Source organism: Rubrivivax sp. A210, from assembly GCF_904426505.1.
Lineage (GTDB): Bacteria > Pseudomonadota > Gammaproteobacteria > Burkholderiales > Burkholderiaceae_C > Rubrivivax.
In genome coordinates this window covers 55,392-112,206 of record NZ_CAJGBN010000002.1, presented here as the reverse complement: position 1 = coordinate 112,206, position 56,815 = coordinate 55,392, and the positions used below count along the sequence as shown (strand labels likewise).

Below are 56,815 nucleotides of genomic sequence, written 5' to 3'. Positions count from 1 at the left end.
CGCCGCCCTCGCCGAACTGCACGTTGGAGCCCGGGTCGAGCACGCCGCGACGCCACAGGCCCCAGGTGTCCTGCGTGCGTTCGCGCACCGGCTTGCCGCGCTCCAGCACCAGCGGACGCAGGCCCATCTGGGCCAGGATCAGCGCTGCGAACAGGCCGCAGGGGCCGAAGCCCACCACCACAGGGCGCGGCCGGCCGCTGGCATGGAAATCGGCCGGCGCATGGCCGACGAAGCGGTAGCGGGTGTCGGGCGCCGGGCGCAGATGGGCGTCGCCGGCATGGCGGGCCAGCAGCGCCGCTTCATCCACGCCGTCGGCGAGTTCGCAATCGACGGTGTAGACCAGCTCGATGGCCGACTTGCGCCGCGCATCCCAGGCGCGCCTGAAGACGCTGAAGGCGCGCAGCTGCGCGTCACCCACGGCAAGGCGCCGCAGCACTGCCTCACGCAACGCCGGCTCGGCGTGGTGCAGCGGCAGCCGTAGTTCGGTGATTCTCAGCATCGCCTGGGACAGGCTCGCGGGGGCCGCGCGGCCACTCCCCCGGGCCGCGGTAGGCCGCGGACCGGTCAGCCGCCCTTCTTGGGGCGCTTGCCGGGGTTCTTCTTGCTGCGCGTGTGCGAGCCGCGCTCGAGGCTGATGCGCTGGCCGCGGCGGGTGGTGACGGTCACGCCATTGGGCGCGGGCGGGCGCGGCGTGGCGCGGGCGTCGGCTTCGGTTCTGATCTTCTGGGCCATGATGAGGCACTCCATGCAAATTCGGGCGAACCCCGGATTAGGCCACAAGCCGGCAAGCCTGGTCCCGCTGGACGGTGGCGCAGGGCCCGCGGACGGCGCTTGAAGGACAATCGTGGGCATGATTGCCCAACGCACCCTCAAGTCCATCACGCGCGCCGTTGGCGTCGGCGTACACAGCGGGCAGATGGTCGAACTGACGCTGCGCCCGGCACCTGCGGACGCTGGCATCACCTTCCACCGCACCGATCTGGCGGTGCCCGTGGACATCCCGGTGACGCCCTTCGCGGTGAGCGACACCCGCATGGCCAGCACCATCAGCGCCGGCGGCGACCCCGGTGCGCCCAAGGTGCAGACCATCGAGCACCTGATGTCGGCCTGCGCCGGCCTGGGCCTGGACAACCTGCACGTCGACATCACCGCCGAAGAGGTGCCCATCCTCGACGGCAGCGCGGCCAGCTTCGTCTTCCTGCTGCAAAGCGCCGGCATCGAACTGCAGAAGGCGCCCAAGCGCTTTCTGCGCGTGTTGAAGCCGGTGGAGATTCGCGAAGGGGAGGGCGCGGCGCTGAAGTGGGCGCGGCTCGACCCCTTCCACGGCTACAAGCTGGCCTTCGAGATCGAGTTCAACCACCCGGCCGTGGACGCCACCGGGCGCTCGGTAGCCTTCGATTTCTCCAGCGGCCAGTACAAGCGCGACATCGCCCGTGCCCGCACCTTCGGCTTCACCAAGGACGTGGAGATGATGCGCGCCCGCGGCCTGGGCCTGGGCGGCAACATGGACAACGTCATCGTCGTCGACGACTACCGCGTGCTCAACAGCGACGGGCTGCGCTACGACGACGAGTTCGTCAAGCACAAGATCCTCGACGCCATCGGCGACCTGCATATCGCCGGCAAGCCACTGCTGGCCAGCTATACCGCCTACAAGAGCGGCCACGCGCTCAACAACAAGCTGCTGCGCAAGCTGCTGGCCGATGCCTCGGCCTATGAGGTGGTGAGCTTCGAGCGCGAAGACCAGGCGCCGCGCGGCTTTGCCGAACTGGCGCCGGCCTGGTAGGGCAGCGAGCCAGAGGGAGCAGCGCGCGATGATGATCTTCCGCCTCGTCTTCGGCCTGCTGCTGGTGAGCGGGCTGCTGTGCTTTGCGATGTACATCGGCACCGGCCAGGTGCTGTGGCGCCGGCGCGGGGTGGTTGTCGTCAAATGGACGCTGCTGGCGGCCTTCGGCTTCTTTGCCGTTCTGATCCTCGAACGCCTGGTGCTGATGCTCTGACGCTGATTTTTGATTCAGCGGCCTGCGGCCTGGGCCGCCGGCCGCTCGGCCACCAGCAACTCCAGCTCGACCGGCTGACCACCGCGCTGCACCGATACCACGGCCTTGCTGCCCGGCGTCAGCGTGGCGACGGCGGCGAAGAGGTCACTGCTCTTGGCGATGGCGTGGCCACCCACCTTCTGCACCACGTCGCCCGGGCGCAGGCCGCCGCGCGCAGCCGGGCCGTCCTGCAGCACGCCGGTGATCAGCACGCCTTCCTTGACGGGCAGGTTGAGGCTCTCGATGAGGTCGGGCGTCAGGTCGCGCGGCTCCACGCCCAGCCAGCCGCGCTTGACGCTGCCGTCGCGCACCAGCGCCTCCATCACCTGCCGCGCGGTGTCGGCAGGCACGGCAAAGCCTATGCCCAGGCTGCCGCCGCTGCTGGAGAAGATGGCGGTATTGATGCCCACCAGTGCGCCGCGCACGTCGACCAGGGCGCCGCCCGAGTTGCCGGGGTTGATGGCGGCATCGGTCTGGATGAAGTTCTGGAAGCGCGACTGCCCGGCGCTGCTGCGGTCCAGCGCGCTGACGATGCCGGCGGTGACGGTCTGGCCGACGTTGAAGGGGTTGCCGATGGCCAGCACCGCATCGCCCACATGCAGCGCGCGCACGTCGCCCAGCGCGATCACCGGCAGCGTTGCCAGCTCGATCTTCAGCACCGCGATGTCGGTCTCGACATCGCTGCCGACGACGCGGGCGCGCGTCTGGCGGCCGTCGGCCAGCTGCACCTCGATCTCAGTGGCGTCCTCGATGACGTGGTGGTTGGTGAGCAGGTAGCCCTCGGGCGAGACGATGACCCCCGAGCCGAGGCCGATCTGCTGCGTGGGCGGCGCGTCCCCGAAGAAGAAGCGAAAGCGCGGGTCGTCGCCATGCGGGTTGCGTCGCGCCACGCGCATCGCGCTGATGCTCACCACCGCCGGCGCCGCGCGCTGCGCCGCCAGGGCGTAGCCGCTGCCACCGCCGGCGCTGGCCGCCAGGGCCGGCGCCTGCAGCAGCGTGGGCGTCGGCAGCAGGCGGCCACTGACGCCGGCCGAGCCGCCCGGCAGCCACTCGGGCTTGAGGGTGGAGACCACGAAGAGGCCCGCCACCGCCACCGTCACGGCCTGCGAGAAGACCAGCCAGGTTCTACGCCACATCGAATGCAGGCCCGCGAGGGCAGGGGGAGCCCAGGGCTTGGGCAGAATCGGCCCATGGCCGACCGAAAAGACATTGCCTCCTGCCTCGACCAACTGCTGCGGCCGGAGGGCTTCAAGGATTATGGGCCGAATGGTCTGCAGGTCGAGGGCGCTCGCGAGGTGCGTCGCATCGCCTCGGGCGTGACCGCGAGCCTGGCCTTCATCGACGCCGCGCTGGCCGCCGGCGCCGACACGCTGATCGTCCACCACGGCCTTTTTTGGCGCGGCCAGGACGGGCGCCTCACCGGCTGGCTGGCCGAGCGCGTGCGCCGGCTGATGGCGGCGAACGCCAATCTCTTCGCCTACCACCTGCCGCTGGATGCCCACGCCGAACTGGGCAACAACGCCCAGCTGGGCCTGCGCCTGGGCCTGATGGCCGACGCGCGCTTCGGCGATCAGGATCTGGGCTTCATCGGGCCGGCCACCGCGCCGCTGGACGCGCTGGCGGCGCGCGTGCAGCAGCAACTGGGCCGCGCGCCGCTGCTGCTGCCGGGCGACGGCCGCGCGCTGCGCCGCGTCGCCTGGTGCACAGGCGGCGCCCAGGGCTATTTCGAGGCCGCCATCGCGGCTGGCGCGGACGCCTTTCTCACCGGCGAGGTGTCGGAGCCGCAACAGCACCTGGCGCGCGAGACCGGCGTCGCCTTCCTCGCCTGCGGCCACCACGCCACCGAGCGTTTCGGTGCGCCCGCCGTGGCGGCCCAGGTGGCGGGGCGGTTCGGGCTCGAGCACGCCTTCATCGACCTGGACAACCCCGCATGAAGCCCATCGTCGTGACCATGGGCGACGCCGCCGGCATCGGCCCCGAAATCATCGTCGGCGCCTTCCACCGGGGTGCGTTGGGCGATGCGGTTGTGATCGGCGACGCCGGTGTGCTGCGCCGCGCCGGCGCACCCATGCTGGCGCTGATCGAGGCACCGGCCGATCTGGCCGCGGTGCCGCCCGGCTGCCTGCCGCTGCTGCAGCCGCCCGGCCTGCCGGACGGTCTGGACAAACTGCCGCGGGGCCGCATCGACGCCCGCAACGGCGCAGCGGCAGCGCGTTGCATCGAACACGCCGTGGCCCTGGTGCAGCGTGGCGAGGCCGCGGCCATCGTCACTGCGCCGCTGCACAAGGAGGCCCTGGCCGCTGCCGGCGTGGACTATCCCGGCCATACCGAGATGCTGCAGGCCTTGTGTACCGAAGTGGGCGCGCCGCCGCCGGTGCGCATGATGCTGGCCAACGACGAGCTGCGCGTGGTGCTGGTGACCATCCACCAGTCGCTGCGGCGGGCCATCGAGGGCGTCACCTTCGACGCCGTGCTCGAAACCCTGCGCATCGCCCACCGCGCCGCGCTCGCCTGGGGTGAGGGCTCGCCGCGCATCGCCGTGGCCGGGCTCAACCCGCACGCCGGCGAGGGCGGCCTCTTCGGCGACGAAGAGCTGACCATCATCGGCCCCGCGGTGCAGGCCGCGCGTGCCGAGGGCATCAACGCCAGTGGCCCTTTTGCCCCTGACACGGTGTTCATGAACGCGCGCCGCGGCGCCTTCGACCTCGTCGTCGCGATGACCCACGACCATGGCCTGATCCCGGTGAAGTATCTCGGCGTCGAGCAGGGCGTCAACGTGACGCTGGGCCTGCCCGTGGTGCGCACCAGCCCCGACCACGGCACGGCCTTCGACATCGCCGGCCAGGGGGTGGCCGACCCCGGCAGCTTGGTGGCGGCGCTGGCCTGGGCGCGGCGGCTGGCAGGGCGTCAGCCGGCGGCCTGAGCCTGCCCCAGCGCGGCCAGCTGGCGCCGGGCGCGGGCGGTGGCGCGCTCGAGCAGCGCGGCCTGCTCGAAGGCGCGCATGCGGCCGGTATCGCACAGGCGGATCAGCATGCGCTGCGTCAGCGACACTGTCTTGCGATGACGTCCGCCGTAGGTGAACATGAAGAAGGCCCGCCCCGGGCTGATGTGGGCCAGGCGCACCTTGTGCCATTCGTTGTTGAGGTGCATCTCATAGGCGAAGCCGACCTCGACGTTCTCGGCCAGCCCGTGGCCCTGCGTGGCCTCGGGCGCCTCGGTGGGTGCGGGCAGGCCGGGGGCGACGGGCAGGGCGGCGATGCGCGGGCCGGCCTCGGCCTGTTCGGCACCATCGGCCGCATCGCCGAGCGGGATGTCGACCTGGCCGTTCCAGTCGACCGCAGCCTCGTCAACCAGGCCTATGCGCCTGGCCTCCTCGGGCGTGAAGCGGGCCTGGGCTGCCTCGTCGGCGGCCAGCGGCGTGGCCGGGATCGCGCGCAGTTCCTCGCGTGAAGGCAGGGGCTTCTCGAACGCGCCTTCGACCCTGCGCGCCATCAGGTTGATGTCGAGCTGGCGTGCGCCGGCGCGCTTGAGGGCGTCGGCATGGGCCGGCATCAGGCGGCCGAAGAACTCGCGCCGCTGGGCCTCGGGCCAGGCGATGAGATTCATGCCTTCCGTCAGGTCCTGCATCAGCCGCGGCAGCTCGGCCAGGAAGGCCTTGCGGTGGGCTGGCGTGGGCTTGGCCTGCACGCTCAGGAACAACTCGCGGCCGACGCGGCGCAGGCGCTGCGCCAGCGGGCCGTCGGCGCCGCCCTGGGAGTTGGCCTGCATCAGCACCTGGCTCCAGACGCCGCTGACGAAATCGCGCAGGAAGTCGGGGATCTCGACGTCCTTCAGATCGCCGGCCAGGCGCTGCGCATAAAGCTGGCGCAGGCGAATCTCGTCTTCCTTCTCCGACAGCACGGTGGCGGCGTCTTCGCCGCCGCTGTCATTGCCGCCCTGCAGCGCCTGCTCGTTGACGAACTGCTCGAGCGCGAGCAGCTTCTGCTCATAGATCTCGATGCGGTCGAAATCACCCTCGACCACCTGCTGCACCAGCTCGCGCACCTTGGCCAGCAGCTGCCGGGCCGCCTCGTCGCTGAAGTCCTCGAAGCCGGCGCCGAGCGAGGCGATGCGGTTGATGAAGCGCCGCACCGGGTGCTTGCGCGTCGAGAAGAAGCTGGAGTCGCCCAGGGCCGCGCGCAGCACCGGCAATTGCAGCCGCGCGATCTGGCGCGCCATCTGCGGCGGCACCTTGGGATCGGCCAGGATCTGGTCGAAAAGGAAGCCGATGACGTCGATCACCATGTGGTCGACGCCGCCCCGCGAGGCCTGGCGCAACTCTTCGCGGTGAGCGCGTATCAGGTTGGGCAGCGGCGCACCCCCGCCGCCGTAGTAGTCGTCTTCCTCGACCCAGCCCTGGCCGCCGCCGGCCATGGCGCCCGCCTCGGCGGCGCGGCCGCCCTGCGTGCCGCTCCCGCCACTGCTTCCGCTGCCACCGTAGGCTGGCCCGACGTGGGCCAGGCGGCGGATGACCGACATCAGCGCCGGATCGACCTGGCCCAGCTGCGTGCCGCCACGCCCGCCACCGTAGACGGTGGCCGGCACGAACCCGCTGGTTTGGCGCCCTCCCATCCGGCTGTCCGCGGGCAGCGCGCCGTAGCGGCTGGCGCTGCTGCGTTCGGGGTCGAAGCCATCCTCGCGCCCGGTGTCACGCGCGTACTCGCGCGAAGGGCGGTTGCGTACGGCCAGGCCAGCCGGCTGCACGCCGGCGTTGCGCCAGTCGGCCACGATGCTGGCGTACACCGCCGGCAGCAGCGCACCCAGCGAGCGGCTCATCTCGGAGGACAGCACCTTGTGGACATCGGGCCGGTCGGATACCGACTCGATGCCGCGCAGCATGGCGTGGCCCACGATGTCGGGGCGCACCGGGTTGCGCTCGCTCTCGCCGCCGGCGTCGACCAGCAGCGCGCCGACGTAGGCGTCGAGCTCGCGCAGCTCCCACTCGCAGGCGTAGGCGATCTCCATGCCGAAGCGCTCGGCCGAGATCTGCGCCTCGACCTCGCGGTCGTCCACCAGGCTCAGGCTGTCCCAGTTGGTATGGCGCGGCGCGGGCGCGGAGGCATAGGGCGGGGCCTTGCCGCCGGTGGTGGTGGCCGTGGCGGCGCGCGGGCCAACCTCTCGCAGCACGCGCTCGTCGAAGGCATCGTTGAAGGTCAGCACGAACACCGCCGACTTGCGGTTGAGTTCGAACTGCGCACCGAGCAGGCCATCCCGCAAATAGACGCTGCCGGCGGCCAGCGCCGCCAGGCCCAGGCTTTCTATGGTTCTCTCGGCCGCCTCGCGCGCCGCCAGCTTGATGCGCTGCACGGCGGCCTCCAGCGGTGGGGGAAGGCGGTGGACGGGATTCGGCTTCATCGATGCGCGGAGGCCGCGGGTCTGCGGCCTTCTAGTATGCGGCAAGCCCGTGCGGCGCCCTTGCCGCCTGTGCCGAGGGCGCAGGCGGCAGCGATTGCCTACTTGCGCAGCGAGTCGCGGATCTCGCGCAGCAGCAGCACGTCCTCTGTCGTCGGGGCCGGCGGGGCGGGCGGCGGCGGCGGGGCCTCGCGCTTCATGCGATTCATCTGCTTGACCATCATGAAGATGATGAAGGCCAGGATGATGAAGTTGAGCGCCACCGTGAAGAAGCTGCCGTAAGCGAACACCGCGCCGGCCTTCTTGGCCTCGACCAGCGTGGTGGCGGTCTGGCCGGCCAGCGGGATGAAGTAGTTGCTGAAGTCGAGCCCGCCGACGACGCGGCCCACCAGCGGCATGATGAGGTCGCCGACCACCGAGTCGACGATCTTGCCGAAGGCGCCGCCGATGATCACGCCGACCGCGAGGTCCATCACATTGCCCTTGAGGGCGAACTCGCGGAATTCCGAAGTGAAACTCATGCTGACTGCTCCTGTGCCTGTGGGCCCGCTAGGGGCCAGGGTGGGGTTGGGGCAGCGCGGCTGCCGACGGCCGGCACGGTAGTCGCGCCGCGCGGCAGCGTCAATAGAAGCGAGGCCGGTTTGGCGCGCGGCGAGCGGCCCGCAGGCCGACGCCGGGGCGCGGCGGCCGGCCTGCAAGCCGGCCGCAAGGGCGGCTCGCATAGAATCGCTGGTTGACCCGAATCACCCACGTACCCAGAGGTTCTGCATGAGCGACGCCGCCCTTGAACAAGGCTTCGACCAGGAACGACGCACCTGGATCGCCATCACCTGCGGCGCCGGTGCCGTTGGTGGCGCGGCGGTCGCGGTGCCCTTCGTGAGCACTTTCGCCCCGTCCGAGCGCGCACGCGCCGCCGGTGCCCCGGTCCAGGTGGACATCGGCGGCATCCAGCCCGGTGAGAAGCTGACCGTCGAATGGCGCGGCAAGCCGGTGTGGATCATCCGTCGCACCAAGGCCCAGCTCGATGCCCTGCCCAAGATCGACCCCCAGCTGGCCGATCCGCAATCCCAGCGCAAGCCTGACGAGCTGACGCCCGCCTACGCGCGCAATATCCACCGCTCGATCAAGCCCGAGTTCTTCGTCGGCGTGGGCATCTGCTCGCACCTGGGCTGCTCGCCGAGCGACAAGTTCACCCCTGGCGCCCAGCCCTCGCTGCCCGACGACTGGGCCGGCGGCTTCCTCTGCCCCTGCCACGGCTCGACCTTCGACATGGCCGGCCGCGTCTTCAAGAACAAGCCCGCACCCGACAACCTCGAGGTGCCGCCGCACATGTTCCTGTCGGACACGTCGCTGCTGATCGGCGAAGACAAGAAGGCCTGAGCGCCCCGCGCGCCTGACACAACCCAATCGGACCCGAGGTCAAGATGGCTGAATTCAAGGAAGCGCCGGCCGGCGCACCGGCACTCACGCAGGCCACGGTGTGGCTGCAGAACCGGTTCCCGACCGCGTTCGAGGCCTACCGTTTCCACATGTCGGAGTACTACGCTCCGAAGAACTTCAACTGGTGGTATTTCTTCGGCAGCCTGTCGCTGCTTGTGCTGGTGATCCAGATCGTCACCGGCATCTTCCTGGTGATGCACTACAAGCCCGACGCCGCCAAGGCCTTCGAGTCGGTCGAGTACATCATGCGCGACGTGCCCTGGGGCTGGCTGGTGCGCTACATGCACAGCACCGGCGCCAGCGCCTTCTTCATCTGCGTCTACCTGCACATGTGGCGCGGCCTTATCTACGGCAGCTACCGCAAGCCGCGCGAGCTGGTCTGGATCTTCGGCTGCGCCATCTTCCTGTGCCTGATGGCCGAGGCCTTCATGGGCTATCTGCTGCCCTGGGGCCAGATGTCCTACTGGGGTGCCCAGGTCATCATCAACCTGTTCGCCGCCATCCCCTTCGTCGGTCCCGACCTGTCGCTGCTGATCCGCGGTGACTACGTCGTCGGCGACGCCACGCTGAACCGCTTCTTCAGCTTCCACGTCATCGCCGTGCCGCTGGTGCTGCTGGGCCTGGTCGTGGCCCACCTGCTGGCGCTGCACGATGTCGGCTCCAACAACCCCGACGGCGTCGAGATCAAGGACAAGAAGGATCCGAAGACCGGTATCCCGCTCGACGGCATTCCCTTCCATCCGTACTACACGGTGCATGACCTGATCGGCGTGAGCGTCTTCCTGATGCTGTTCACGGCCGTCGTCTTCTTCGCGCCCGAGTTCGGTGGCTACTTCCTCGAATACAACAACTTCATCCCGGCCGACCCGCTCAAGACGCCGGCCCACATCGCCCCGGTGTGGTACTTCACGCCCTTCTATTCGATGCTGCGCGCCGTCACCGACGACTTCGTCAACGTGCTTGCCGGCCTCGTCGGCGTGGCCGGTGTGCTGGCCTTCCTGATGGGTGGCCTCAAGGGCATCTGGAAGTTCGTGCCGCTGGTTGCCGCGGTGGTGATCGCGGTGCTGCTCAAGACCTTCGATGCCAAGTTCTGGGGCGTGGTGGTGATGGGCGTGGCGGTGCTGATCCTCTTCGGCCTGCCCTGGTTCGACCGCAGCCCGGTCAAGTCCATCCGCTACCGCCCGAATTGGAACAAGACGCTCTACGCCGTCTTCATCGTCGTCTTCGTGGTGCTGGGCTATCTCGGCATCCAGCCGCCCACCTTCGTCGGCACGCTGCTGGCCCAGGCCGGCACGCTGTTCTACTTCGGCTTCTTCCTGCTCATGCCCTGGTGGAGCCGCATCGGCGAGTTCAAGCCCGTGCCCGAGCGCGTGGTTTTCACCGCCCACTGAGCGCACAGCGGAGCCCATTGCAATGACCAAGACGATTCGTTCGCTGCTCGCCTCCCTGCTGGCGCTGGCTGCCTTCACCGCCACCGCGCCGGCCCTCGCCAACACCGCCGGCCCGGCCTGGGACAAGTTCCCGACCCAGCGCATGTCCGACCTGGCGGCGCTGCAGAACGGCGCCAAGCTGTTCGCCAACTACTGCCTGAATTGCCACGCGGCGGCCTTCATGCGCTTCAACCGCCTGCGCGACATCGGCCTCACCGAACAGCAGATCAAGGACAACCTCATCTTCACCGGCGTCAAGGTCGGCGAGACGATGAAGACCGCGCTCGAAGCCAAGGATGCCAAGGAATGGTTCGGCGCCTTGCCGCCTGACCTGACCCTGATCACGCGCTCGCGCGCCGACGGCGCCAAGGGCAGCGGCGCCGACTACGTCTACACCTACCTGCGCAGCTACTACCGCGACGACACCAAGGCCACCGGCTGGAACAACCTGGTCTTCCCCAGCGTCGGCATGCCGCATGCGCTGTGGCAGCTGCAGGGCCAGCAACGCGCCGTCTTCGCCGAAGAGAAGGATCCGCACGATCCGGCCAAGAAGACGCATGTCTTCAAGGGCTTCGAGCCCATCACCACCGGCACCCTGTCGCAGGCCGAGTACAACAACGCGGTGGCCGACCTCGTCGCCTTCCTGCAATGGATGGGCGAGCCCAACCAGAGCGCGCGTGCCCGCCTGGGCGTGTGGGTGCTGATCTTCCTGGGCTTCTTCTCGGTGATTGCCTGGCGCTTGAATGCCTCCTTCTGGAAGGACATCAAGTAAACCGGGCACGGCCGGGCCGCGAGGCCGGGCCTGCAGCGCAGTGGGGGCTCGCCGCACCCACTGCGTTTTTCCTTTTCCGCAGCCGCTTGCTTGAGCGCTGCCGGTTCGTCGATGCGTTAATGAAAGGCCCCAAGCCATGATGGTGCTGTACTCCGGAACCACCTGCCCCTACTCGCACCGCTGCCGCTTCGTGCTGTTCGAGAAAGGCATGGACTTCGAGATCCGCGATGTCGACATCTTCGCCAAGCCCGAGGACATTGCGCTGATGAACCCGTACAACGAGGTGCCCATCCTGGTGGAGCGCGACCTCATCCTGTACGAGAGCCACATCATCAACGAGTACATCGACGAGCGCTTTCCGCATCCGCAGCTGATGCCCGGCGACCCGGTGGCGCGTGCGCGCGTGCGCCTGTTCCTGTTCAACTTCGAGAAGGAGCTGTTCAGCAACGTCAACCTGCTTGAGGGCCGCGGCGTCAAGGCCACCGAGAAGCAGCTTGAGAAGGCTCGTGAGCAGATCCGTGATCGCCTGACCCAGCTCGCCCCCATCTTCCTGAAGAACAAGTACATGCTGGGCGACGACTTCAGCATGCTCGACGTGGCCATCGCGCCGCTGCTGTGGCGCCTGGACTACTACGGCATCGACCTCAGCAAGAACGCGGTGCCGCTGCTCAAGTACGCAGAGCGCATCTTCTCGCGCCCGGCCTACATCGAGGCGCTGACGCCGTCCGAGAAGGTGATGCGCAAGTAAGCAAGGCCAGCGATGCCCCCCACGCCCGATACGCCGTCGACCCGCCCCTATCTGTTGCGGGCGCTGCACGCCTGGTGCACCGACAACGGGTTTACGCCCTATGTCGCCGTCCACGTCGATGGCAGCGTGCAGGTGCCGATGGAGTACGTCGACAACCATGAGATCGTGCTCAACATTGGCCACGAGGCGACCGCGGGGCTGAAGATCGGCAACGACTACCTCGAGTTCAGGGCGCGCTTCAGGGGCGTCTCGCGCGAAATCCAGGTGCCGATCGATCATGTGGTGGCCATCTACGCACGCGAGAACGGCCAGGGCATGGCCTTCCCCATGCCCACCGATGCCGCGCGTGCCGAAGGCGCCAACGAAGCCCCGGCCTCGCCGCGCGGCCTGCGCCTGGCCTCGACCGAGCCCGATGCGCCGCCTGCCCCGGGCGATGCCGCAACCACCCCCGGCGACGAGCCTCCTGACCCGGCCCCCGCGCCCGGCAACCGGCCCTCGCTCAAGCGGATCAAGTAAGGGCGCGCCTCCTACAATCGCCAGCCCGGCCGGCTTAGCTCAGTTGGTAGAGCACCCGCCTTGTAAGCGGAAGGTCGTCCGTTCGATTCGGACAGCCGGCACCAGTTTCGCCCCACCGCGGCCGGGCCTCAAGACCGCTGCGCCACCTTCACCTTGATGGCCGGGCCGCCCCGCCCCTGGGCCTGCAGTGCGGCCTCGAAGACGGGCGCCAGCTGGCGCAGCTTGGCTGCGGCGGCCGAATGGGCGGCCAGCAGCACCCAGGTCTGCTCGTCCAGCGGCCCGGCCTGCACCGCGGCGCGCAGGGCCGGGTCCATCAGCGGCGTGATGGCCGCGAGCCGCGCCTGCGATTCGCGCACGCGCGCCAGCAGGTCGCGCAGCGTGTGGTCTTCGCCCAGCGCTGCCCCCAGTGAGCGGCGGTGGCTGTCCGGGGACGGGCGTTGCGAGGAGGCCATGAGGCGGTCAGTGTAGTGAGCGCCGGGGCCCGGTCGCTGCCCGCGGTCGCGCCAGGCCCGGCAGCGGTGTCGCAAGTCACGGGGCTGTACCAGGGCCGGATGCTAAAATCAAGGGCTTCGCGCAGCGGCGCACCGCGTCTTCGGATGGCGGCAGCGGCGGTGTTCGACGGGTCCGGCAGCCCTTTGCAGCTTTTGCAGCCGCTTGCGACCGCTTGCAGAAGCAGCGCCAGACCCCAGATGCTCCAGACGCCGCCAGGTTCGCGCGGGCCCCAGGCCCGCCCGCTGCTTGTGCGCCACCTTCGACCCAACCAGCCCCCGCCGCATGTTCCCCAAGATCCTGACCCAGATTTTCGGCAGCCGGAACGAGCGCCTGCTCAAGCAATACCGGCGCGAAGTGGAAAAGGTCAACGCGCTCGAGCCGCAGTTCGAAAAGCTCAGCGACGAGCAGTTGCGCGGCAAGACCGAGGAGTTCCGTCAGCGCCTGGCCGGCGGCACCGCGCTCGACGCGCTGTTGGTCGAGGCCTTTGCCGTCGTGCGCGAGGCCGGCAAGCGTTCGTTGAAGATGCGCCATTTCGACGTGCAGCTGATCGGCGGCATGGCCCTGCACCAAGGCAAGATCGCCGAGATGCGCACCGGCGAGGGCAAGACGCTGATGGCCACGCTGCCGGTCTACCTGAATGCCTTGGCCGGCAAGGGCGTTCACCTCGTCACCGTCAACGACTACCTGGCGCGGCGCGACGCCGAGTGGATGGGCCGGCTCTACGGTTTCCTGGGCCTGACGGTGGGCGTCAACGTGCCCGGCATGGGGCGCGAGGAGAAGCAGGCCGCCTATGCAGCTGATGTCACCTACGGCACCAACAACGAGTTCGGCTTCGACTACCTGCGCGACAACATGGTGCTCGAGGTGCGCGACCGCGTCGCACGCGGCCTGGCCTATGCCATCGTCGACGAGGTCGACTCCATCCTCATCGACGAGGCGCGCACCCCGCTCATCATCAGCGGCCAGGCCGAAGACCACACCGACATGTATGTGCGCATCAATGCCATCGTGCCGGGCCTGAAGAAGCAGATCGGAGAAGAGGACATCCGCACCGGCGAGGGCGTGGTCGACGCCGGCGACTTCACCGTCGACGAGAAGACGCACCAGGTCTACCTCACCGAGCGAGGCCATGAGAACGCCGAGCGCCTGCTCACCGAGGCCGGCCTGCTGGCCGAGGGCGCCAGCCTCTACGAGCCGGGCAATATCGCGCTGATGCACCACGTCTACGCGGCGTTGCGGGCCAACCACCTCTACAACCGCGACCAGCACTATGTGGTGCAAGACGGCGAGGTGGTCATCGTCGACGAGTTCACGGGCCGCCTGATGACGGGCCGGCGCTGGAGTGACGGCCTGCACCAGGCAGTCGAGGCCAAGGAAGGCGTGCAGATCCAGAGCGAGAACCAGACCCTGGCCTCGGTCACCTTCCAGAACTTCTTCCGCATGTACGGCAAGCTCTCGGGCATGACCGGCACGGCCGACACCGAGGCCTACGAGTTCCAGGAGATCTACGGCCTCGAGACGGTGGTGATCCCGCCCAACAAGCCGACCATCCGCAAGGACGACAACGACCTCATCTACAAGACCGCCAAGGAAAAGTACGACGCGGTCATCGCCGACATCCGCGACTGCCACGAGCGCGGCCAGCCGGTGTTGGTGGGCACGACCAGCATCGAGAATTCCGAGCTGATCTCGGGCCTGCTCACCAAGGTCAAGCTGCCGCACCAGGTGCTCAATGCCAAGCAGCACGCCAAGGAGGCCGAGATCGTGGCCCAGGCCGGGCGGCCGGGCGTGATCACCATCGCCACCAACATGGCCGGCCGCGGCACCGACATCGTGCTCGGCGGCAATGTCGAGAAGCAGATCCAGTTCCTCGAGAACGATGCTGCGCTGAGCGACGACGAGCGCCGTGCTCGCGCCCAGCAGCTCAAGGACGAATGGCAGAGCCTGCACGAGAAGGTCAAGGCCGCCGGCGGCCTGCGCATCGTGGCCACCGAGCGCCACGAGAGCCGGCGCATCGACAACCAGCTGCGCGGCCGCTCGGGCCGCCAGGGCGACCCCGGTGCCAGCCGCTTCTACCTGAGCCTGGACGACCCACTGATGCGCATCTTCGCGGGCGACCGCGTGCGCGCCATCATGGACCGCCTGAAGATGCCCGAGGGCGAGGCCATCGAGGCCGGCATCGTCAACCGCAGCATCGAGAGCGCGCAGCGCAAGGTCGAGGCGCGCAACTTCGACATGCGCAAGCAGTTGCTCGAATACGACGACGTCAGCAACGACCAGCGCAAGGTCATCTACCAGCAGCGCAACGAGATCCTCGAGTCGGCCAGCCTCGACGAGCAGATCACCAACCTGCGCAAGAGTGCGATGACCGAGGTCGTTCGCACCTATGTGCCTGCCGGCACGCTGGAAGAGCAGTGGGATCTGGACGCGCTGGAACGCGTGCTGCGCGAGGAATGGCAGCTCGAGGTGGCGCTCAAGGCCAAGGTCGACAAGAGCGAGTCCATCACCGACGACGACATGGTCGACACCGTGGTGGCTGCGGCCGACGCGATGTTCAAGGGCAAGGTCGAGCTCGTCGGCAGCGAGCAGTTCACGCCCTTCATGCGCATGGTGCTGCTGCAAAGCATAGACAGCCACTGGCGCGAGCACCTGGCGGCGCTGGACTATCTGCGCCAGGGCATCCATCTGCGCGGCTATGCCCAGAAGAACCCGAAGCAGGAATACAAGCGCGAGGCCTTCGAGCTGTTCTCCCAGCTGCTCGACGTGGTCAAGCTCGAGGTCACGCGCATCCTGATGACGGTGCGCATCCAGACGCAAGACCAGGCGGCCGAGGCGGCCCAGGCGCTCGAGCAGCAGGCATCCCAGCTGAGCAACGTGACCTACACCGCGCCCACCGAGGACGGCGGCGTCAGCCAGGTGGCTGATACCGGGCTGTTGGGCGAGGCGCCCTTGCCCAAGGCCGGCCGCAACGACCCCTGCCCCTGCGGCAGCGGCAAGAAGTACAAGAACTGCCACGGCAAGCTGAGCTGAGCCTTTTGCGCCATGAACCGGCCCGCCTTGACGCTGCCGCTGCCACGCTTCGCCCAGGCCGTTGCCCTCACGGTGGCCATGGTGGCTGCGGCCAGCGGTTGCGCCGCCGTGCCTGCGATGGCTGAGGGTGGCGCACCCGCCCCGGCCGCGCCGGCAAGGTCCGATGAACTGCAGACCATCCTGGCCGCCGTGCGTGCCGACGCGGCAGCCACCTGGCAGCTGGCCGACGCGGGCGCGCTGAAGGCCGAGGCCGAGGCCGTGACCTGGCCCGACGGCTCGCTGGGCTGTCCCCAGCCGGGCCGCATGTACACCCAGGCCCTGGTGCCGGGCTGGCGCATCGTCGTGCGCGGCAGCGGGCGTGAACGCGTGTACCACGCCACCGCCCGCGGCCACTGGTTGCCCTGCCCGGCCGGCCGTGCCGTGCCGCCCCCATCGGGCGACGTCACGCGCTGAAGCGCCGCGCCGCCGCGCCTGCGGCGGTCAGCCTCAACAATAAAAAAGCCCCGCCGCTTGCGCGGCAGGGCCTTGCTGCAGCCGCGGGCGCGAGGCCCGCGGCGGTGCCGGGCTCAGGGCCGGGCGACGGTGATCACCGGCGACGACCAGGTCTCGAAGTGGGCGGGGTTCTTCTTGTCGGCCAGCGCCTTGGTCACGGTGACGCGGACGATGTAGCTGCCATTGGGAGCCACGCTCCACTGGTTGAGCTTGGCCGGATCCTTCTTGAACACCTGGCCGTCCCAGGCGAAGGCGAAGAAGCCGGTGGGCGAGCCATTGCGCGTGACCCATTCGTCCAGGCTCACGCGGCCCACGACATTGCCGGTGGCAGCGTCGAGCGCCTCGAGCAGCACGCGCTCGGAGTGGTGGTCGAGGTGGATCAGGAAGAACGGGATGTCGTCACCCGCCATCGTGTAGCTCGCGCCGGTGGGCATGTTGTTGAAGAAGCCACCGCTGAGCTGGGCCAGCCAGGGGAAGCCGTTGGCCGTGGGGGCCAGGACCTGGATGGACTGGTAGTCGCCCTTGAAGCCGGCGTAGGGCACGCGCAGCGGCGCGCCGCCGTCGCGCGGCGTCAGCACGATGTAGCCGCCGTAGATGCCCTTGTCCTCAAGCTGCGTGCCGTCGGGCGGCGTGATGGTCACCGAGACTTCGGCGTCGTCCTCGCCCGCGGGTACCGTGACCGAGGCGGCGCTGAATGCCACGCCGGCCGAGGCCGCGAAGTTGGTCAAGCCGGGCGCCTGCACAAAGGTGAAGGGGCCGGTGGCCAGTGCCGCGACATGGCTGAGGTCATAGGTGGAGCCGGCGGCCGCGCGGATCTTGAGCTTCTGGCGGAAGGGCCGTGCCGAGCTTTCGCCGACCGCGATCTCGCTGGGCTCGACGGTGGTACGGGTGTCAATGGCGCCGACGATGTCCATCATGCCCGCGCCTTGGCGGTGCACATGGTCAAGGAAGCCGAGGCCGGGGTTGCCGCCCCAGGCCTTGGGATCGGCCGTGTTCTGCAGCAGCGTCTTCATGCGCGCCGGGCTGGTGCGCGGACGCGCCTGCAGCACCAGAGCGGCGCCGCCGGCAACGTGGGGCGAGGACATCGAGGTGCCCGACAGCGTGGCGTAGCCGCCTTCTTCCAGCGGGTAGGTGGAGAAGATGGCGCCGCCCGGGGCGCCGATATTGGGCTTGACGCTCAGATCGGCGGCGAGGCCGAAGGAACTGAAGCCCGAGATCAGGCCGCCGGTGCCGAAGGGATAGCCGACGAAGTCGGTGCCCCAGGTCAGCGAGGCCGGGCCCGCGGCGATGGCCGCATTGAGCGCCGCGCCCTGGGCCGCGGTGACCGCGACCACCGGGATGGTGATGGCGGGCGCGCCGGCCACCGTGGGGCTGAGCGCACCGGCGGCGTTGTTGAAGAGCACCACGGCCGCTGCGCCTGCGGCCTGGGCGTTGAAGGCCTTGGTGTAGAAGGTGCAGGTGCCGCGGCGGATGAGCACGGCCGTGCCGGTGAGGCTGCCTGCGGGCAGGGCCGCGCAGCCATCATTGGCGACGAGGGTCGCGCTGGTGCGTGCCAGAGGCAGGCTGCCGCTGGTGGGCGGCAGCGGAGAGCCGGTGGCCGGGTTGTAGCCAAACGGCGTGGCGCCGACGGTGAAGGCACGTTGCGCGTTGTCGAAGGAGGCAACGCCGATGACGTCGCTGCCCACGCCCGGCGCGCCGGCGGCGTAGAGGCCGTCTGGCGTCGAGCCCTGCGGGCCGTTGTTGCCGATGGAGGCAACCACGATGACGCCGCGCTTGGACAGGCGGCTGGTGGCCACCGCGGTCGGGTATTGCGGCCATTGGCGGGCCGAGCCCAGGCTCTGGTTGACGACGTCCATGCCATCGGCCAAGGCGCGCTCGAGTGCGGCGAGGATGACGTCGTCGCTGGTCGAGCCATCGCAGCCGAACACGCGGTAGGCGCCGAAGGTCACGCCCGGAGCCACGCCCTTGATGGCGCCGTTGGCGCCGACGATGCCTGCGACGTGGGTGCCGTGGCCGTTGCAGTCATCGGGGTTGGCGTCGGGCACCGGGTTGGGATTGGTGTTGGCGTCGTAGGCGTCGCCGACGAAGTCGAAGCCGTAGCGCACGCGTGCGCTGGGGAAGGCGGTGCCGCCTGCCACACCGCCGCCGCCGAGGTCGGGGTGGTCGATGTCGATGCCGGTGTCGATGATGCCGACCTTGATGCCGGCGCCGGTGACGCCGCGTGTCTGCGCGATGTTGGCGCCGGTCAGGGCCACGGCCGCGGCCATCTCGGGCGCGCTACCCTGGCCGCCGGCCTCGGGCTTGGGTGCCTGCACGGTGCCCACCGGGTACATGGCCTTGAAGCCGGGCAGCTTGGCCAGCAGGGCGCGCTCGGCCGGCGTTGCGTGGACCGCGAAGCCGTTGAAGAGCACGTCATAGGCGCGGCGCTCCTTGAACTTGACGCCGGCGGCCGCGGCCGACTTGCGGAAGGCGTCCTTCTCGGACTTGACGGCAGCCTTGCTGTTGCCATCGGCCTCGGGGGCACCGGCCAGTTCCACGAACCACAGATTGCCACCCTCGGCCGCCGACATGGCGACCGAGCCCTGGGAATAGGCCCATCCGGACGTCAGCGTCAGTGCCGCTGCGGCCATCAGGCTCTTGACATGCTTTCTGCTCATTCGTACTCCACTCCAGCATTGCGCCCCGGGTCGAGGCGGGTTGAGATGCAGGCCCGCCGGGTTGCGGCGGGCTGCGTCATCGGCACATTCGGGACACTGCGCCGCAAGTTCCGAGCCATGGCTCCAGTTCTTCGCTGCACGGTGTGCCCGAGAGGTCAGGCATATTGAATAGCTTCTTGCGGCTACAGACGAGGTCTTACCCGCAGCTGCGCCCCCCTCGACTAGGGGGGTTATGTCCTTGCGCGGGCAATGGCGCAACGCCTGGCGCCATGCCTTCGCACGACCTCCTACACTGTCGGTCCCCTGAATCGACCTGCCGCTGCGCCATGCCCGTCAATCTTCAAGCCCCCGATCCGCAACAGTTGCATGCCGTGCCCGGCCTGCGCATCGGCGTGGCGATGGCCGGCGTGCGCAAGCCCAACCGGCGCGACCTGGTGGTGTTCGCGCTCGACGAAGGTGCAGCCGTGGCCGGCGTGTTCACGCGCAACCGTTTCTGCGCCGCGCCGGTGCAACTGTGCCGCGAGCACCTGCGCCAACGGCCATCGGGCCAGGGCATACGTGCGCTCGTCGTCAACACCGGCAATGCCAATGCCGGCACCGGGGCCGATGGCCTGGCGCGTGCGCGCCGCACCTGCGCTGCTGTGGCCGGTCTGATGGGATTGCAGCAGGGCCAGGTGCTGCCCTTTTCCACGGGCGTGATCATGGAGACGCTGCCGGTGGAGCGCATCGAGGCCGGCCTGCCGGCAGCGCTGGCCGACCTGGCGCCGGCGCACTGGTTCGAGGCGGCCCAGGGCATCATGACCACCGACACGCTGCCCAAGGCGGCATCGCGCCAGATCGTCATCGACGGCCACACCGTCACCGTCACCGGCATTTCCAAGGGCGCCGGCATGATCCGTCCGGACATGGCCACCATGCTGGGCTATATCGCCACCGATGCGGCCATCGATCCTGCCCTGCTCCAGCCCCTGCTGGACGATGCCGCGGCGCAGAGCTTCAACCGCATCACCATCGACGGCGACACCTCGACCAATGACTCGTTCATGCTGATGGCCACGCGCCGCGCGGCGCATGCGCCCATCACCTCGCTGGCTTCTGCCGCCGGCCGCGCGCTGCGCGACGCCGTGGTGGCGGTGGCCCAGCAACTGGCCCAGGCCATCGTGCGCGATGGCGAGGGCGCGACCAAGTTCATCACCATCCAGGTGCAGGGCGGGCGCGACGAGGCCGAGTGCCGGCTTGCCGCCTATGCCGTGGCGCATTCGCCCCTGGTCAAGACCGCCTTCTTCGCCAGCGACCCCAACCTCGGCCGCATCCTGGCGGCGGTGGGCTATGCCGGCATTGCCGATCTCGACCAGGGCCTGATCGACCTCTTCCTCGACGACGTGCACGTGGTCCATCAGGGCGGCCGCCACCCCGGCTACCGCGAGGAAGACGGCCAGCGCGTGATGAAGCAAAGCGAGATCACCGTGCGCGTGCACCTGCACCGCGCGGATGGCGATGGGGCCGAGGCCACCGTGTGGACCTGTGATCTCTCGCACGACTACGTCAGCATCAACGCCGACTACCGTTCCTGAGCTGCCCCCGAGCCCACATTTGCGCCTGCCCGCACTGTTACGCCTGCCAGACGGCGACCTGCTGCGGGATCCCGCCTACCGGCGGCTGTGGACTTCCATCCTCACCGCGTCATTCGGCAACCAGGTGATGCTGCTGGCGCTGCCGCTCACCGCGGCGGTGCTGCTGCAGGCCAGCCCCACGCAGATGGGGCTGCTGACCACGGTCGAGTTGCTGCCCTTCATCCTGTTCTCGCTGCCCTCGGGCGTCTGGCTGGACCGCGTGCGCAAGCTGCCGGTCTATGTGGTGGGTGAGCTTGCGGTGGCGTTGGCGGCTTTAAGCGTGCCGCTGGCCTGGTGGATGGGCTGGCTGGCGATGCCCTGGCTCTACGCGGTGGGCTTCGTGATGGGGCTGGTACACACGGTTTCGGGCAGTGCCTCGCAGATCGTGCTGACCCAGGTGGTGGCGCGCGAGCGCCTGGTCGAGGCCCATGCCAAGAACGCGCTCGCCGGCTCGGGCGCCGAGGTGCTGGGGCCGGGCCTGGCGGGGGCGCTGATCAAGGTCTTCGGCGCGCCGCTGGCCCTGGTGGTCAATGCGCTGCTGCTGATCGGATCGGCGCTCATCCTGCGCGGCATCCGCATCCACGAGCGCCGCGAGCCGCGCCCGCAGGCGCACTTCGGGCGCGACCTGATGGTGGGGCTGCGCTTCTGCGTCGGCAACCGCCTGCTGCTTACCCTGGGGCTGCTGATGGCCGTGTGGCAGATGTGCCACCACGCGGCCATCACCGTGCAAATCCTGTTTGCCACCCGCACCCTGGGCCTGTCGGAGCAGGCCATCGGCCTTTGCTACATGGGCATGGGCGTGGGCACCATCAGCGGCAGCGTGTTCGGCCGCCGCATCAGCCAGCGCCTGGGCCCCGGGCCTTGTCTGGTGATCGGCTACGCCGTCACCGCGCTGGGCTGGGTGATGCTGGCGCTGGCGCCGGCCAATGCCTGGGGCGTGGCCGCCTTCGCGCTGATGCTGATGATGTTCACCACCGGCGCGGTCTTCATCTTCATCAACTTCCTGGCCCTGCGCCAGGCAGTGACGCCCGAGCCGCTGCTGGGCCGCATGACGGCCACAATGCGCTGGCTCACGCTGCTGGCGGCCGGCCCCGGCGCGCTGCTGGGCGGCTGGCTGGGCGAGCACCTGGGCCTGCGTGCCGCGCTGGCCTTTGCCGGCGGCACGGCCGTGCTGCTGGCCCTGGTGGCTTGGCGGGTGCCGATGATCCGGCAACTGCGCCGCCTGCCCGAAGCCGAGCGCGACACCGACTGGCTGGGGCTGGAAGCTGACGTGCGGCCGATGTGAGGCTGGCCGCCTGATCAGACGCGCTGGCCGCTGGCCGCGTCGAACCAGTGCAGATGCCGGGGTTCGGCATTGATGCGCACCGTCTCGCCCACCTTGGGCGGCACCAGCGTGCCCTCGATGCGCAGCGTACACAGCGTGCCGCCCAGCAGGCCGTAGACCAGGCGCTCGGCGCCCAGCATCTCGAGCATCTCCACCTGCAGTGGCCAGGGGCCGGCGGGATCAAGTGCCACATGCTCGGGGCGCAGGCCCAGCGTGAGCGCGCCGTCGCGCGGTGCGGCGGCCGGCAGGGCCAGCGTGGCGCCGGCCACCGCGAAGCTGGCGCCGGTGGCCGTGCCGGCGAGCAAATTCATCGGCGGCGAGCCGATGAAGCCGGCGACGAAGGTCGAGGCCGGCGTGCCGTAGACCTGCTCGGGCGTGCCGATCTGCTCGATGCGCCCGCCGTTCATCACGATCATGCGCTCGGCCAGCGTCATCGCCTCGACCTGGTCGTGCGTGACGAAGAGCGAGGTAACGCCGAGTTCGCGGTGCAGCTTCTGGATCTCGAGCCGGGTCTGGGCGCGCAGCTTGGCGTCCAGGTTGGACAGCGGCTCGTCGAAGAGAAACACCTGGGGCTGGCGCACGATGGCGCGGCCCATGGCGACGCGCTGGCGCTGGCCGCCCGAAAGTTCGCGCGGCTTGCGCGCCAGCAGGCTGCCGAGTTCGAGAATGCGCGCCGCCTTCTGCACCCGCGCCTCGATCTCGGCCTTGGGCTTCTTGGCGATCTTCAGGCCGTAGGCCATGTTGTCGTAGACGCTCATGTGCGGGTAGAGCGCGTAGTTCTGGAACACCATGGCGATGTCGCGCTCGGCCGGCTCAAGCTGGTTGACGATGCGCCCGCCGATGTGGATCTCGCCGCCAGTGATGTCTTCCAGCCCTGCCACCATGCGCAGCAACGTGCTCTTGCCGCAGCCGCTGGGGCCGACGATGACGATGAACTCGCCGTCGGGAATCTCGGCGTCCACGCCATGGATCACCTTGTTGGCCTTGGCCCCGTGGCCATAGGCCTTCTCGACCTTGCGCAGCGAAATCGATCCCATGTGCCTCTACTTCTCGGTGTCCACCAGGCCCTTGACGAACCAGCGCTGCATCAGCACGACGACCAGCGCCGGCGGCAGCATGGCCAGCAGGGCCGTGGCCATGACGATGTTCCAGTCGATGGCGGCGTCGCCGCCGCCGGAAATCATGCGCTTGATGCCCATCACCACCGGCGCCATGTGCTCGCTGGTGGTCACCAGCAGCGGCCACAGGTACTGGTTCCAGCCGTAGATGAACTGGATCACGAACAGCGCCGCGATGGACGTGCGCGACAGCGGCAGCAGCACGTCCCAGAAGAAGCGCATGGGCCCGGCACCGTCGATGCGCGCCGCTTCCACCAACTCGTCGGGCACGGTGAGGAAGAACTGGCGGAACAGGAAGGTGGCGGTGGCCGAGGCGATGAGAGGGATGGTGAGGCCGGCGTAGCTGTCGAGCAGGCCGAGGTCGGACACCACCTTGTAGGTGGGCAGGATGCGCACCTCCACCGGCAGCATCAGCGTCACGAAGATCATCCAGAACACGACGTTGCGCAGCGGGAAGCGGAAGTACACCACCGCGAAGGCGCTGAGCAGGCTGATGGCGATCTTGCCGATGGAGATGACGAGCGCGCTGACCAGGCTCACCCACAGCATGGGCGCCACCGGCGGCGTGCGCGCGCCGTTGTCGGTCTGGCCGCCGAACAGCGCCAGCTTGAAGCTGTCGCTGAAGTTGCTGCCCGGCAGCAGCGACATCGGCGCCTGCTGCGCGATCTCCCTGGCCGTGTGGGTGGCGGCGATGAAGGTCAGGTAGATGGGGAAGGCGACGATCAGCACGCCCAGCACCAGCACCAGGTGGGACAGCACGCGGGCGACGGGGCGGTTCTCGATCACGGCCGGCGGGCTTTCATCAGTACTGCACCTTCTTCTCGACGTAGCGGAACTGCAGCACCGTGAGCGCGATGACGATGAGCATCAGCACCACCGACTGCGCCGCCGAACTGCCCAGGTCCAGCGCCTTGAAGCCGTCGAAGTAGACCTTGTAGACCAGGATGGCCGTGTCCTTGCCGGGCCCGCCCTGGGTGGCGGCGTCGACGATGGCAAAGGTCTCGAAGAAGGCGTAGATGACGTTGATGACGAGCAGGAAGAAGGTGGTGGGCGATAGCAGCGGGAACTGCACCGTCCAGAAGCGGCGCCACGGCCCGGCGCCGTCGATGGCCGCGGCCTCGATCAGGCTCTTGGGGATGGACTGCAGCCCGGCCAGGAAGAAGAGGAAGTTGTACGAGATCTGCTTCCACACCGCGGCCATCACGATCAGCGCCATCGCATGGTTGCCGTCCAGCAGGTGGTTCCATTCGAAGCCCAGGCGGCGCAGCGCGAAGCTCACCACGCCCACCGAGGGCGCGAAGAGAAACAGCCACAGCACGCCGGCCACCGCCGGCGCCACTGCATAGGGCAGGATCAGGAAGGTCTTGTAGAAGGTGGCGCCCTTGACGACGCGGTCGGCCATCACCGCCAGCAGCAGTGCCACCGTGAGGCCGACGCCGGCCACCAGCACCGAGAAGACGGCGGTGGTTCGGAACGAGGCGAGGTAGGTGTCGTCTGCGAAGAGGCGAGTGAAGTTCTCGGCACCGACGAACTGGGTCGTGGTGCCGAAGGCGTCTTCCAGCATCACGCTCTGGTAGAGCGCCTGGCCGGCGGGCCAGAAGAAGAACACCAGCACCACGGCCATCTGCGGCGCCACCAGCACCCAGGGCAGCCACCAGCTCTTGAAGCGGACGCGCTTTTCGACGGCCATCTAGCGGGCGGGGCTTGGTGGCCGGCGACTCAACCCTTGTTGGCTTTCTCGAAGCGCTCAAGCAACTCGTTGCCGCGCTTGACGACACTGTCCAGCGCCTCCTTGGCCGTCTTCTTGCCGCCCCAGACCTGCTCGAGTTCTTCGTCCTCCACCGCGCGGATCTGCACGTAGTTGCCCAGGCGGATGCCGCGCGACTTGTCGGTGGTCTTGCGGATCATCTGGTTCACCGCGGTGTCGGTGCCCGGGTTGGCCTTGTAGAAGCCCGATTTCTCGGTCAGCTGGAAGGCGGCCATGGTGATGGGCAGGTAGCCGGTGCGCTTGTGGCTGGCCGACTGCACGTCCGGGTTGGAGAGGTAGTTGAAGAAGGCGGCCACACCCTTGTACTCGGCCGGCTTCTTGCCCGAGGTGACCCACAGGCTGGCGCCGCCGATGACGGTGTTCTGCGGCGCGCCCGGCACGTCGGGGTAGTAGGGCAGGGTGGCCAGGGCGTAGGCGAACTTGGCATTGCGCTTGACGTTGCCGTAGAAGCCCGAGGACGTGGTGATCATCGCGCACTCGCCCGAGACGAAGGTGGCCTCGGGCACGTTGCCGCGGCCCTTGTAGATGAAGAGACCCTGCTTGGCCATGTTGGCCAGGTTCTCGATGTGGCGCACATGCAGCGGCGAGTTCACTACCATGCGCGCGTTCATGCCGCCCAGGCCGTTGCGCTGCGTGGCCAGCTCGACGTTGTGCCAGGTCGAGAAGCTTTCGAGCTGGGTCCAGCCCTGCCAGGCGGTGGTGAAGGGGCACTTGTGGCCGCTGGCCTTGAGCTTGGCGGCGGCCAGTGCCACCTCGGGCCAGGTGGTGGGCGGCTTGTCGGCGTCCAGGCCGGCGGCCTTGAAGGCGTCGCGGTTGATGTAGAAGACCGTGGTCGAGCTGTTGAAGGGGAAGCTCAGCATCTGCCCGTTGGGCGCGGTGTAGTAGCCGGCCACCGCGGGCACGTAGGCGGCAGGGTCGAACTTGTAGCCGGCGTCGGTCATCAGCTTGCCCACCGGCATTACCACGCCCTTGCTGGCCATCATGGTGGCGGTGCCGACCTCGAAGACCTGCAGGATGTGCGGCGCATTGCCCGAGCGGAAGGCGGCCACCGCGGCCGTCATCGATTCGTCGTAGCTGCCCTTGAAGGTGGGCACGATCTTGTATTCCTTCTGGCTGGCGTTGAAATCCTTGGCCAGGTCGTTGACCCACTCGTTGTTGACGGCGGTCATCGAATGCCACCACTGGATCTCGGTCTGGGCCGCGGCGGGCAGGGCGAAGGCGGCGGCCAGCGCGGCGGCGGCGAGGGCAGGGGACTTTTGAATCATGGCTACTCCGGGCGGTCTTTCTTCTGGGCTGAAGCGGTGATGATGCGCCGCTTCGGTGACGCCCCGGTTTCTGTCATGCCTGGGCGGCCGGGGCAACGGGACTAACCCGCCGCGCCCATCGTCGACCGCCGCACAACCCCTGGCGCGGCTGGCCCGGGGCCCTGCGTTAGCATTCGCGCTTACCCTATGAATGCACCGCTTCCGATACCCGCGGCCCTCCGTGGCGCACCCGTGGACGACCCGCACGGCGGCCTGCCGCGGCTGCGCGAGATTCCCTACAACTACACCTCGTTCTCCGACCGCGAGATCGTGCAGCGCCTGCTCGGACCGCGAGCCTGGGGCATCCTCACCCAGCTGCGCCAGGAGCGCCGCACCGGCCGCAGCGCGCGCATGCTTTACGAGGTGCTGGGCGACATCTGGGTGGTGCAGCGCAACCCCTACCTCGAAGACGACCTGCTCGAGAACCCGAAGCGCCGGGCGCTGCTGATCGAGGCCTTGCACCATCGCCTGGCCGAGGTCGGCAAGCGCCGCACGCCGGCCGACGACCCGCAGCGCGACCAGCTGGTGGGCGAGTTGCTCACGGCGGCCGGCGCCGCGGTGGACGCCTTCGCGGCCCAGTTCCGAGCGGTGTGGGATTTGCGCAAGGCCGCGCGCCGCGTGCTTGGCCGCGCCACCGCCCGCGACAACATCAAGTTCGACGGCCTGAGCCGCGTCGCCCACGTCACCGACGCCACCGACTGGCGCGTCGAGTACCCCTTCGTCGTGCTCACCCCCGACAGCGAGGCCGAGATGGCGGCCCTGGTCAAGGGCTGCATCGACCTCGGTCTCACCATCATCCCGCGCGGCGGTGGCACCGGCTACACCGGCGGCGCCGTGCCGCTCACCTGGAAGAGCGCGGTCATCAACACCGAGAAGCTCGAGGCCATGAGCGAGGTCGAGATGGTCGCGCTGCCGGGCGTCGCCCTTCCGGTGGCCACCATCTTCAGCGAGGCCGGCGTCGTCACCCAGCGCGTGGCCGATGCGGCCGAGCGCGGCGGCTTTGTCTTCGCGGTCGACCCCACCAGCGCCGAGGCCAGCTGCATTGGCGGCAACGTGGCCATGAACGCCGGCGGCAAGAAGGCCGTGCTGTGGGGCACGGCGCTCGACAACCTGGCAAGCTGGAAGATGGTCACGCCCGAGGCCAAGTGGCTGGAGGTGACCCGCCTCAACCACAACCTGGGGAAGATTCATGATGTCGAGGTCGCCAGCTTCGAGCTGAAGTACTTCGACGCCAGCGGCAGGAAGCTCGAACGCACCGAGCGCCTGGACATCCCCGGCGGCGTGTTCCGCAAGGAAGGCCTGGGCAAGGACGTCACCGACAAGTTCCTCGCCGGTCTGCCCGGCATCCAGAAAGAAGGCTGCGACGGCCTCATCACCAGCGCACGCTGGGTGGTACACCGCATGCCGGCCCATGTGCGCACGGTCTGCCTCGAGTTCTTCGGCAATGCCAAGGACGCCGTGCCCAGCATCGTCGAGATCAAGGACTATCTCTTCTCACTGGCCGACCAGGGTGTCCTGCTCGCCGGCCTGGAGCACCTGGACGACCGCTACCTCAAGGCCGTGGGCTATGCCACCAAGAGCAAGCGCGCGCTCACGGGCTCGGGCCTGCCCAAGATGGTGCTGGTGGGCGACATCGTCGGCGACGACGCCGACGCCGTGGCGCGCGCCACCAGCGAGGTGGTGCGCATCGCCAACAGCCGCGCCGGCGAGGGCTTCGTCGCCGTCAGCGCCGACGCGCGCAAGAAGTTCTGGCTCGACCGCAAGCGCACCGCGGCCATCGCGCGCCACACCAACGCCTTCAAGATCAACGAAGACGTGGTGATTCCGCTGCCGCGCATGGGCGAGTACACCGAGGGCATAGAGCGCATCAACATCGAGCTGAGCCTGCGCAACAAGCTCGAGCTGGTGGCGGCGCTGCAGGCCTTCTTCCAGCGCGGCCAGCTGCCGCTGGGCAAAGGTGACGACGCCGGCGAGATTCCCAGCGCCGAACTGCTGGAAGACCGCGTGCAGCAGGCCCTGGCCCTGCTGGCCGAGGTGGGCGCGCTGTGGCAGGGCTGGCTGGACGGGCTCGACCTGGTGCAGTCCGGCGCCAGCGAGACCGCCTTTGCCCTGTTGCAGGACTGGCGGCTGCGCGCTTCGTGGAAGACGCAGATCCTCAAGCCGCTGCAGCAGGTGTTTGCCGGCAGCGCCTTCTTGCCCCTGCTCGACGAATGCCGCCGCATCCACAAGGAGGTGCTGCGGGGCCGCGTCTGGGTGGCGCTGCACATGCACGCCGGCGACGGCAACGTCCACACCAACATCCCCGTCAACAGCGACAACTACGCCATGCTGCAGGCCGCCCACGAGGCGGTGGCGCGCATCATGGGGCTGGCGCGGCGCCTGGGCGGGGTGATCAGCGGCGAGCACGGCATCGGCATCACCAAGCTCGAATTCCTGACGGACGACGAACTGGCCGCCTTCACCGACTACAAGCGGCGCGTTGACCCCGAGGGCCGCTTCAACAAGGGCAAGCTGCTGCGCGGCACCCATGCATCCGATGGCGGCGCGCGGCCGTCGGACCTGAGCGCGGCCTACACGCCCAGCTTCGGGCTCATGGGCCACGAGTCGCTGATCATGCAGCAGAGCGACATCGGCGCCATCAGCGAGAGCATCAAGGACTGCCTGCGCTGCGGCAAGTGCAAGCCGGTGTGCGCCACCCATGTGCCGCGCGCCAACCTGCTCTACAGCCCGCGCAACAAGATCCTCGCCACCAGCCTGCTGATCGAGGCCTTCCTCTACGAAGAGCAGACGCGGCGCGGCGTCAGCGTGCGCCACTGGGCCGATTTCGAGGATGTGGCCGACCACTGCACCGTGTGCCACAAATGCCTCTCGCCCTGCCCGGTGAAGATCGACTTCGGCGATGTCACGATGGCCATGCGCAGCCTGCTGCAGCGCATGGGCAAGAAGAGCTTCCGCCCCGGCAGTGCGGCGGCCATGCTCTTCCTCAACGCCACCCATCCGCAGACCATCAAGCTGATGCGCGGCGCCATGGTCGATGTCGGCTTCAAGGTGCAGCGCTTCGTCAATGGCCTGCTGCGCCCGGCCGCGCGTGCCCAGACCCAGGCGCCGCCGGCGACGCTGGGCGCGGCGCCGCTGCGCGAGCAGGTCATCCACTTCATCAACAAGAAGATGCCCGGCGGCCTGCCCAAGAAGACGGCGCGCGCCCTGCTCGACATCGAGGACAAGGCCTACGTCCCCATCATCCGCGACCCGCGCACGACCACGGCCGAGACCGAGGCGGTGTTCTACTTTCCGGGCTGCGGCAGCGAGCGCCTGTTCAGCCAGGTGGGCCTGGCCACCCAGGCCATGCTCTGGCAAGCCGGTGTGCAGACGGTGCTGCCGCCGGGCTATCTGTGCTGCGGCTACCCGCAGCGCGGCAGCGGCCAGGCCGACAAGGCCGACAAGATCATCACCGACAACCGGGTGCTGTTCCACCGCGTCGCCAACACCCTGAACTACCTCGACATCAAGACCGTGGTGGTGAGCTGCGGCACCTGCTACGACCAGCTCCAGGGCTACCAGTTCGAGGACATCTTCCCCGGCTGCCGCATCGTCGACATCCACGAATTCCTGCTCGAGAAGGGCATCACCCTGCCCGCGCACGAGGGCGGCTACCTCTACCACGACCCCTGCCACAGCCCGATGAAGCTGCAGGAGCCGATGAAGACCGTCAAGGCCCTGGTCGGCCCCAATGTGCGCAAGAGCGAGCGCTGCTGCGGCGAGAGCGGCACGCTGGGCGTCACGCGGCCCGACATCTCGACCCAGGTGCGCTTCCGCAAGGAAGAAGAGCTGCGCAAGGACGAGGCTGCGCTGCGCGGCCAACTCGGCGCGGCAGCCGGCGCCAACCTGAAGATCCTGACCAGCTGCCCGAGCTGCCTGCAGGGCCTCAAGCGCTACGAGGACGACCTGTCCAGCGGTCTGCTCGAGGCCGACTACATCGTGGTCGAGATGGCTCGCCTGTTGCTGGGCGAGCAGTGGCTGCCCGATTACGTGGCGCGCGCCAACGCCGGCGGCATCGAGCGGGTGCTGGTCTGATCCCTGCCGGCGGGCTGATTCTCGAAATGCGGGCGGGCGCGGGACGCGAATAATCCGTGGTGAAGCGCGGGTCGGTGCATATTTCGCACCGAAATCCCTGTCCCCTCATCAATTCGAAGGAATTCGCCCCACCTTGGTGTGCTTTTGGTGCCCCCTAGATCAGGGGGAATGGCTGCCAGGGGCCGCTCGTATATCCGGTGTTCTTGTGACAATCGGTTTCGAAGTCCGGATCCTCCGGGCGGGGCATCAGGGAACCAGCCATGAAGTCGATCCGCGTTGCAATGTTGGCCGCATCGGTATGCGGCGCTTCCAGCGCCCTGGCAGTGCCCGTCACCGTTCTCGGCTCCCAGTTCGACATCAGCTACGACAGCGCCCTCGTGGGACTGTTCGGGGCGCCGGTCGTCGTCGGCAACCAGGTGAGCTGGTTCCCCTCGGGCTCGCCCGGCTTCGCGGCGAGCTCCTCGGCCGGCTTCAACGTCGTCAACGCGAGCTTTTCGCTCCAGCTCTCGGCCCATGCCGGCTTCCAGTTCAACGGCTTCGGCCTCGCCGAAGTGGGCAGCTACCTCTATTTCGGCTCCGGCTCCCTGGTGTCGGTGAGTGGCCAGTTGCGGGTCACACCGCTGCCGGGTGTCACCGCGACGGCGCCGCTGGTCGCGGCCGGCCCCTTCACCGCCAACAGCTTCCTCGATTTCAGCACCCACGACTGGGCCGCCGCCGCCAGCTTCACGGCCGTGCCGGCCTCGACCTCGGTGGCCAACGTCAGCATCCAGAGCATCCTGGCCGCCTTCGTGCCGGCGTCGACGGTGGGTTTCGCCCTGGTCGACAAAAGCGGCGTCTTCCTGAACGTCGGCATCGCCGCCGTGCCCGAGCCCGAGACCTACGGGATGATGCTGGCCGGCTTGGGCCTGGTCGGGCTGCTCGCCTTCCGGCGCCGCCAGCGCGACTGAAGCCGGCCGTCCTCGCGGCGAGTGGTCGCGGCGGGCGGCGATACACTGCGGTCCGTCCTAGATGATCGTCCCGCGCCCATGGCTGGTCCTGATAAACGCGTTCCGCAGCCCACCAACCTGACCGTGCACCAGGCCTCCAAGGTGCTTGAGGTGGCCTTCGACGACGGTGCGGCCTTCCGCATCCCCTTCGAGCTGCTGCGCATCTACTCGCCCTCGGCCGAGGTCCAGGGCCACGGCCCGGGCCAGGAAGTGCTGCAGACCGGCAAGCGCGGTGTGGGCATCGAGGACATCGCTGCCGTCGGCCACTACGCGGTGCAGCCGCGTTTCAGCGATGGCCACGAAAGCGGCATCTTCACCTGGGACTACCTTTACCACCTGGGCAGCCAGCAAGGCGAGCTGTGGGCGCAGTACGACGAGCGCCTGCGCGCTGCCGGCGTCGACCGTGACGCCGCCATGCCCACCGCCGCCGGCCACGGTGGCAGCTGCTCACACTGACATGGCACAGACCCACTTCGGCTACCAGAACGTCGACGAGGCCGAGAAGGCGGGCCGCGTGCGCGGCGTGTTCGACTCGGTGGCGACCAAGTACGACCTGATGAACGACGTGCTGTCGCTCGGCCTGCACCGCGCCTGGAAGGCCTACACGGTGGCGGTGGCGGCGGTGCGGCCCGGGATGCAGGTGCTGGATGTCGCCGGCGGCACCGGCGACCTGGCGCGTGCCTTCGCCGAGCGCGCCGGCCCCACCGGCCGCGTCGTGCTGACTGACATCAACGAGGCCATGCTGCGCGCCGGCCGTGATCGCCTGCTCGACGACGGCGTGCTGTTGCCCACGGCGGCCTGCGACGCCGAGCACCTTCCTTTTGTCGACGCCAGTTTTGATCTCGCCAGCGTCGCCTTCGGCCTGCGCAACATGACGCACAAGGAGGCCGCCCTGGCCGAGATGGCGCGCGTGCTGCGCCCGGGCGGGCGCCTGCTGGTGCTGGAGTTCTCGCGCCCCGCGCCGCTGCTGCGCAAGCCCTACGACTGGTATTCGTTCACGCTCATGCCATTGCTGGGCAAGCTGATCGCCAAGGACGGCGACAGCTACCGCTACCTGGCCGAAAGCATTCGCATGCACCCCGACCAGGCGGCGCTCAAGGCGATGATGAAAGCGGCCGGCTTCGGCCACGTCGACATCCACAACCTGGCCGGCGGCATCGTCGCCCTGCACGTCGGCATCAAATGCTGAGTGAAATGCTGCCCGAGTAAGGGGCGGCTGCGCCCCGGTTTCGTCATTCAGGCGCACTAAACTCGTCGGCTGGCCCGAAAGGCGCATGACTCCATGCGCCTGCGCCGGCCGTTCGCCGCGCTGCTGTGGCGCCAGCCCTTTTCGCCTGATCGATTTCCGAGGAAGCCTGCCGATGAATCACCAGATGCCCCAAGCCGCGCCCAAGGCGGGCCGTTGGTTGCTGATGTCCGCCCTCGCCGCCGCGATGCTGCTTGCGGCCTGTGGCGACAAGAAGGACAAGCCCGCCAGCCAGACGGCGGCCAAGGTCAACAAGGACGAGATCACCGTCCACCAGATCAATTTCGTGCTCCAGCAGCAACGCAATCTGCGCCCCGAGCAGGCCGAGGCCGCCAGCCGCCAGATCCTCGAGCGTCTGGTCGACCAGCAACTGGCGGTGCAGAAGGCCGAGGAACTCAAGCTCGACCGCGACCAGCGCGTGCTGCAGCAAATCGACGCCGCGCGCCGCGAAATCCTGGCGCGCGCCTATGTCGAGCGCGTTGGCGACGCGGCGCCCAAGCCCACGCCCGAAGAAATCAAGAAGTATTACGGCGAGAAGCCGGCGCTGTTTGCCGAGCGCCGCATCTACAACATCCAGGAAATCGCCATCGAGGCCAAGCCCGAGCAGCAGCCGGAATTGCGCGAGCGCCTGAGCGCGAGCAAAAACATCAATGAATTCCTCGAGTTCCTGAAGGCCAAGGATTACCGCTTCAACGGCAACCAGGCGGTGCGTTCTGCCGAGCAACTGCCACTGAACAGCCTGGAGGCCTTCTCGAAGATGAAGGACGGCCAGGCCGGCATCGTGCCGGCGCCCAACGGCGTGCAGGTCATCGTGCTTGCCGGTTCGCGCAGCCAGCCCGTCAGCGAAGAGCAGGCCCGTCCGGCCATCGAGCAGTACTTGCTCAACGAGCGCAAGCGCAAGCTGGTCGAGGATGATCTGAAGTCGCTGCGCGCCGCCGGCAAGATCGAACTCGTCGGCAAATTCGCCGAGGCCGCGTCGGGCGCCACCGCCGGTGCCGCGACCAAGGCGCCCGCGCCCAGCGCCTCCGACGCCGAGGCCAGCTCCATCAGCAAGGGCCTGGGACTGAAGAAATGAACGCCTTCAAGTTTCTCTCGCGCTGCGCCGGGCTTGCCATGGCGCTGCTGATGGCCGGCACGGCCCCCGCCCAGGGTGCCGGGCCCGAGTACCGGCTGGGTGCCGGCGACGTGGTGCGTATCACCGTCTACCAGAACCCCGATCTCTCGCTCGAGGGCCGCATCAGCGAAAGCGGCGCCATCAGCTATCCGCTGCTGGGCGTGGTCAAGCTCGGAGGCCTGAGCGTGGGCGCGGCCGAGAAGACCATTGCCGACGGCCTGCGCCTGGGCAATTTCGTCAAGCAGCCCCAGGTCAGCGTGCTGCCGGTGCAGGTGCGCGGCAACCAGGCCTCGGTGCTGGGCCAGGCCAACCGTCCGGGCCGCTTCCCCATCGAGGTGGCCGACATGCGCCTGACCGATCTGCTGGCGCTGGCTGGGGGCATCTCGGCGGCCGGGGGCGAACTGGTGGTGGTGAGCGGCGTGCGCGAAGGCAAGCCTTTCCGCAAGGAGGTCGACCTGCCTTCGGTGTTTGCCTCGCCCAGCCGCGAGCTGGACATTCCCATCCAGAACGGCGACGTGGTCTGGATCGACCGCGCGCCCACCGCCTACATCTACGGCGAGGTGCAGCGTCCGGGCCCGCTGCGCGTCGAACGCGGCATGACGCTGATGCAGGCCCTGGCCACCGGCGGGGGCCTCACCCAGCGCGGCACGCTGAAAGATCTGAAGCTGCACCGCCGCGGCGCCGAAGGCAAGACCCAGGTGCTGCAGCCCTCGATGGATGATCGCCTGCAGGAAGGTGATGTCGTCTACGTGAAGGAAAGCCTGTTCTGATAGCCCGCATGCAGGCTTCGGGTATCGCCCGCTGGCGGCCGGCCTGACAATTCCGGTTTGCGCGCACGGGTTTCCCCGGGCCGGCTTTGGAGTGATCGATGACTTTCCGGGTGTTGCTGCAGATACTGCGTTCGCGCTGGCTGTCTTTTCTCATCGCGTTTTCGCTGGTGGTGGCTGGCGTGGCGGCCTACACCTTCACGGCGCCCAAGGTCTACACGGCCACGGCTTCGCTGGTGATCGACCCCAAGGTCGACCCCATCGCGGGCACCGTGCTCGCCGGCATGGCCTCGCCCAGCTACCTGATGACGCAGGTCGACATCATCCAGAGTTCGCGGGTGGCGGCGCGCGTGGTTTCCTCGTTGCGCCTGACCGAGATCGCCGAATTGCGCGAGCAGTGGATGGCGCGCACCAAGGGCACGGGCGACTTTGCCGCCTACCTGGCCGACATGCTGCGCGGCAGCCTCGAAGTGCGGCCCTCGCGCGGATCCAACGTCATCAACTTGTTCTACAGCGGCTCCGACCCACGCTTCGTCGAGACCGTCGCCAACGCCTTCATCAAGGCCTACCTCGACACCACGCTGGAACTGCGCACCTCGCCGGCCAAAGACTACTCGCGCTTCTTCGACACCAATGCCAAGGCGCTGCGCGACAGCCTCGAGGCGGCCCAGGCCAAGCTCTCGGCCTACCAGCAGAAGACCGGCCTCGTCGTCAGCGACGAGCGCCTGGACGTCGAGACCCAGCGCCTGAACGAGCTGAATGCCCAGCTGGTGCTGGTGCAGGCCGCTGCTGCCGACACCAAGAGCCGCGATGCCCAGGCGCAGACGCAGGGCGACCGCATGCTCGACGTGATGGCCAATCCCATGGTGGCGGGGCTGCGCGCCGAACTGGCGCGCCAGGAGGCCCAGCTCGAACAGATGAGCAGCCGCCTGGGCGAAAACCACCCGGCGGTGCGCGAGCTCAAGCTCGGCATTGCCGACAACCGCACCCGCTTCGAATCCGAGGTCAGGCGCGCGCAATCCAGCGTGGGCATCAGCAATCAGGTCAACCAGTCGCGCGTGGCGCAGGCGCGCACCGCACTCGAGGAGCAGCGTGCGCGCGTGCTCAAGCTGCGCGCCGTGCGCGACGAGGCTTCGGTGCTGGTGCGCGATGTCGAGAACTCCCAGCGCGCCTACGACGGCGTGCTGGCGCGCCTGAACATGACCAATCTCGAGAGCCAGACCAACCAGGTCAACGTGGCCGCGCTCGAGCGCGCCACGGCACCCAACCAGCCGTCCTCGCCCCGCAATGGCCTGAATCTCATGCTTGGCGGCCTGGTGGGCGGCATCTTCGGCCTGCTGGTCGTGGGCACGCGCGAGGCGCGTGATCGGCGCGTGCGCGGTGAGTCCGACTTCGAGGCCTTGCTGAACCAGCCGTTGATCGGCGTCGTGCCGTCGTACAAGAAGACCTTCTCGCTGCGCCTGGGCCGCGGCCGGTCCAAGACGCCCCTGCTGGGACACAACAACAGTGGCCGCAAGCCGGCGACGACCTGACGCGGTCGGTCACCCTACAGCCGCCGGAAGGTACTGCTCAAATGGCTCAAATGAAATCACGCTCGGGCGCCAAATCCATTCTGCCCGCCATCGACGATGCCAGGGTCACCGGCGCGCAAGGTGCCGTGCAGGATCCGATGCTGGGAGAAATCCTGCGTCGCACCAAGGGCCTGTCGGCCGAGTCCATACAGCGCGCGCTCGACTACCAGCGCGAGCAGGGCGTGCGCTTCGGCGAGGCCGTGGTGCGGCTGCGCCTGGCCACCTCCGATGACGTGGTCTGGGCGTTGTCGCAGCAGTTCCACTACGCCTATGCAGGCAATGCCAGCTCCGAGCTGAACGACGAGCTGGTGGTGGCCCACAAGCCCTTCGACGACTCGGTCGAAATCTTCCGCGATCTGCGCACGCAGTTGCTGCTCAACGGCTTCGGCTCGGCCGACGACCGTGCCGCGATGGCCGTGGTCAGTGCCAACCGCGGTGATGGCAAGACCTTCATCGCCGCCAACCTGGCCGTGGCCTTCGGTCAGCTGCCGGGGCGCACCGTCGTCGTCGATGCCGACCTGCGTTCGCCGCGCCTGCACCAGATCTTCGATTCCTCGGGCTCCACCGGTCTCACCACCGTGCTCAGCGGCCGTACCGATGCCAGCGTGATCCGCTCGGTGAAGGAATTCCCCAACCTCTTCCTGCTGCCGGCCGGCCCGACGCCGCCCAATCCGTCCGAGCTTTTCTTGAAGCCGGCCTTCAGCCTGCTGCTCAACGAGCTGACCAACAAGTTCGACTACGTGATCGTCGACACGCCGGCCGCCGAGCACGGCTCGGACGCGCGGGTGATTGCCTCGCGCTGCGGTGCGTCTCTTGCTATTTCGCGCAAAAACCACAGCAAGCTGCCCGAGCTTCAGAAGCTGGTCACGCAGATGAGCAAGAGTCAGGTCAAGATTTCCGGCGTGGTCATGAATGAATTCTGATTCCCGGGCCCGCATCCGCTGGGCCCTCTTCGGTGTGCTGGCGCTGATGTATGCGCCGCTGCTCTATTCGCTGCTGAACAACGGGCTCTGGAGCAGCTCGGAACACGGCCATGGCCCCATCGTGCTGACCGTGTGCCTGTGGCTCATCCACAAGCGCTGGGGCGAGGCGCGCGCCACGCTGGTGGCCGATGCCGCGCCCGCGCTGGCCTGGCCGGTGCTGCTCGCCGCCGCCCTGCTGTATGTGGTGGGCAGCACGCTGGACGTGGTGTATGCCGAAGTCGGCTCGGTGATCCCGATGATCATCGGCCTGCTGCTGCTCACCGACGGCAAGCAAGCCGTCAAGGCGCTGGCCTTTCCACTGTGCTTCATGGTCTTCATGGTCCCGTTGCCGGGCTTCATCGTCGACCCGGTGGGCCAGGCCATGAAGCTGCTGGTTTCCACGGTCACCGAGACCCTGCTGCACGCGGCTGGCTATCCCATCTCGCGCACGGGCGTGATCCTCCAGATCGGCCAGTACCAGCTGCTGGTGGCCGATGCCTGCGCCGGCATGCGCACGCTGTTCATGCTCGAGGCCCTGGGCATCCTCTACCTCAACCTGGTGCGGCACAACTCCTGGTTCCGCAACGTCACGCTGGCGCTGCTGATCGTGCCGATCTCCTTTGCCGCCAACATCATCCGCGTCATCGTGCTCTCGCTCATCACGTATCACCTGGGTGACGAGGCCGGGCAGGGCTTCCTGCATGGCTTTGCCGGCATGGTGCTATTCATGAGCGCGCTGGGCCTGACCATCTTCGTCGACACCCTGCTGCGCACCGCCGGCCACCACTGGGGCAAGCCTGCATGAACACGACCACCGCCACTGCACCGGGTGCGCCTCAAGCCGGCGGCACCGCAAGCCGCCTGCACCTGGTGCTGGCGGCCTTGCTGATGCTGGGCTGCCTGGCGCTCACCGTATGGTTCAAGCCCACGGCGCTGTGGTCCGACCAGGCGGGCGAGCCCGACCTCGAGGCTGTTGTTCCCAAGAGCTTCGGCAACTGGGTCGCCAGCCCCTATGGCGCCAATGTGGTGGTCAACCCGCAGCAGGAAGAGGCGCTGCGCAACATCTACAGCAACACGATCGCCCGCGTCTATGTCCACAAGCCCACGGGGCGGCAGCTGCTGCTGTCCCTGGCCTACGGCAAGGACCAGACGCGCGACACCCAGCTGCACCCGCCCGAGGCCTGCTACCGCTCGCAGGGTTTTCGCGTCGACCGCCTGCAGCCCGAGGACATCACGGCCGGTACGCTCACCTTGCCGGCCATGCGCATGGACACCGTGATGGGCCTGCGCCGCGAGTACGTCACTTACTGGATTCGTGTGGGCGACAGGCTTGCGCGCGGCTCGCTCGAACGCAACCTGGTGCGCATGCGTTTCGCCGCCCGCGGCTACATCGCCGACGGCTTGCTATTCCGCGTCTCCGAGATCACGCGCGACAAGGGCGAGAACTCCTACCGCCTGCAGGACGAGTTCATGCGCGAACTGCTGTCCAGCGTGACGCCCGCCGGCCTTGATGGCCTGGTGGGCAAGCGCGGGCCATAGGTTGGCGCGGGGTTCCTCCGCACTTGCAGTCGTCGTGCGTCCCGAAGAACTCAAAAGATGTGCATTCGAAACACGCTTCGCACCACGCTGCCCTGGCCCATGGTGGGTCTGCAATGAAAGTTGTCGTTTCCGTCAACGGCAAGTTCCATTGCTTCGATCTTGCGCGTGAGCTCCATGCCCGTGGTGCATTGCAGGCCATCTTTACCGGCTACCCCCGTTTCAAGCTCCGCAACGAGCGCTTGCCGAAGACCTTGGTGCATACTTTTCCCTACCTGCTGGCGCCCTACATGGGCCTGCCGCTCAGGCGCTGGCTGGGCGAGTCTGGAACTCGCAAGTGGGAATGGCTGATGCGCGAGGCATTCGACCGGCATGTGGCGCGCAACCTGCCGGACTGCGACGTGTTCGTGGGCTTGTCCAGTTCAGGTCTGCAGACGGCTCGGCGTGCCAGGAGCATGGGCATACGGTATGTCTGTGATCGCGGATCCACCCATATTCGTGTGCAGAACAGCCTGCTGCGGGACGAGCACGCGATCTGGGGCCAGCCTTATCTGCCGATCGATGCCGGAGTGATGGAACGGGAAGAGGCAGAGTACGCCGAAGCCGATTGCATCACCGTTCCGTCCAGTTACACGCGGCGCACTTTCATCGATTCCGGCGTGCCGGCAGAGCGTGTGCATCGCCTCTCCTATGGAGTCGATCTATCGCGCTTCCAGTCGACCGGACAAGCCAATGACCAGGAGTTTCGAGTGCTCTTCGTCGGTGGCATGAGTCTGCGCAAGGGCGTTCCCTATCTGCTCGATGCCTATGCCAAGCTGGTCCATCCGAAGAAGTCCTTGACCTTTGCGGGCAGCGTTGCGTCCGACGTCATTGCCTTGATGCGGCGGCATGGCCTCTGGGTTGAAGATGCCAAGGTTCTGGGCCATGTGCCGCAAGACCAGCTGAAGGACCTGATGAGCCGCAGCCATGTGCTGGTGCTGCCCAGCATCGAAGAAGGCCTGGCGCTGGTGCAGGCCCAGGCGATGGCCTGCGGCTGCGTCGTGGTGGCCAGCCGGCACACCGGGGCCGAGGACTTGTTTGAAGATGGCGAAGAAGGCTTCATCGTCTCCATTCGGGATGCCGACGCCCTGGCCGGCAAGATGCAATTGCTGGCCGACCGGCCCGAACTGCGGCGGCAGATGAGTGCCAAGGCCACGCAATGCGTGCAGAAACTGGGCGGCTGGAAGCGCTATGGCGAGCAGGCTCATGCCCTTTACCGAGGGTTGCTGGCTTGAGCGCCTTGAGCATCCTGTACTTGGGCACGGGCGGCGGCACCTCACGCGACCGCGCCAATGCATACCGGCGGATGGGGCATGAGGTTCTGCACCTCGATCCGCGCAGCATGCTGCCTGCCAGCGTGTGGATTGATCGCCTCCTCTGGCGGGTCGGTGGTGGCCTGTTGTCGCACTGGACTTGCAAGGCGCTGGCCGCCCGACTGGCGGGAACGCACTACGACCTCTGCCATGTCGATAGCGGCGAATACATCACGCCTGCGGCCCTAGGCCTGCTTCGCCGGCATTGCGCCAAGGTCATCAGCTACAACATCGACGACCCCTATGGGCCGCGCGACGGGCGCCGCTTCGCGGCCTACCGTGCCGCCGTGCCGCACTACGACCTGGTGGTTGTCGTGCGCGCCCTCAATGTGCCCGAGGCACGCGCGCTCGGTGCCAGGCATGTGATCCGCGTGAACATGAGTGCCGATGAGTTGAAACATGCACCGCTGGTGCTGAGCGAGGCCGACCGCGCCGAGTGGGCCAGCGAGGTGCTCTTCATCGGTACCTGGATGCCCGAGCGCGGCCCCTTCCTGGCCGAATTGCTGCGCTTGGGCGTGCCACTGACGATACGTGGGGCCCGGTGGCAGCGTGCGCCCGAGTGGCCGCAGCTTGCCGCGGCCTATCGGGGCCCTGCGGTATTCGGTGCCGACTACGCCAAGGCGATCCAGGGTGCGCGCATCAACATCGGACTTCTGTCCAAGGAAAACCGCGACCTGCACACGACGCGGTCCCTTGAGATTCCCGCCCTGGGCAGCCTGCTGTGCGCCGAACGCACGCCCGATCACAAGGATATGTACAGCGAGGGCCGGGAGGCGGTCTTTTGGGCCGACGCCGCCGAATGCGCACGCCAATGCCTGGAACTGCTGGCCGATGAATCGCGCCGCGCCGCCATGGCTGCGGCCGGGCAACGGCGCGTCCACGCCAACCGCGACTTCAACGAGCCCATGCTGGAAAAGGTGCTGGGCGCGCTGCGGGCCGCGTCGGCCTGAACGAGGAACTTGTCAGCCATGCAGCACTTCCAGGATACCGCCCCGGGCTATGAGATGCCGCTGGCCCGGCGTCGCTTGACGCGCGCTGGCGCGGCTTTCATCGGTCTGCATGTGGTCACCTGGCTGGCGGCCTTGGCCCAGGGATTCATCGACAGTGACTACGACAACCTGATTTGCACCGCCTTCGTGCTGTGCTCCGCATCGCTGACCTTCCTCTACGTGCGCTTGACGAGGGCATTGCGCGACCTGCCCTTTTCCACGGTGGCGGTGCTGGGGCTGTGCGTCACCACGCAGTGGGGCGCCCTGATCGGGCAGAGCGCGCTGGGCGATTCGCTGACGGCCAATCTGCGCGTGCCGTTGCAGACCTTCGGCTATCTCTTCGGCTTCCAGATGGTGGCCATCGCGGCCCACTGGGTGACACGCCATTTCGCGTTCTTCGCTGCGGCCCGCCGTGCGGTTTCGGAAGGGTTGTTGCGGCCGCTGGGCATTTTCCAGGTGCCACCGGTGCAGGCCATGTGGGCCATAGGCTGCGTAGGGCTGCTGGCCGTCTTCGCCGCCCAGGGCAGCGAAGGAGGCCTGCTCGGCAAGATCGCTGCCGGCTTTGGCGTGCTTGCCTGGGCGCCCTTCGTGATTCCCATCCTCGCGATGCGCCATGGTGCTGCCTATTGCCGCATGGCGCGGCAGGTACCCTTGCTGGCGTTGTTCGGCGGGCTCGCGGTGCTGATGGGTCTGGCCTTCAACTTCCGTTCAGTGATGCTGGTCGGCGCCATGACCGGCGCCCTGCTCTACGCCCTTGTCGTGCTCGACGACAACCGCCCCTTCGAACTGCGCCAGGTGCGCAATCTGGCCATCCTGGCCGTGGCAGGCGCTCTGCTTTATCAGCCTGTCAGCTACTTCCTGACCGCGTTCCAAGTCGCCCGCGAGCAGCGCGACAAGATCAGCAAGGTCGAGATGATCGCCCACACGATCGAGGTGCTCAAGAATCCGGCCGCCATCCGGCGAGAGAACGACCGCATGGTCATTGACGCCGAGGTCAGTGCCTACGACGAGTTCTACTTCAAGAGTTCGATGCTCGGGCGCCTGGTCGAGACCAAGTTCCACGACAACGCGTTCTACATGGTGCAGGGCACGAGCCCGCTCGAATCGCGCCTGATCGCAGAGGACGCACTGGACCGGGTCTACGCGATCCTGCCCTATCCGGTGCTGCGCTGGATGGGCATGGGGCGGGCCAAGTTCGTCACCTTGTACTCGGTGGGCGACTATCTGGCCTACTTGCGCCTGGGAGGAGACATCGGACAGTTCCGTACGGGCTCGATGTTTGCTCAAGCCATCGCCATCTTCGGCATCTGGACCCCATTCCTGTACTTCCTGCTCTGCCTGCCGGTGTTCATGGTCTGGGATGTGTTGTCGCGCAGTGGCGGTGCCGGGACACGGGCCGTGACATCGGTGATCGGCATGCTGCTGATCTACCGCCTTTTCGCCTTCGGAATCGTGACCGAATCGATCGGCAATATTGCCGGCTTGCTGCTGCGCTTCCAGCTCCAGACGGTGCTGCTCTACGCCCTGGTCTTTGCCGCGACCCGCCTGCTCTGGAAGCCGTTCGAGCCCAACCTCGTGCGGCCGGGCGACCCTGCCACCTCGGTGGGCATGAAGACCTCCAAGCCGGCCTTCCGCCGTCCGCTGGCGCGATGAAACTGGTGCTCTACACCCACCCGGATTTCCTGGGCTCGCAGAGCATGCCGCGCTTTGCACGCAGCCTGGCACAGGCCTATGCGGCGCGCGGCCACCAGGTATGCCTGCGCACGCCGCGGCCTCGCCTGCGCCGCTGCGCCGAAGGCGGCCCGCTCGCAAAGTGGGCCGGCTATGTCGACCAGTACCTGATCTTTCCGCGCGACATCCGCACCGGACTGCGCAGCGACCCCGCCGACACCCTGTACGTGTTCTGCGACCAGGCCCTCGGCCCCTGGGTGCCCTGGGTGGCACACCGGCCGCATGTCGTGCATTGCCATGACCTTCTTGCGCTGCGTTCGGCCCTGGGCCTGATCCCCGAGAACCCAACGGGCCCGACCGGCCGCGTCTACCAGCACTACATCCGCCGTGGCTTTCGCCGCGCTCGCCACTTCATCTCGGTCTCGGCGCGCTCGCGCGATGACCTGCACCAGTACGGTGGTGTGACGCCGGTCACCTCCGAGGTGGTCTACAACGGCCTCAACTACCCTTATGCGGCGCTGCCGCCCGCGCAGGCGCAGGCGGCACTGGCCGAGGCCGGCCTGCCCGCAGCGCCGCAGGGCCTGCTGCTCCATGTGAGCGGGGCCCAGTGGTACAAGAACGTGGCCGGGGTGCTGCGCCTGTATGCCCGCTATGCCGGCCAGGCCGTGCAGCCTTTGCCGCTTTGGCTGGTGGGCGTGCCGCGCGACGCCATTGCGCCGGCCTTGCTGACCCTGGCCCGGCAATGTGGCGAGGTGCATTTCCTCCACGGCCTGGACAACGCCACCCTCAACGCCGCCTACGCCCACGCGCGGGCCTTCCTGTTCCCCAGCCTGGCCGAGGGCTTTGGCTGGCCCATCGTCGAGGCCCAGGCCTGCGGCTGTCCGGTGATCACCACCGACGAGGCGCCGATGAACGAGATCGGTGGTCCGGCCGCCCGCTACCTGCCGCGCCTGCGCGCCGGCGATGATGCCGAGGCCTGGGCAGCCCAGGGCGCCCGGGTGCTGCAAGACCTGCTGGCCCTGCCTGCCGACGAGCGCGCACGTCTTTCGGCCACCGGCGTGGCCTGGGCGGCCCGCTTCGACACCGACACTGCCATCGAACGCTACCTGCGCATCTACGCGCAGGTGCTGGCCTGGGAGCAGGGGCATGGCCCAGGCGCCACTTTTGCGAAGACTGCCTGACCCATGTGTGGAATCGCAGGCAGTTTTGCCTATGGCGCCGATGCCCCCCCGGTCGACCGCGACGAACTGCTGCGCGTGCGCGAACGCATGCGCGCACGCGGGCCCGACGGCGCCGGCCTGTGGATCAGCCCCGATCAGCGCGTGGGCCTGGCGCACCGCCGCCTGGCCATCATCGAGCTGAGCGAGGCCGGTGCCCAGCCCATGGCGGACCCCGAGACTGGCAACCAGATCGTCTTCAACGGCGAGATCTACAACCACGCGGCGCTGCGCGACGAACTGCTGCGGAGTGGCGCCATCGTGCGCTCGCACTCCGACACCGAGGTGCTGCTCAAGCTGTATGCGCGCGACGGCGTGGCCATGCTCTCGCGCCTGCGCGGCATGTTCGCATTCGCCCTCTGGGACGCCGCCAGGCGCCAGCTCTTCCTGGCCCGCGACGCCTTCGGCATCAAGCCCCTTTACATCGCCGACGACGGCCACAGCCTGCGCTTTGCCTCGCAGGTGAAGGCCTTGCTCGAGGCCGCGGTGAACAAGCGCCCCGATCCCGCGGGCCATGCCGGCTTCCTGCTCTGGGGCTCGGTGCCCACGCCGCACACGCTGTACCGCGGCATTCATGCGCTGCTGCCGGGCCACTGGCAAATGGTCACCGTGGCCGGCCCCGGCAAGCCGGTGCTCTTTGACAACGCCAGGCTGGCCCTGGGGCAGGTGCCGGTGGCAGGCCCCGACGGCACCGAAGCGGCGCTGCAGGCGGTGGCCGAGGCGGTGCGAGACAGCGTGGCCGCGCACAGGGTGGCCGATGTGCCGGTGGGCGTCTTCCTCTCGGCCGGGCTCGACTCCACCATGCTGGCCGCCTGTGCCCGCCAGCTGGGCAGCCTGCGCACCATGACGCTGGGCTTCGACGCCTATGCCGGCACGCCCTATGACGAGGCGGCCCTGGCCGGCGAGGTGGCAGCCAGCCTGGGCACCGAACACACGCTGCAGCGCATCTCGGCCGCCGATTTCGCGGCCGACCGCGAGCGCCTGCTGGCCGCCATGGACCAGCCCTCCATCGACGGCATCAACACCTGGTTCGTCTCCCGGATGGCGCAGCAGCAGGGGCTCAAGGTCGTGCTCTCGGGCATAGGCGGCGACGAGCTCTTCGGCTCCTACCCCAGCTTCCACCAGCTGCCGCGCCTGCGCCGCAGCCTCGAAGGCATGGGGCGCCTGGGCGGCCTGGGACGGGCCGTGCGCCAGGGCCTGGCACCGCTGTCGGGTCTGCTGCCCTCGGCCAAGTACGCCGGCCTGCTGGAATACGGCGGCACGCTGGCCGGCGCCTATCTGCTGCGGCGCTCGCTCTACATGCCGTGGGAGCTGGCCGGCGTGATGGACCCGGAGATGGCCGCCCAGGGCCTGGAAGAACTCGATACCCTGGGCCGACTGCAGGCCAGCATGGAGGGCATAGGCTCCGAGCGCCTGGCCATTTCGGCGCTGGAAATGCAGTGGTACATGAAGCACCAGTTGTTGCGCGATGCCGACTGGGCCGGCATGGCGCATTCGCTGGAAATCCGCGTTCCCTTCGTCGATACCACCCTGTTGCGCCGCTTCATCGAGATCCCGGGCCTGGACGCCAAGGAAGAGAAGCGCCGCATCGCCCGCACCGTGGCGCCGCACCTGCCGGCCTCGGTGCTGGAGCGGCCCAAGACCGGCTTTGCCGTGCCCATCCACCAGTGGCTCAACCCCAGCGCGGCCACCACGGCGGGCAATCTGCGAGGCTGGGGGCGGGCGGTGTATCGCGCCTTCGTGCCCGCCTGAGCCCGGATGCCCATGAAAATCTTGCATGTGCTGCCCACCGTGGACCCGCAAGGCGGCGGCCCCATGGAAGGCGTGCGCCAGCGCGGCCTGCGGCTGCTGGAGATGGGGCACAGGGTCGAGATCGTGACGCTGGACGACCCGGCGGCCTGCTTTCTGGCGTGCTTTCCCCTGCCGGTGCATGCGCTGGGGCCTTCGTCTCGCGGCTATCTCTACAACCCGCGCCTCGTGCCCTGGTTGATGGCCCATGCGCGCGACTACGACGCGGTGGTGGTCAACGGCCTTTGGCAGTACCACGGCTATGCCACCTGGCGCGCGCTCACGCGGCTGGGCCTGCCCTACTACGTCTTCACCCACGGCATGCTGGACCCCTGGTTCAAGAAGACCTATCCGCTCAAGCACCTCAAGAAATGGCTTTACTGGCCCTGGGCCGAATACCGCGTGCTGCGCGATGCCGCCGGTGTGCTTTTCACCAGCGAGGAAGAGCGCTTGCAGGCGCGTCGGAGCTTCTGGCTCTACCGCGCACGAGAGCGGGTTGTGGCCTATGGCACGGCCCAGCCGCCGCAGGACGCCGAACGCCTGCGTGAAGGCTTTCTGGCGGCCCATCCGCAGTTGCGTGGCAAGCGCATCGTGCTCTTCCTGAGCCGCATCCACGAGAAGAAGGGCTGCGACCTGCTGCTGCAGGCTTTTGCGGCCGAGGCCGCGGCCGACCCCAGCCTCCACTTGGTGATGGCCGGTCCCGACCAGGGCGGCCTGCAAGCAGGCCTTCAGGCCCAGGCCGCCGCGGCCGGCATTGCCGACCGCGTCTGCTGGCCCGGTATGCTGGCGGGCGACGCCAAGTGGGGCGCCTTCCATGCCGCCGAGGTGTTTGCGCTGCCTTCGCACCAGGAAAACTTTGGCATTGCCGTGGCCGAGGCCCTGGGCTGCGGACTGCCGGTGCTGATCTCCGACAAGGTGAACATCTGGCGCGAGATCGAGGCCGACGGGGCCGGGATCGTGGCGCCCGACACGCTGGAGGGCACACGGCGAAGCCTGCAACAGTGGCTGGCGCTGACGCCTCTGCGGCGGGCCGAATTTCGCCAGCACGCAACCGCGGCCTTCAGGCGCCGCTATTCGGTGGATGCGATGGCGGTCTCGCTGCTGGGGGTGCTCGACGCCGGCAACCCACGGCCAGCGCCAAACGAGGTGACGGCATGAGCAAGGCAAGCAATTCGGTCGGCCGCATCGGTTCAGCCTGGGGCTGGGGCTGGGAGAACCTGCAGTTCCTGCGCATGCGCCTGGCCGGCTTGCGCTCGAAGGAAGGCGAACTTGCTTCATTGGTGGCCGAGATTGACGCCTACCGCGGGCTCTACGAGGGGCAGAGCGAACGCCGTTTCGACGACGCGCGCATCTTCGAGGTTGGCTATGGCGCGAGGCCGCTGCGCCTGATCGCGTCAATCTCCCTCGGCTTGGATGCACGCGGCATCGACCTCGACGCGCCCATGCTCGAGCGCTCGGGAGCCGAGCTGCTGCGCATCCTGCGCCGCAACGGTCCGCTGCGCTTCGTCAAGAGCAGCGTTCGTGCGCTGGTCTTCGACGCCCACGAGCGCCGCGCCCTGATTCGCGTGCTGGCGCGGCGCGGCGCGCGGTTGCGCCTGGCGCCAGACCGCTTTCTGGTTGGCGACATTGCCACCGCGGCCATCGCCCCCGGCTCGGTGGACTTCTTCTATTCGGAAGACGTGTTCGAGCACATCCCGGGCGCCGCGCTCGACGCCGTCTGCGCCGGCATGGCACGCGCGCTGGCGCCGGGCGGCATGGCGGTGATTTCGCCTTCGGTTTACACCGGCATCTGCGGCGGCCATCTTGTCGAGTGGTACCCGAACTCCTTCGCCCGTGATGGCGTGCGGCGATCCGAGCCCTGGGAACATTTGCGCCGGCGCCGCTTCGTCGCCGATTGCTTTCTCAACGAGTGGCGGGTGCGTGACTACCGGGCCTTGTTCGAAGCCCATTTCGACATCGTCTCGGTCGACAACCTGAAACCAGGCCTGGGGCGCCAGTTCCTGACGCCGGCGCTGCGGACCGAACTCGCGGCCTATGACGAGGACGAGCTGCTGTCCGAGAAATGGCGCTTCGTGCTGCGCAAGAAGGCCTGATGGGCGCCTCGACCTTCATCGATCGCGGCGCTTGCCCACTGTGCGGTGAGGCGCGGCGCCTGCCCCACATTGCCTTCCCCGACATCCCGGTCGTGCGCTGCGCCGGCTGCGGCTTTCTGCATTCGGCTTGCGTGCTCGGCGAAGAGGCGCTGGCCGCCTACTACGCCGAGGGCTTTGGCGGCTTGCGCCACCAGCTGGGCCAGTCGGTCAACGCCACCATCAATGCCGCGGTGCTGCCGCGCCTGCTGGCCTTGAGCCCGGGCGAGCGCGTGCTGGACGTGGGCGCGGGCTACGGCTATCTGCTGGACCGGCTGCAGCAGCGCCACGGCGTCATCGGCGTCGGTGTCGAGCCTTCGCACCAGGAGGCCGCCTTTGCGCGCAACGCACTTGGCGTGCAGGTGATTGCTGCCATGCTGGCCGACGCCGGTCTGGACAAGGCCGGCTTCGACCTTGTGGCCAGCTTCGAGGTCATTGAACATGTGGCCCGGCCGGTGGATTTCATCCGCGAGCTGGCCGCCTACGTGAAGCCGGGCGGGCGCCTGCTGGTGATGACCGACAACTTCGAGTCCGGCGTCGTGCGCTCGCTCGGTGCGGCCTTCCCGAAATGGATACCGCACACCCACATCAGTCATTTCGGGCCCGAGACGCTGGCGCGCGCATTGCGGGCCGCCGGCGGGCTGGAGATCGAAACGTCCATGTCCTACACGCCCTGGGAGTTTCTGGCGCGCGACGGCCTGCGGCGCCTGCGCGACCAGACGGTGACGCCCGAGCAGGCCTTTGACCTGAAGCGCGCCCTGGCCAGCGAGATGGGGGGCCGTTACCGCCTTTACGGCCTGCGCAAGCTGCTCAATGCGGCCTGGGCAAGCGCGACAATCGGTCCGGCGATGGACGGGGCGGTGATGTACTTCGTCTGCCGCAAGCCGGGATGAGATTGCCATGAGCGAACACCGTCCCGACGCCGGCCCGGTTTTCATCGACCTGGCCAGGAATCGCCAGCAATGGCCTCTGGGCATCAAGCTGCGGCGCGTGCTGTGGTCTTATCTGCTGCAGCCGCTGGTGCGCTGGCTGCCCAAGCCGCTGTCGCCACTGCGTGTGTCGGCGCTGCGGCTGATGGGGGCCGACATCGGCAGCCACTGCACCATCCTGCCGGGCGTGCGCGTGCTCATGCCCTGGAACCTGAAACTGGGCGACTGGGCCGCGCTGGGCGAAGGGGTCAATGTCTACAACTTCGCGCCGGTGACGTTGGGCCCGCACAGTGTGGTCTCGCAGTTCGGCTATCTGTGTACCGGCAGCCACGACTACACCCGTACCGACATGCCCCTGACCTTTGCCCCCATCACACTGGGCAGCCAGGTCTGGGTGGCGGCCGGTGTCTTCGTGGCACCCGGCATCGCCATCGCCGACGGCGTGGTGGTGGGCGCGATGTCGGTGGTGACGCGCAACCTGGACCAGGCCTGGACCATCTATGCCGGCAACCCCTGCCGCAGGATCAAGGCCCGGCCGCTGCCCGCTGCCGCAGCGGATGACCAAGAGGGAAAACCAGCGTGAGCGGCGTTTCGATACTGATCCTGACCAAGAACGAACAGCAGGATCTGCCCGGCTGCCTGGCCAGCGTGGCCTGGTCGGACGACATCCATCTCTACGATTCGGTGAGCACCGACGAGACCGTGGCCATCGCCCGGCGCGCCGGCGCCCACGTCACCCAGCGCCCGTTTGACAACTGGGCCGCGCACCAGAACTGGGGGCTGGCCAACATCCGCTTCAAGCACCCCTGGGTCTTCTACATCGACGCCGATGAGCGCATGACGCCCGAGCTGGTGCAGGCGGTGCAGGCCGCCGCCGCCAAGCCGGGCGATGCCGTGGCCTTTCGCCTGCAGCGGCGCGATTTCTTCATGGGCACCTGGCTGGCCCATGTGCAGACCTCGCCCTTCTACATGCGCTTGTTCAGGCCCGAGAAGATGCGCTACGAGCGGCTGGTGAACCCGATTTCCATCGCCGACGGCCCGGTGGCGCAGCTGGGTGGCTATCTCGACCATTTCCCCTTCAGCAAGGGCGTCACGCACTGGCTGGAGCGGCACAACAGCTACAGCAGCTTCGAGGCGCGCCAGATCATGGACAACCGGCGCGGCCAGGCGGCCTTCTCGCTGCGCAAGGTCTTTACCGCGGCCGATTTCCACGAGCGCCGCTTTCATCAAAAGGAACTGTTCTACCGCCTGCCGTTGCGGCCGGTGATCAAGTTCTTGCTGCTCTACATCGGCAAGCGCGGCTTTCTCGACGGCCGCGCCGGGCTCACCTACGCCATGCTGCAGGCCATCTACGAGTACATGATCGTGCTCAAGGTGCGCGAACTGGAGCGGGCCTCTTCATGAAGGCGGCCCCCAATCGCTTCGGGCGCAGCGCGTGAAGATCCTGTTCTACAGCGCCAACTTCGCCCCGGAGCCCACCGGCATCGGCAAGTACTCGGGCGAGATGGCGGCCTGGCTGGCGGCGCGTGGCCACGAGGTGCGGGTGGTCTGCGCGCCGCCCTACTACCCGGCCTGGCGCGTGGCGCCGGGCTACGCCTGGCCGCCCTGGCGGCGTGAGAGCTGGCAGGGCGTGGACGTGTGGCGCGCCCCGCTGTGGGTGCCGCAGCGGCCCGGCGGACTGGCGCGCGTGCTGCATCTGCTGAGCTTTGCCGTGGCGTCGCTGCCGTCCATGGCGGCCCAGATTTTCTGGCGGCCGCAGGTGGTGATGACGGTGGCGCCCTTCTTCGTCTGCGCCCCCGCCGGCTGGCTGGTGGCCCGCCTCACCGGCGCCCGCGCCTGGCTGCATGTGCAGGATTTCGAGGTCGACGTCGCCTTCCGCATGGGTCTGCTCAAGGGCGGGTTGGCGCAGCGCGCCATCCTGGGCGCCGAGCGTTGGCTGCTGCGCCGCTTCGACCGCGTCTCGTCGATCTCTCGGCGCATGCGCGAACGGCTGGTGGACAAGGGCGTGGCGCCTGATCGCGTGCGTGCCCTGCCCAACTGGGTGGATGTCGACAGCCTGCGCCCGCTGGACCGCCCCAGCGCCTACCGTGCCGAACTCGGCATCGCGGCGGATGCCGTGGTGGCGCTGTTCTCGGGCACGCTGGGCCCCAAGCAGGGCCTGATGCTGATCCCCGAGGCCGCCCGCCTGCTGGCCGCGCGGCCCGAGATCGTCTTCGTGGTCTGTGGCGATGGCGTGATGAAGCCGGCGCTGGAGGTGGCCTGCGCCGGACTGCCGAACGTGCGCCTGCTGCCGCTGCAGCCGGCCGCCCGCCTGGGCGAACTGCTGGGCCTGGCCGACATCCATCTGCTGACCCAGAGCCCGGACGCCGAAGACCTGGTGCTGCCGTCCAAGCTGTCGGGCATGCTGGCGAGCGGGCGGCCGGTGGTGGCGACCACGCGTGCCGGGACCGAGATCGCCGAGGTTTTGGCCGATTGCGGCGTGGTCGTTGCGCCGGAGGACGCAGCGGCTCTGGCCGCAGCCTTGCAAGACCTGGCGCAGGCCCCCGAGCGCCGCGCCGCCGTGGGCCGCGCGGCACGCCTTTGGGCCGAGCGGCATATGGGCGCCGCGGGCGTGCTGGCAGCATTGGAAGCCGATCTGGGGCAAAAGGCCTCGCCGTGAACAAACTTCAAATGCCTTAGCAAGCGACGATGAGTGGCATGAAAAAATTTGGCGGCTGGCGGCTGGCGGCTGGCGGCTGGCGGCTGGCGGCTGGCGGCTGGCGGCTGGCGCGGTCTTTGTCGTGATGGTCGCTGAACTCGGCGTGCGCGTGGCAGGCATGGTGGATCTTCCGATCTATCACGCCGATGCCAGCATCGGCTACATCCCTGCTGCCGGGCAGCGCGGCAGCTTTCTCAACAAAAACGACTGGATCATCAACTCCCGCCACATGGGTGCCGAGGAGTTCGTGCTCGACCCGGTGGCCAATTTGCTTTTGGTGGGCGACAGCATCGTCTGGGGCGGCAACCCCTATGCCCGCGCCGAGCGGCTCGGTCCGCAACTGGAGCGGCGGATCAAGGGCAAGGTCTGGCCCATCTCCGCAGGCAGCTGGTCCTTGCAGAACGAGCTGACTTACCTGCAGCAGAACCCGGACGTGGTGGACAAGGTGGACACCATCGCCTTCGTGCTGAACAACGGCGATCTGGCGCCGGCATCGTCGTGGAGTTGCACGAGGAGCCACCCGCTCACCCGGCCCGTGGTCGCGCTCTGGTACCTGGCCGACAAGCATGTGCTGCAGCGGCCGTGCGAAGGGACGCCGCCCGAGCTGAAGGTTGAGTCTCAAGACGTTGCCGCGATGCTCGCGGCCTTCATGGCTGCCAACACCACAAAGCGCGTGATCGTCTTCCTCTATCCCGACAAGCAAGAGGCTGCCGACGAGACGCTGCTGCACAGCCAGCTGGAAGCCATGGAGTCCGTGCTCAGGGCGGCCGGAGTGCAAGAAGTGGTGTCCGTGGGTCGAGACGCGCGTTGGCGGGGTCAGCCCCAGGCTTACAAGGACGCGATCCATCCCTCTCCCCATGGCATGGGTGTGCTGGCGGCAATCATGGCCACTGCGCTGGAGTCGCGTGCAGGCCGTTGACGTCCTTCTGCCGTCGTCCGCATCCCGGCTAAGCCTGGCGCTGACCGACTTCAACCGCCTGCGCTGGACGGTGGCGGCCTTGCGCCTGAACCCCGGCCTGGCGCAGCGGCTGGCCGCGCACGCCGGTGGCGCCGTGACGGTGCTGGACAGCACCGGCCTGCAGCCCGGCGGCGGGCCGCCGCCGCCGCGGGCCTGCATCGTGCTGTGGGATGGGCTCAACAGCCTGGCCGAACTGCAGCAGGCGCAGCCGGCTCTGCGCGCACGCGACGATTTGCTCTACCTGCCTGTTGGCTGCTTTGCCGACCTGTCCGATGGCTTTCCGGCCGGCAGCGAGCCGCTTTTCCCGGCCCGTGCAGGGGTGCCGGAGGCGCTGGGCGTGCCGCGCTGGATAGACGCGTTGGGCGCCCTGCGCGCCTGGGCGCGGCCGTTCAAGAATGCGCGCAGCGCGCCGGCCGCGCACGCGCGGCTGCGTGCCGGCGGCTGCCTGGTCTTTTGCGGCCTGGTGCGGCCCAGCGCGGCGGTGCTCGACGGCTTCTTCCGCGGTGCCGGGCTGGGCCCGCTACGCCAGACGCTGCAGCCCCTGGCCGGGCTGGACTGGACCGCCGATGTGGCGCGCACCCAGGCGCTGGTGGCCAGCGGCTTGGACGCCGTGTCAGCGGCGCGGCCGGCCTCCATGCTGGACCATGCGGCGCTCTACTCGGTGGTCAATGTGCTGCACCGCATCGCCACACTGAGCCGGGTGCAGGCCCTGGGCGCGCCGCTGCTGGTCAACGAGTACGGCGTCCATCCCTTCTTCGACCCCTACGATGCGCGCGCCTACCACCGCAACCTCTTCATCGATTTCGGCAGCACGCGCGGCAGCGACTTGATCTACCCGCGCACGCTTGACCTGCTGCTGCAGCGCAAGGCCGCGCAGAACCTGCGCTTCCTGCCCGCCGGCGCCGGCACCCGCCTGGGAGATTGGCTGAAGGCGATGGACGGCGCCGGCTTCCTGGCGCTGTGCCAGAGCCATGCCGAGCAGTTGCTGCAGGCCCTGCCGGCCGCGTTGCCGCACGGGGGGCGCCGATGAGCGTGCGCTCTCGCATCGCTGCGGCCCTGGCTGCCAACGCCTTTGGCCAGGCGGTGACGGTGGCGTCGCAGATCCTGCTCACGCCGCTGTACTTTCGCTACTGGGGCGCGGCGCTCTACGGTGAGTGGCTGATCCTGTCCAGCATCCCGGCCTACCTGACCATGGCCGACCTGGGCATAGGCTCGGCGGCGGGAAACGAGATGACGATGCGCGCCGGTGCTGGGGATCGCACGGGTGCTCAGCGCACCATGCTGGGTGCGCTGTGGGTTTCGGCCGGCGCCGCAGCGCTGGTCATGGCATTGGGCCTGGCGGCGGCGGCCCTGGCCTTGCATTGGCGCGTGCCGCACACGCCCAGCCTGGCGCCCGCCGAGGCGGCGCTGGTGCTGGCGGGCTTGGCGTTGACGGTGGCGCTGGGTTTTCCGGGCGGCGTGGTGTCGGCCGGCTTCCGCTGCGGCGAGCGCAATGCCCAGGGCATCCTGTGGGCCAACGGCGCGCGGCTTGCCGAGATGCTGAGCGTGGGCGGGCTGCTGCTGGCCCGTCAGCCGCCGGCCGTGATCTGCTGGGGCATGGTGGTGGTCAAGGCGGTGGCGCTGGTGGCGCAATGGTTGGTGCTGTGGCGGGTATGCCCCTGGTTGTTCGCGCCGGCGGTGCGTGCCGACCGCCGGATCGTGCGCCGGCTGATCGCGCCGGCATTGGGATTCATGGCCTTTCCGCTGGGCAATGCGCTGGCGCTGCAAGGCCCCATCCTGATCATCGGGGCGGTCTTCGGCGGACCTGCCGTGGCCATGTTCTCCGCGCTGCGCACGCTCGCTCGCGTGCCGATGCAACTTACGAACATGATCAATGCCTCGGTCTGGCCCGAAATGTCCCGCGCGTTTGGTGCGCAGGACATGGGCCTGCTGCGCCGCCTGCATCAGGGAGCATGGGGCACGACGGTGATGATCATCGCGACGTTCGGGATCGGCCTCGTGATCTGCGGGTCCTGGATCACCAGCCTCTGGCTGGGGGCGGCTGCGCCGTTCGATGGCGGCGTGTTCGCGGCACTGGTGCTGCTGACCATCCTGTCGGCCACCTGGGGCGCCAGCGCCGTCGTGCTGACGGCCATCAACGCCCATGCTCGCGTGGGCCTGGCCTACGTGATCGTCAATGGTGCCTTCATGGGCTTGGCGGCGCTGCTGGCCAGCCCCTGGCGGTGGGCCGGGCTTCTCGTTCCGTTGCTGATTGCGGAAGCGGCCCTGCTGGTCTGGGTCTTGGGGCAGGTCATGCGCAAGACCGGCGACGGCTACGGGCCTTTTCTTGTCAATGCAATTCGGTTGCCGCTGCGCAGGCTGGGCGCTGGGTTGCGGAGGACGCCCCGGGTGCCTTGAACCCACGCCGCACGGCAGGCCCGGGTGCATGGCACCCGGTAAGCTTGCGTGCCCGCCCTCCGGAGCCTTTCTTGATCATCGTTTTCAACCAGGCCATATGAAGCCATTCGACTACGCCTTGTCCGATCGCCCCGAAGTGGCCAGACTCCTGCCCGGCAACTACCGCACGGTGCTCGAGGTCGGTTGCGCCAAGGGAGGGTTTCGCTCCAGTCTCGACCCCGGCGCGGAGGTGTGGGGCATCGAGCCCAATGCGGGCGCAGCGCAATTGGCCAAGGCGGCCGGCTACAGAATCCTGACAGGGATCTACGACACGGTTGCCCATGAATGCCCGGACGGCTACTTCGACCTGATTGTCTGCAACGACGTGATCGAGCACATGGTCGATCACGACAAGTTCCTCGAAGAGATCAAGTCCAAGCTGAAGCCGGGCGGCATGATCGTCGGCTCCGTCCCCAACGTGCGGTATTTCGGGAACATGTTCAAGCTGGTTTTCAGGCAGGATTGGCAATACGTCGACCAGGGCATTCTCGACAAGACGCACCTGAGGTTCTTTACCGAGAAGAGCCTGCGAAGAACCTTCTCGTCCCATGGCTACGTGGCGGAAGTCCTGACTGGCATCAACAGCGAACTCGCACGCCCGCTCGGGTTGCGGCAGATCGGAAAGAACGGCCTCCTCTTGCTGGTGATGGCGCTTTCGTTCGGATCCTTCGGGGATTTTCGATTTCTGCAATTCGGCTTTCGCCTCAGGCTCGCGTGAGCGCGAATAGGCCCGAGGCGGGCTGGCGCAGCCCTTTCGAGCGTCGACAATCGCGGCCCCTGCGCCGCAGGCATTGATCGGGAGAGCCTTGTTGGAAGAGTGGAAGCGGCGGCTGTACGCGGGCTATGTGTCAACGGGCCAGTCGACGGCTCAGGGTGGCGAGTCCGGGCCCTTCGACGCGCGCCGCCACCCGCAGATGATGGCCTGGCTGCGCCAGGTGCTGCCGGCCCGGCGCGACCTGCGCATCCTTGACCTCGCCTGCGGCCACGGGCCTCTGCTCCTGTGTGCCAAGGCGCTGGGCTGCTCGCGGCTGGCGGGTGTCGATGTATCGGCCGAGCAGGTGGCGCTGGCGCACCGGGCGGGCCTGGACGAGGTCGTCTGCCAGGAACTGTCCGAATACCTGGCGGGCCATCGCGGCGAGTTCGACCTGATCTTCGCGATGGACGTGCTGGAGCATCTCACCAAGCCCGAGTTGCTGGAGTGCATGGACCAGGTGGCGCTGGCACTGGTGCCGGAAGGGCGGCTCGTGATCCATGTGCCCAATGCCGAAGGACTGTTCGGGATGAGGGTGCGCTATGGCGATCTGACCCACGAGACGGCATTCACGCCGCAGTCCATCTCGCAACTGCTGCGTGCCACCGGCTTTACCGACATCCGCTGCGATGAAGACCGACCGCAGGTGCATGGCCTGAAAAGCGCAGTGCGGCGGGCGTTGTGGCACGGGTTGACGGCGCCCGTGCGCCTGCTGCTGGCGGCCGAGACCGGGTGCTTGGGCCACGTTTTGTCGCAGAACATGCTGGTGCAGGCGCGCAAGGCCGGCGGGACCTCCGGCAAATAGGCGGGACGCTATCTGCCTTCCCGAGAAGCGCCGTCAACCCCGACTCGCAGGCGAATGGCGACAAAGGCGGCTCAGATGGCGCTTGCTTATTGCACCGCGGTATTCAGCGCCCGTTCGCTGCTGCTGGAGGTGGCCGCGTTTGACCACAAGCCCCCCGAATTGACCAAGTCATTGCCTGATATCGTGGTGCCAACAGCACCAGTGCCAATGCGGAACGCAGTGGCGCAGTAGGTGCAGGTGTTGCCTTGCATCACCGTGCCCAACAGCCGCGGCAGCGTGCTTGGCGAGTAAGCGGTGGTTTCGACGTTCATCTGGTTCATGTACCCCTCCATGGCGAAGGGGCCATCCGTGCGTGAGGCGTCGACGTTGGGGTTGTTGGCGGTAAGGGCGTTGCGACGAACGTGTACGCCGATATGCGAGATGCCGAAGGCCTCGCCGTCGTTGTTGGCGAAATGCACGCTCAAGTAAGACGGGTAGCGCCGAGTCGTGTTGACGACCAGGTTGCCTTGCACGGCGACGTTGTAGACGGGTGAGAAGAAGTTGCTGGAGAGCTTCTGGAAGGCGCGCACCAGGATGCCGCCGGACTCCGACAGCCTGTTGCCGACGATCTCCACCTCGCGCACCGCGGTGGAGTACAGCCAGATGCCGCGCGGGTTGTTGTTCAGCGCGTTGCCCTTGATCAGCGAATGCTCCAGGCCCCAC

Annotated in this window: 51 protein-coding genes and 1 tRNA gene (2 of these 52 only partly in view); 40 read left to right on the top strand and 12 right to left on the bottom strand. The window is 68.2% G+C overall.

The genetic code is table 11. From position 1 onward, the window contains the following. Positions 1–499, bottom strand: partial view of an NAD(P)/FAD-dependent oxidoreductase gene (locus JMV16_RS04255; RefSeq protein WP_201492936.1) — the beginning only. Its footprint begins 1,187 nt before the window's first position; only the first 499 of its 1,686 coding nucleotides appear in the window; its start codon is at positions 497–499; its stop codon lies off the left edge, out of view. 65 nt (positions 500–564) lie between these two features. Then, positions 565–732, bottom strand: coding sequence for a hypothetical protein (locus JMV16_RS04250; RefSeq protein ID WP_201492935.1), 168 nt, complete (start codon positions 730–732; stop codon positions 565–567). Between the two features lie 118 nt (positions 733–850). On the opposite strand from JMV16_RS04250, the gene lpxC reads away from it, so the two are divergent. After that, a complete protein-coding gene (lpxC, locus tag JMV16_RS04245) occupies positions 851–1,786 on the top strand; it encodes a UDP-3-O-acyl-N-acetylglucosamine deacetylase (protein WP_201492934.1) in 936 nt (311 codons plus the stop codon). 28 nt (positions 1,787–1,814) lie between these two features. Further along, complete coding sequence (locus JMV16_RS04240; protein WP_201492933.1) at positions 1,815–2,000, top strand: hypothetical protein; 186 nt, start codon at positions 1,815–1,817, stop codon at positions 1,998–2,000. A gap of 14 nt (positions 2,001–2,014) precedes the next feature. On the opposite strand, the gene JMV16_RS04235 is transcribed toward JMV16_RS04240, so the two are convergent. Beyond that, a complete protein-coding gene (locus JMV16_RS04235) occupies positions 2,015–3,175 on the bottom strand; it encodes a S1C family serine protease (RefSeq protein ID WP_201492932.1) in 1,161 nt (386 codons plus the stop codon). Positions 3,176–3,229: 54 nt separating this feature from the next. On the opposite strand from JMV16_RS04235, the gene JMV16_RS04230 reads away from it, so the two are divergent. Both JMV16_RS04230 and pdxA read left to right on the top strand, forming a co-directional pair. Beyond that, positions 3,230–3,973: a Nif3-like dinuclear metal center hexameric protein gene (locus JMV16_RS04230; RefSeq protein WP_201492931.1), complete on the top strand. Its 744-nt coding sequence runs from the start codon at positions 3,230–3,232 to the stop codon at positions 3,971–3,973. Further along, a complete protein-coding gene (pdxA, locus tag JMV16_RS04225; RefSeq protein WP_236580352.1) occupies positions 3,970–4,962 on the top strand; it encodes a 4-hydroxythreonine-4-phosphate dehydrogenase PdxA in 993 nt (330 codons plus the stop codon). Before JMV16_RS04230 ends, pdxA begins: the two co-directional genes overlap by 4 nt. Here pdxA and JMV16_RS04220 read toward each other — a convergent pair. After that, complete coding sequence (locus tag JMV16_RS04220; protein ID WP_201492930.1) at positions 4,947–7,433, bottom strand: DUF1631 family protein; 2,487 nt, start codon at positions 7,431–7,433, stop codon at positions 4,947–4,949. The two genes, pdxA and JMV16_RS04220, sit on opposite strands and share 16 nt — an antisense overlap. 98 nt (positions 7,434–7,531) lie before the next feature. Next, positions 7,532–7,951, bottom strand: a complete 420-nt coding sequence (mscL, locus tag JMV16_RS04215; protein WP_201492929.1) for a large conductance mechanosensitive channel protein MscL — start codon at positions 7,949–7,951, stop codon at positions 7,532–7,534. A 247-nt stretch (positions 7,952–8,198) separates the two neighbouring features. Between mscL and petA the strand changes: the two genes are divergently transcribed. The 6 genes from petA to JMV16_RS04185 all read left to right on the top strand — a co-directional run bounded on the left by petA (position 8,199) and on the right by JMV16_RS04185 (position 12,440). After that, entirely contained in the window at positions 8,199–8,810 is a 612-nt protein-coding gene (gene petA / locus JMV16_RS04210) for a ubiquinol-cytochrome c reductase iron-sulfur subunit (RefSeq protein ID WP_201492928.1), read from the top strand. A 44-nt stretch (positions 8,811–8,854) separates the two neighbouring features. Continuing rightward, the gene (locus JMV16_RS04205; protein ID WP_201492927.1) at positions 8,855–10,261 is read left to right on the top strand and encodes a cytochrome b; all 1,407 of its coding nucleotides are present in this window, start codon (positions 8,855–8,857) and stop codon (positions 10,259–10,261) included. A 22-nt stretch (positions 10,262–10,283) separates the two neighbouring features. Next, complete coding sequence (locus JMV16_RS04200) at positions 10,284–11,072, top strand: cytochrome c1 (protein WP_201492926.1); 789 nt, start codon at positions 10,284–10,286, stop codon at positions 11,070–11,072. Positions 11,073–11,208: 136 nt separating this feature from the next. Next, positions 11,209–11,820: a glutathione S-transferase N-terminal domain-containing protein gene (locus JMV16_RS04195; RefSeq protein ID WP_054140528.1), complete on the top strand. Its 612-nt coding sequence runs from the start codon at positions 11,209–11,211 to the stop codon at positions 11,818–11,820. Between the two features lie 12 nt (positions 11,821–11,832). Then, a complete protein-coding gene (locus JMV16_RS04190; RefSeq protein WP_201492925.1) occupies positions 11,833–12,336 on the top strand; it encodes a ClpXP protease specificity-enhancing factor in 504 nt (167 codons plus the stop codon). A gap of 28 nt (positions 12,337–12,364) precedes the next feature. Further along, a tRNA-Thr gene (locus tag JMV16_RS04185) sits at positions 12,365–12,440 on the top strand. A gap of 24 nt (positions 12,441–12,464) precedes the next feature. On the opposite strand, the gene JMV16_RS04180 is transcribed toward JMV16_RS04185, so the two are convergent. Then, positions 12,465–12,788 carry a hypothetical protein gene (locus JMV16_RS04180; RefSeq protein WP_201492924.1) on the bottom strand — a complete coding sequence of 108 codons (324 nt, stop codon included), beginning with the start codon at positions 12,786–12,788 and terminating at the stop codon, positions 12,465–12,467. Between the two features lie 322 nt (positions 12,789–13,110). On the opposite strand from JMV16_RS04180, the gene secA reads away from it, so the two are divergent. Continuing rightward, on the top strand, positions 13,111–15,858 hold the full coding sequence (secA, locus tag JMV16_RS04175; RefSeq protein WP_201492923.1) for a preprotein translocase subunit SecA: 2,748 nt from the start codon (positions 13,111–13,113) through the stop codon (positions 15,856–15,858). 12 nt (positions 15,859–15,870) lie between these two features. Next, positions 15,871–16,311: a hypothetical protein gene (locus JMV16_RS24510; RefSeq protein ID WP_201492922.1), complete on the top strand. Its 441-nt coding sequence runs from the start codon at positions 15,871–15,873 to the stop codon at positions 16,309–16,311. A 113-nt stretch (positions 16,312–16,424) separates the two neighbouring features. Here the strand turns inward: JMV16_RS24510 and JMV16_RS24505 are convergent, their stop codons facing one another. Continuing rightward, the gene (locus tag JMV16_RS24505) at positions 16,425–19,007 is read right to left on the bottom strand and encodes a S8 family serine peptidase (protein ID WP_310737069.1); all 2,583 of its coding nucleotides are present in this window, start codon (positions 19,005–19,007) and stop codon (positions 16,425–16,427) included. Between the two features lie 326 nt (positions 19,008–19,333). On the opposite strand from JMV16_RS24505, the gene argJ reads away from it, so the two are divergent. Both argJ and JMV16_RS04155 read left to right on the top strand, forming a co-directional pair. Beyond that, a complete protein-coding gene (argJ, locus tag JMV16_RS04160) occupies positions 19,334–20,581 on the top strand; it encodes a bifunctional glutamate N-acetyltransferase/amino-acid acetyltransferase ArgJ (protein WP_201492921.1) in 1,248 nt (415 codons plus the stop codon). Positions 20,582–20,600: 19 nt separating this feature from the next. Further along, the gene (locus JMV16_RS04155; protein WP_236580351.1) at positions 20,601–21,905 is read left to right on the top strand and encodes an MFS transporter; all 1,305 of its coding nucleotides are present in this window, start codon (positions 20,601–20,603) and stop codon (positions 21,903–21,905) included. Between the two features lie 14 nt (positions 21,906–21,919). Here the strand turns inward: JMV16_RS04155 and JMV16_RS04150 are convergent, their stop codons facing one another. The 4 genes from JMV16_RS04150 to ugpB are packed head-to-tail and all read right to left on the bottom strand — an operon-like array spanning position 21,920 to position 26,095. Next, the gene (locus JMV16_RS04150) at positions 21,920–22,981 is read right to left on the bottom strand and encodes a sn-glycerol-3-phosphate import ATP-binding protein UgpC (RefSeq protein ID WP_201492919.1); all 1,062 of its coding nucleotides are present in this window, start codon (positions 22,979–22,981) and stop codon (positions 21,920–21,922) included. 6 nt (positions 22,982–22,987) lie between these two features. Then, positions 22,988–23,848, bottom strand: coding sequence for a sn-glycerol-3-phosphate ABC transporter permease UgpE (gene ugpE / locus JMV16_RS04145; RefSeq protein ID WP_201492918.1), 861 nt, complete (start codon positions 23,846–23,848; stop codon positions 22,988–22,990). Positions 23,849–23,864: 16 nt separating this feature from the next. Next, positions 23,865–24,752, bottom strand: coding sequence for a sn-glycerol-3-phosphate ABC transporter permease UgpA (gene ugpA / locus JMV16_RS04140; RefSeq protein ID WP_201492917.1), 888 nt, complete (start codon positions 24,750–24,752; stop codon positions 23,865–23,867). Positions 24,753–24,781: 29 nt separating this feature from the next. Beyond that, a complete protein-coding gene (ugpB, locus tag JMV16_RS04135; protein WP_201492916.1) occupies positions 24,782–26,095 on the bottom strand; it encodes a sn-glycerol-3-phosphate ABC transporter substrate-binding protein UgpB in 1,314 nt (437 codons plus the stop codon). Positions 26,096–26,281: 186 nt separating this feature from the next. On the opposite strand from ugpB, the gene JMV16_RS04130 reads away from it, so the two are divergent. The 26 genes from JMV16_RS04130 (at position 26,282) to JMV16_RS04005 (ending at position 56,113) form a co-directional block, all read left to right on the top strand. Next, positions 26,282–30,208, top strand: a complete 3,927-nt coding sequence (locus tag JMV16_RS04130; RefSeq protein WP_201492915.1) for an FAD/FMN-binding oxidoreductase — start codon at positions 26,282–26,284, stop codon at positions 30,206–30,208. A gap of 260 nt (positions 30,209–30,468) precedes the next feature. Beyond that, positions 30,469–31,155, top strand: coding sequence for a PEP-CTERM sorting domain-containing protein (locus JMV16_RS24130; protein WP_236580350.1), 687 nt, complete (start codon positions 30,469–30,471; stop codon positions 31,153–31,155). 78 nt (positions 31,156–31,233) lie between these two features. Further along, a complete protein-coding gene (locus tag JMV16_RS04120) occupies positions 31,234–31,650 on the top strand; it encodes a gamma-butyrobetaine hydroxylase-like domain-containing protein (RefSeq protein WP_201492914.1) in 417 nt (138 codons plus the stop codon). A gap of 1 nt (position 31,651) precedes the next feature. Continuing rightward, positions 31,652–32,383 carry a bifunctional demethylmenaquinone methyltransferase/2-methoxy-6-polyprenyl-1,4-benzoquinol methylase UbiE gene (gene ubiE, locus JMV16_RS04115; protein ID WP_201492913.1) on the top strand — a complete coding sequence of 244 codons (732 nt, stop codon included), beginning with the start codon at positions 31,652–31,654 and terminating at the stop codon, positions 32,381–32,383. Positions 32,384–32,555: 172 nt separating this feature from the next. After that, positions 32,556–33,515, top strand: a complete 960-nt coding sequence (locus JMV16_RS04110; protein ID WP_236580349.1) for an EpsD family peptidyl-prolyl cis-trans isomerase — start codon at positions 32,556–32,558, stop codon at positions 33,513–33,515. Then, positions 33,512–34,324, top strand: a complete 813-nt coding sequence (gene epsE / locus JMV16_RS04105) for a polysaccharide export protein EpsE (RefSeq protein ID WP_201492912.1) — start codon at positions 33,512–33,514, stop codon at positions 34,322–34,324. Before JMV16_RS04110 ends, epsE begins: the two co-directional genes overlap by 4 nt. 110 nt (positions 34,325–34,434) lie before the next feature. Continuing rightward, positions 34,435–35,853: a chain length determinant protein EpsF gene (epsF, locus tag JMV16_RS04100; RefSeq protein WP_236580348.1), complete on the top strand. Its 1,419-nt coding sequence runs from the start codon at positions 34,435–34,437 to the stop codon at positions 35,851–35,853. A gap of 50 nt (positions 35,854–35,903) precedes the next feature. Continuing rightward, complete coding sequence (locus tag JMV16_RS04095) at positions 35,904–36,815, top strand: polysaccharide biosynthesis tyrosine autokinase (RefSeq protein WP_236580347.1); 912 nt, start codon at positions 35,904–35,906, stop codon at positions 36,813–36,815. Beyond that, positions 36,805–37,659: an exosortase B gene (gene xrtB / locus JMV16_RS04090; protein ID WP_201492909.1), complete on the top strand. Its 855-nt coding sequence runs from the start codon at positions 36,805–36,807 to the stop codon at positions 37,657–37,659. Before JMV16_RS04095 ends, xrtB begins: the two co-directional genes overlap by 11 nt. Next, on the top strand, positions 37,656–38,393 hold the full coding sequence (gene epsI, locus JMV16_RS04085) for an exosortase-associated protein EpsI, B-type (protein ID WP_201492908.1): 738 nt from the start codon (positions 37,656–37,658) through the stop codon (positions 38,391–38,393). Before xrtB ends, epsI begins: the two co-directional genes overlap by 4 nt. A gap of 113 nt (positions 38,394–38,506) precedes the next feature. Next, positions 38,507–39,664, top strand: coding sequence for a glycosyltransferase family 4 protein (locus JMV16_RS04080; RefSeq protein ID WP_201492907.1), 1,158 nt, complete (start codon positions 38,507–38,509; stop codon positions 39,662–39,664). A 5-nt stretch (positions 39,665–39,669) separates the two neighbouring features. Next, complete coding sequence (locus JMV16_RS04075) at positions 39,670–40,692, top strand: glycosyltransferase (protein WP_236580346.1); 1,023 nt, start codon at positions 39,670–39,672, stop codon at positions 40,690–40,692. Positions 40,693–40,710: 18 nt separating this feature from the next. Continuing rightward, positions 40,711–42,384 (top strand): hypothetical protein, encoded by a 1,674-nt coding sequence (locus JMV16_RS04070; protein WP_201492905.1) that lies wholly within the window; start codon positions 40,711–40,713, stop codon positions 42,382–42,384. Continuing rightward, complete coding sequence (locus JMV16_RS04065) at positions 42,381–43,583, top strand: glycosyltransferase family 4 protein (protein ID WP_201492904.1); 1,203 nt, start codon at positions 42,381–42,383, stop codon at positions 43,581–43,583. The genes JMV16_RS04070 and JMV16_RS04065 overlap by 4 nt, the downstream gene beginning before the upstream one ends. Positions 43,584–43,586: 3 nt before the next feature. Further along, positions 43,587–45,371, top strand: a complete 1,785-nt coding sequence (gene asnB / locus JMV16_RS04060) for an asparagine synthase (glutamine-hydrolyzing) (RefSeq protein WP_201492903.1) — start codon at positions 43,587–43,589, stop codon at positions 45,369–45,371. A 12-nt stretch (positions 45,372–45,383) separates the two neighbouring features. Beyond that, positions 45,384–46,565, top strand: coding sequence for a glycosyltransferase (locus JMV16_RS04055; protein WP_201492902.1), 1,182 nt, complete (start codon positions 45,384–45,386; stop codon positions 46,563–46,565). Continuing rightward, positions 46,562–47,500, top strand: coding sequence for a class I SAM-dependent methyltransferase (locus JMV16_RS04050; RefSeq protein ID WP_201492901.1), 939 nt, complete (start codon positions 46,562–46,564; stop codon positions 47,498–47,500). The genes JMV16_RS04055 and JMV16_RS04050 overlap by 4 nt, the downstream gene beginning before the upstream one ends. Next, complete coding sequence (locus JMV16_RS04045) at positions 47,500–48,429, top strand: class I SAM-dependent methyltransferase (protein WP_201492900.1); 930 nt, start codon at positions 47,500–47,502, stop codon at positions 48,427–48,429. The genes JMV16_RS04050 and JMV16_RS04045 overlap by 1 nt, the downstream gene beginning before the upstream one ends. A 7-nt stretch (positions 48,430–48,436) precedes the next feature. Continuing rightward, complete coding sequence (locus JMV16_RS04040; RefSeq protein WP_201492899.1) at positions 48,437–49,048, top strand: putative colanic acid biosynthesis acetyltransferase; 612 nt, start codon at positions 48,437–48,439, stop codon at positions 49,046–49,048. Next, on the top strand, positions 49,045–49,869 hold the full coding sequence (locus JMV16_RS04035) for a glycosyltransferase family 2 protein (protein WP_201492898.1): 825 nt from the start codon (positions 49,045–49,047) through the stop codon (positions 49,867–49,869). The genes JMV16_RS04040 and JMV16_RS04035 overlap by 4 nt, the downstream gene beginning before the upstream one ends. 31 nt (positions 49,870–49,900) lie before the next feature. Continuing rightward, entirely contained in the window at positions 49,901–51,124 is a 1,224-nt protein-coding gene (locus tag JMV16_RS04030; RefSeq protein ID WP_201492897.1) for a glycosyltransferase WbuB, read from the top strand. Positions 51,125–51,248: 124 nt separating this feature from the next. Beyond that, positions 51,249–52,082 carry a hypothetical protein gene (locus JMV16_RS04025; RefSeq protein WP_201492896.1) on the top strand — a complete coding sequence of 278 codons (834 nt, stop codon included), beginning with the start codon at positions 51,249–51,251 and terminating at the stop codon, positions 52,080–52,082. Further along, positions 52,069–53,151, top strand: a complete 1,083-nt coding sequence (locus JMV16_RS04020) for a hypothetical protein (RefSeq protein ID WP_201492895.1) — start codon at positions 52,069–52,071, stop codon at positions 53,149–53,151. Before JMV16_RS04025 ends, JMV16_RS04020 begins: the two co-directional genes overlap by 14 nt. Then, positions 53,148–54,518, top strand: coding sequence for a lipopolysaccharide biosynthesis protein (locus JMV16_RS04015; RefSeq protein ID WP_201492894.1), 1,371 nt, complete (start codon positions 53,148–53,150; stop codon positions 54,516–54,518). The genes JMV16_RS04020 and JMV16_RS04015 overlap by 4 nt, the downstream gene beginning before the upstream one ends. Positions 54,519–54,615: 97 nt before the next feature. Continuing rightward, the gene (locus JMV16_RS04010; protein WP_201492893.1) at positions 54,616–55,275 is read left to right on the top strand and encodes a class I SAM-dependent methyltransferase; all 660 of its coding nucleotides are present in this window, start codon (positions 54,616–54,618) and stop codon (positions 55,273–55,275) included. 91 nt (positions 55,276–55,366) lie between these two features. After that, positions 55,367–56,113: a class I SAM-dependent DNA methyltransferase gene (locus tag JMV16_RS04005; protein WP_201492892.1), complete on the top strand. Its 747-nt coding sequence runs from the start codon at positions 55,367–55,369 to the stop codon at positions 56,111–56,113. Between the two features lie 86 nt (positions 56,114–56,199). On the opposite strand, the gene JMV16_RS04000 is transcribed toward JMV16_RS04005, so the two are convergent. Beyond that, positions 56,200–56,815: the 3' portion of a glycosyl hydrolase family 28-related protein gene (locus tag JMV16_RS04000; protein WP_201492891.1), read on the bottom strand. It continues 1,847 nt past the right edge of the window; only the last 616 of its 2,463 coding nucleotides appear in the window; its start codon lies off the right edge, out of view — the gene reads right to left on this strand; it ends in the stop codon at positions 56,200–56,202.

Bases quoted from the DNA above. Each gene is read 5' to 3' on its own strand.
- JMV16_RS04095 (WP_236580347.1), top strand. From the start codon at position 35,904: ATGAAATCACGCTCGGGCGCCAAATCCATTCTGCCCGCCATCGACGAT.
- JMV16_RS04120 (WP_201492914.1), top strand. From the start codon at position 31,234: ATGGCTGGTCCTGATAAACGCGTTCCGCAGCCCACCAACCTGACCGTG.
- JMV16_RS04205 (WP_201492927.1), top strand. From the start codon at position 8,855: ATGGCTGAATTCAAGGAAGCGCCGGCCGGCGCACCGGCACTCACGCAG.
- JMV16_RS24505 (WP_310737069.1), bottom strand. From the start codon at position 19,007: ATGAGCAGAAAGCATGTCAAGAGCCTGATGGCCGCAGCGGCACTGACG.
- JMV16_RS04050 (WP_201492901.1), top strand. From the start codon at position 46,562: ATGAGCAAGGCAAGCAATTCGGTCGGCCGCATCGGTTCAGCCTGGGGC.
- JMV16_RS04190 (WP_201492925.1), top strand. From the start codon at position 11,833: ATGCCCCCCACGCCCGATACGCCGTCGACCCGCCCCTATCTGTTGCGG.
- epsI (WP_201492908.1), top strand. From the start codon at position 37,656: ATGAACACGACCACCGCCACTGCACCGGGTGCGCCTCAAGCCGGCGGC.
- JMV16_RS04110 (WP_236580349.1), top strand. From the start codon at position 32,556: ATGAATCACCAGATGCCCCAAGCCGCGCCCAAGGCGGGCCGTTGGTTG.
- ugpA (WP_201492917.1), bottom strand. From the start codon at position 24,752: ATGGCCGTCGAAAAGCGCGTCCGCTTCAAGAGCTGGTGGCTGCCCTGG.
- lpxC (WP_201492934.1), top strand. From the start codon at position 851: ATGATTGCCCAACGCACCCTCAAGTCCATCACGCGCGCCGTTGGCGTC.
- JMV16_RS24130 (WP_236580350.1), top strand. From the start codon at position 30,469: ATGAAGTCGATCCGCGTTGCAATGTTGGCCGCATCGGTATGCGGCGCT.
- ugpB (WP_201492916.1), bottom strand. From the start codon at position 26,095: ATGATTCAAAAGTCCCCTGCCCTCGCCGCCGCCGCGCTGGCCGCCGCC.
- JMV16_RS24510 (WP_201492922.1), top strand. From the start codon at position 15,871: ATGAACCGGCCCGCCTTGACGCTGCCGCTGCCACGCTTCGCCCAGGCC.
- JMV16_RS04230 (WP_201492931.1), top strand. From the start codon at position 3,230: ATGGCCGACCGAAAAGACATTGCCTCCTGCCTCGACCAACTGCTGCGG.
- mscL (WP_201492929.1), bottom strand. From the start codon at position 7,951: ATGAGTTTCACTTCGGAATTCCGCGAGTTCGCCCTCAAGGGCAATGTG.
- JMV16_RS04040 (WP_201492899.1), top strand. From the start codon at position 48,437: ATGAGCGAACACCGTCCCGACGCCGGCCCGGTTTTCATCGACCTGGCC.
- pdxA (WP_236580352.1), top strand. From the start codon at position 3,970: ATGAAGCCCATCGTCGTGACCATGGGCGACGCCGCCGGCATCGGCCCC.
- JMV16_RS04010 (WP_201492893.1), top strand. From the start codon at position 54,616: ATGAAGCCATTCGACTACGCCTTGTCCGATCGCCCCGAAGTGGCCAGA.
- ubiE (WP_201492913.1), top strand. From the start codon at position 31,652: ATGGCACAGACCCACTTCGGCTACCAGAACGTCGACGAGGCCGAGAAG.
- xrtB (WP_201492909.1), top strand. From the start codon at position 36,805: ATGAATTCTGATTCCCGGGCCCGCATCCGCTGGGCCCTCTTCGGTGTG.
- JMV16_RS04240 (WP_201492933.1), top strand. From the start codon at position 1,815: ATGATGATCTTCCGCCTCGTCTTCGGCCTGCTGCTGGTGAGCGGGCTG.
- JMV16_RS04235 (WP_201492932.1), bottom strand. From the start codon at position 3,175: ATGTGGCGTAGAACCTGGCTGGTCTTCTCGCAGGCCGTGACGGTGGCG.
- JMV16_RS04195 (WP_054140528.1), top strand. From the start codon at position 11,209: ATGATGGTGCTGTACTCCGGAACCACCTGCCCCTACTCGCACCGCTGC.
- argJ (WP_201492921.1), top strand. From the start codon at position 19,334: ATGCCCGTCAATCTTCAAGCCCCCGATCCGCAACAGTTGCATGCCGTG.
- JMV16_RS04015 (WP_201492894.1), top strand. From the start codon at position 53,148: ATGAGCGTGCGCTCTCGCATCGCTGCGGCCCTGGCTGCCAACGCCTTT.
- secA (WP_201492923.1), top strand. From the start codon at position 13,111: ATGTTCCCCAAGATCCTGACCCAGATTTTCGGCAGCCGGAACGAGCGC.
- JMV16_RS04070 (WP_201492905.1), top strand. From the start codon at position 40,711: ATGCAGCACTTCCAGGATACCGCCCCGGGCTATGAGATGCCGCTGGCC.
- JMV16_RS04250 (WP_201492935.1), bottom strand. From the start codon at position 732: ATGGCCCAGAAGATCAGAACCGAAGCCGACGCCCGCGCCACGCCGCGC.
- JMV16_RS04150 (WP_201492919.1), bottom strand. From the start codon at position 22,981: ATGGGATCGATTTCGCTGCGCAAGGTCGAGAAGGCCTATGGCCACGGG.
- JMV16_RS04220 (WP_201492930.1), bottom strand. From the start codon at position 7,433: ATGAAGCCGAATCCCGTCCACCGCCTTCCCCCACCGCTGGAGGCCGCC.
- JMV16_RS04065 (WP_201492904.1), top strand. From the start codon at position 42,381: ATGAAACTGGTGCTCTACACCCACCCGGATTTCCTGGGCTCGCAGAGC.
- JMV16_RS04200 (WP_201492926.1), top strand. From the start codon at position 10,284: ATGACCAAGACGATTCGTTCGCTGCTCGCCTCCCTGCTGGCGCTGGCT.
- asnB (WP_201492903.1), top strand. From the start codon at position 43,587: ATGTGTGGAATCGCAGGCAGTTTTGCCTATGGCGCCGATGCCCCCCCG.
- epsE (WP_201492912.1), top strand. From the start codon at position 33,512: ATGAACGCCTTCAAGTTTCTCTCGCGCTGCGCCGGGCTTGCCATGGCG.
- JMV16_RS04025 (WP_201492896.1), top strand. From the start codon at position 51,249: ATGGTCGCTGAACTCGGCGTGCGCGTGGCAGGCATGGTGGATCTTCCG.
- JMV16_RS04045 (WP_201492900.1), top strand. From the start codon at position 47,500: ATGGGCGCCTCGACCTTCATCGATCGCGGCGCTTGCCCACTGTGCGGT.
- JMV16_RS04055 (WP_201492902.1), top strand. From the start codon at position 45,384: ATGAAAATCTTGCATGTGCTGCCCACCGTGGACCCGCAAGGCGGCGGC.
- JMV16_RS04080 (WP_201492907.1), top strand. From the start codon at position 38,507: ATGAAAGTTGTCGTTTCCGTCAACGGCAAGTTCCATTGCTTCGATCTT.
- JMV16_RS04180 (WP_201492924.1), bottom strand. From the start codon at position 12,788: ATGGCCTCCTCGCAACGCCCGTCCCCGGACAGCCACCGCCGCTCACTG.
- petA (WP_201492928.1), top strand. From the start codon at position 8,199: ATGAGCGACGCCGCCCTTGAACAAGGCTTCGACCAGGAACGACGCACC.
- JMV16_RS04130 (WP_201492915.1), top strand. From the start codon at position 26,282: ATGAATGCACCGCTTCCGATACCCGCGGCCCTCCGTGGCGCACCCGTG.